Below are 57,671 nucleotides of genomic sequence, written 5' to 3'. Positions count from 1 at the left end.
GCATCGGCTGGAAAATCGGGGTCGATTTTCAAAAAGCACGATGCGAAGATTCAAACTGCTGCAGCGTCCTTTGCGTGTCTTAATAGACGCGCGGCGCTGTAGACTTGCAAAGCACGAAATCGATCGGCATATATTGACATAAAGATATCTTTATGTGATTTGGACTGTCTGGTCTTACGACGTCAAGGAGCCCTCCCGTGTTTGACAATCTCTTTGGTCCGGAAACGGGCAAACGTGACGGCAGTGAAGTTTTCGCAGCTTTGAAACAAGCCGCGAGCGAGCGCATCCTTGTTCTCGACGGCGCCATGGGTACGCAGATCCAGGGGCTGGGCTATGACGAAGACCAGTTTCGCGGGACGCGCTTCATCGGCTGCGCCTGTCACCAGAAGGGCAATAACGACCTCCTGATCCTGACCCAGCCGGACGCGATCGAAGAGATCCATTACAGATACGCCAAGGCCGGCGCCGATATTCTCGAGACCAACACCTTCTCCTCGACCCGCATCGCGCAGGCCGATTACGAGATGGAAGGTGCAGTCTACGACCTCAACAAGGAAGGCGCCGAAATCGTGCGGCGGGCAGCACAGCGCGCCGAGCGCGAGGACGGCCGCCGCCGTTTCGTCGCCGGCGCCATTGGGCCGACCAACCGTACCGCCTCGATCTCGCCTGACGTCAACAACCCGGGTTTTCGCGCCGTGACCTTCGACGATCTGCGTTCCGCCTACGGCGAGCAGATCGACGGGCTGATCGACGGTGGCGCCGACATCATCCTCATCGAGACGATCTTCGACACGCTGAACGCCAAGGCTGCGATCTTCGCCTGCGAGGAGCGCTTCGAGGCCAAGGGCGTGCGCCTGCCCGTGATGATCTCGGGCACGATCACCGACCTTTCCGGCCGCACGCTGTCCGGCCAGACGCCATCTGCCTTCTGGAACTCGGTGCGCCATGCCAATCCCTTCACGATCGGGCTCAACTGCGCGCTCGGCGCCAATGCGATGCGCCCGCATCTGCAGGAGCTTTCGGGCGTTGCCGACACCTTCATCTGCGCCTATCCGAATGCCGGCCTGCCGAACGAATTCGGCCAGTATGACGAAACCCCGGAGCTGATGGCGGCGCAGATCGACGGCTTCGCCCGCGAGGGCCTCGTCAACATCGTCGGCGGCTGCTGCGGCTCGACGCCCGAGCATATCAAGGCAATCGCCGAGACCGTTGCGAAATACAAGCCACGGCCGATTCCCGAGCATCGCCCGTTCATGTCGCTGTCGGGTCTCGAACCCTTCGAGCTGACGAAGGACATCCCTTTCGTCAATGTCGGCGAGCGCACCAACGTCACCGGCTCGGCCCGCTTCCGCAAGCTGATCACCAATGCCGATTTCACCGCAGCGCTCGATGTCGCCCGCGACCAGGTCGAGAACGGCGCCCAGGTGATCGACATCAACATGGACGAGGGGCTGATCGATTCCGAAAAGGCGATGGTCGAGTTCCTCAACCTGATCGCCGCCGAGCCTGACATTGCCCGCGTGCCTGTGATGATCGACTCGTCGAAATTCTCGATCATCGAATCCGGCCTGAAGCGGGTCCAGGGCAAGCCGATCGTCAACTCGATCTCGCTGAAGGAAGGCGAGGAGAATTTCCTCGCCCAGGCGCGGCTGCTGCACAATTATGGTGCCGCCGTCGTCGTCATGGCCTTCGACGAGACGGGGCAGGCGGACAGCTACGAGCGCAAGGTGGATATCTGCACACGCGCCTACAAGCTGCTGACCGAAAAGATCGGCTATCCGCCCGAGGACATCATCTTCGATCCGAATATTTTCGCGGTCGCGACCGGCATCGAAGAGCACAATAATTACGGCGTCGACTTCATCGAGGCAACGCGGACGATCCGCGAGCGCATGCCGCTGGTGCATATTTCGGGCGGCGTCTCCAACCTGTCCTTCTCGTTCCGCGGCAACGAGCCGGTGCGCGAGGCGATGCACGCCGTGTTCCTCTACAACGCCATCCAGGCGGGCATGGACATGGGCATCGTCAATGCCGGCCAGCTTGCCGTCTACGACAATATCGATCCCGAGCTGCGCGAGGCCTGCGAGGACGTGGTGCTGAACCGCCGGCCTGATGGTACCGAGCGGCTGCTCGAAGTGGCGGAGAAATTCCGTGGCGGCGCGGCACGCGAAGGCCGCGTCCAGGATCTTTCCTGGCGCGAATGGAGCGTCGAGAAGCGTCTCGAACATGCGCTGGTCAACGGCATCACCGAATATATCGAGGCCGATACCGAGGAGGCGCGCCAGCAGGCTGTCAGGCCGCTGCACGTCATCGAAGGGCCGCTGATGGCCGGCATGAACGTCGTGGGTGACCTGTTCGGCTCGGGCAAGATGTTCCTGCCGCAGGTGGTCAAGTCGGCGCGCGTGATGAAGCAGGCGGTGGCCGTGCTGCTGCCCTACATGGAAGAGGAAAAGCGCCTCAATGGCGGCGAGGAACGCCGGTCGGCCGGCAAGATCCTGATGGCGACGGTCAAGGGCGATGTGCACGATATCGGCAAGAACATCGTCGGCGTCGTGCTTGCCTGCAACAATTACGAGATCGTCGACCTCGGCGTCATGGTGCCGGCGACGAAGATCCTCGAAACGGCGATTGCCGAAAAGGTCGATGTCATTGGCCTTTCCGGCCTGATCACGCCGTCGCTCGACGAGATGGTGCATGTCGCGGCCGAAATGGAGCGGCAGGGCTTCGAGATCCCGCTGCTGATCGGCGGGGCAACGACCAGCCGCGTGCATACGGCCGTGAAGATCCATCCCGGCTACAACAAGGGGCAGACGATCTACGTGACCGATGCGAGCCGCGCCGTCGGCGTCGTCTCGGCCCTGCTGTCACCGGAGAACCGCCAGGCCTATGTCGACGACATTCGCGCCGAATATGCCAAGGTGGCGGCCGCCCATGCGCGCAGCGAGGCCGAGAAGGTGCGCTTGCCGTTGCCCCGGGCTCGCGAGAATGCGCATAAGGTCGATTGGTCTGCCTACCGGCCGGTGAAGCCGCAATTCTTCGGCACACGGGTGTTCGAGGATTATGATCTGGCCGAGCTTGCCAAATATATCGACTGGACGCCGTTCTTCCAGACCTGGGAGCTGCGCGGCCGGTACCCCGCCATTCTGGAAGACGAGAAGCAGGGCGAGGCGGCGCGTGCGCTCTGGGCCGATGCGCAGGCCATGCTGAAGAAGATCATCGATGAAAAGTGGTTCCGCCCACGCGCCGTCATCGGCTTCTGGCCGGCCGGCGCCGTCGGTGACGACATCCGACTGTTCACGGACGAGAGCCGGAAGCACGAGCTTGAGACCTTCTATACGCTGCGCCAGCAGCTTTCGAAGCGGGACGGGCGGGCGAACGTGGCGCTCTCCGACTTCGTGGCGCCTGTCACAAGCGGTGTTCAGGATTATGTCGGCGGCTTCGTGGTGACGGCGGGTATCGAGGAAATTGCCATCTCCGAGCGTTTCGAACGGGCGAACGACGATTATTCCTCGATCCTCGTCAAGGCGCTGGCCGACCGCTTCGCCGAAGCTTTTGCCGAGCGCATGCATGAGCAGGTGCGGCGCGAATACTGGGGCTACGCCAAGGACGAGACGCTCAGCAAGGAGGATCTCATTACCGAAGCCTATGCCGGCATCCGCCCGGCGCCCGGTTATCCCGCCCAGCCTGACCACACCGAAAAGGCGACACTCTTCAAGCTGCTCGATGCTGAAAAAGCGGCCGGCGTAAAGCTGACGGAGAGTTATGCGATGTGGCCGGGTTCCTCGGTCTCGGGCCTCTATATCGGCCATCCCGACTCCTATTATTTCGGCGTCGCCAAGGTGGAGCGCGATCAGGTGGAAGACTATGCGGCCCGCAAGCAGATGGCGGTGTCTGAAGTCGAGCGCTGGCTCGGGCCGGTGCTGAACTACGTGCCGCGCAAGACGGACGAGCAGATCGAAGACGCGGCCTGATTGCCGAGTCTTCACGGTCGCTTAGGGCGGCGTCCTCAGAGATTGATTCAATAAATGAAAACCGGAAGGGATTCACCTTCCGGCTTTATGATTTTGATGCGGCTCAATAATTACCCGCATTCAGGCTGGTTGAATTTGATAGCGGAATTGACGATGAGGCGGTATACTTAGTCAAGTTAGCTAATGAGGGCGACGATGCAGGTTACCATCCATGCCGCAAAGACCAATCTGTCGAAATTGATCGACGCCGCCCTTTCCGGTGAGGAAGTGGTGATCGCCAAGGGGCGCAAGCCTGTCGTGAAGATCATTCCGATTGTGCAGTCTTCCTTCAAGATCGGGCTGCTCAAGGGGCAAGTTGTTGGAAATGGACCCGACTTTTTTGAGCCCATAGATCAGGGCGAACTTGCGGCTTGGGAAGGGGGCGAGTGAACTCGCTTCTGCTCGACACCCATGCCTGGGCATGGTCGCTGACCGGCGACGAGCGGCTCTCGGCCAAGGCGATCGCTCTGATCGAAAAGGCGGAGACGATTTTCGTCAGCCCAATATCCCTATTTGAAATCGGGCAGAAGGTTCGTCTCGGCAAGTGGCCGGAGATGGAGCCTTTCATCGGCCGGTTGCCGGAACTGCTGCATGAACAGGGTGGCATTGCCGCGGCATTGACACCGGAAATCTGTCTGACCGCAGCCATGATGGATTGGACACATCGCGATCCGTTCGACCGGTTTCTTGCCGCGACCGCCATGCAGAATGGAATACCACTTATCTCCGCCGATGCGATCTTTGATAATCTTGTCGGAAATCAGCTTTGGATCGCCCGCTTCTGGTAGGGCTTACGTCACCGCGATCGTCAGTTCCGCGACAAAGTCATAGGCATCGCCGCGATAGAGCGAGCGGGTGAATTCGACGGCGCGGCCGGAGCCGAGATAGGAGATGCGCTCGATCGACAGGCCAGCCGCACCCGCGGAGACGCCGAGAAGCTGGGCGTCGGCTTCCTTCATATTGGTTGCCGAGATGCGCTGCACGGCGCGCACGGGTCGGACCTGGAGGCGTTCGAGCTCGGCATAGAGCGAATTGGTGACGGCCGAGGGATCGGGCAGGAACTCGCCGGAGACGCTGGCATTCTCGATCGCCAGCGGCTGGTCGTCGGCGATGCGCAGGCGCGAGAGGCGCGAAACCTTGACGTCGGCACCGAGGCCAAGGATCATCATCTCGTCGGGCGAGGGCGTGTGGATGCCCTTATGCAGCCATTCGGAGCGGGAGGACATGCCGCGGCGCGCCATGTCCTCGGTGAAGGAGGTGAGCTGCGACAGGCGCTGCTCGACCTTGGAGACCGGCTTGGCGACGAAGGTGCCGGAACCGTGACGGCGCACCAACAGGCCATCGGCGACGAGTTCGTCGATCGCCTTCCGCACGGTGACGCGGCTGACGGCGGCCAATTCGGCGATGTCGCGTTCCGGCGGCAGCGCATCGCCGTGACCAAGCGTGCCGGTGCGCACGGCTCCTTCGAGCGTGCGGCGCAGCTTGACGTAGAGCGGCCCTGTGCCGGCTGCCTGCAGGCGCTCCAGGGAAAGGAGGGTGGCGAGGTCGTCGGTCATGCCGCACCCCTCTGCCTGTCGTTCAAGAGCTTGACTGCAAGTTCAACCGCGCCCTGCAGGGCATCGCCTTTTGGCTTGGCAAGCAGGGACCTGTAGCGTTCGGATAGCCAGGGCTCGTAGGCTTCGGAAAGGCCGCCGAGCAGGCAGATCGACGGGCATTCGGGCCAGAGCAGTGCTTCGAGACTTTCGCCGATAGCCGTTGCAGCATCCGTGACGATGCCAACTGCAACGGCATCGTCCTTGGCCGCATGTTCGAAGACGATCGGTGCGTAACGGGCAAAATCCTTTGGTCTTGCCGAATGGGCGAATTCGACGATGCGCTCTGGATCGTTGCCATATTGGGTCATGACCGCTTCGGTGATCGGCGATGCCGGGCGCACCCCGTCATGGGCGAGCAGCGATTGTTCCAGGAGGTCGCGGCCGAGGCGGGCACCGCTTGCCTGGTCGCCGACGACGAAACCCCAGCCACCGATGCCGTTCAGTCGGCCATCCCTGCGGGCATTATAGACCGAGCCAGTGCCGAAGGCGCCGACGATGCCGTCGGCATCGCCGAGCGCCCCCTGCAGGGCGATCAGCGCATCGGTGACGACGCGGCCTTCGGTGAAAGGCAGGGCCTTTTCGATTCGTCTACCATAATCGCCGACATTGGCGCCGGCGACGCCGACGACGGCTGCGACGGAGGAAATGGTTTCAGCGGCAAGCCCGGCATCGCCTAGCGCCTGCCGGGCGGATTCGACGATATTGAGAAGGGAGTTTTCCAGATCCGACAGGATGTTGGCAGGGCCGGCTTTGCCACGGCCGATGACATTGCCGTTCCTGTCCGCGACTGCGGCCCGGCAGCTCGTTCCGCCGCCGTCTATGCCGATTGCAAGCTCCGTCATCGGGCCTCCGAATATGCCGTTCCCTATGTTTTTTAATACAATACCAAAAAAATACCATTTACCAAGTGGGAATGACGTGGAAAATCAATCTTTTTATCATATTGATTTTGCTAGATTAAATTTTTTAATGAGTTTTATCAGGCCGAAAAGTTAATTTCGGCTGGACAATTGGTATTTTTTTGGCATTAATTCGGCAAAAGGGAACAGCACTTCGAAGCCCACGAAAACCGGCAGTTAAGTCAAGCCGGAACCGCTTCGAGGATGATCGAGAGAACGACCCCCGGCCCATCAAGCTGGGGGCGAATTCGGCCATCCATCGGCTTTCCCCGCCATTTCGCCACCCCGGTGCAGTCGCCGGGAAGGCGCGCAGTTCGGCCGCAGGCGTCCGCCTTCGTGTCCGTCGAGCTTTCGGGACCGGCATTGCTGGCGGTCCTCCAAGGGGCGTTGGGTGTTACCTCAAACACGCCAATTGCTTGTTTCAGATCGAAAACAGCGCCTCGCGGCGCTTAAAACAGGAGAGGGAAATGAAAAACACTGCTCTGAAAAGCCTGCTGCTTGCCTCCAGTCTGCTGAGTTCAGCGGGCCTCGTCCACGCCGCCGACGTCACGCTGACGGTCGAAAGCTGGCGTAACGACGACCTGCAGATCTGGCAGGAAAAGATCATCCCGGCTTTCGAAGCGAAGAACCCGGGCATCAAGATCGTCTTCTCGCCGACCGCGCCGACCGAATACAACGCCTCGCTGAATGCCAAGCTCGATGCAGGCTCCGCAGGCGATATCATCACCTGCCGTCCGTTCGATGCCTCGCTCGAACTCTTCAACAAGAAGCAGCTCACTGACATTACCAGCCTGCCTGGCATGGAGAACTTCTCGCCGGTCGCCAAGGCCGCCTGGAGCACCGACGACGGCAAGTCGACCTTCTGCGTGCCGATGGCTTCTGTCATCCACGGCTTCATCTACAACAAGGATGCCTTCGACAAGCTCGGCATCTCTGTGCCGAAGACCCAGGACGAGTTCTACGCAGCGCTCGACAAGATCAAGGCCGACGGCACCTACATTCCGCTCGCCTTGGGCACGAAGGACCTCTGGGAAGCCGCTACCATGGGCTACCAGAATATCGGCCCGAACTACTGGAAGGGTGAGGATGGCCGCGCCGCCCTGATCGCCGGCAAGCAGAAGCTGACGGATGCCGACTGGGTCAAGCCCTATGAAGAGCTTGCCAAGTGGAAGCCCTATCTCGGCGACGGCTTCGAAGCCCAGACCTATTCGGACAGCCAGAACCTGTTCACGCTCGGCCGCGCCGCGATCTATCCGGCCGGCTCGTGGGAAATCTCGCTGTTCAACAGCCAGGCCCAGTTCAAGATGGGCGCCTTCCCGCCGCCGGTTCCGAAGGCCGGCGACACGGGCTACATCTCCGACCATCCGGATATCGGTGTCGCTCTGAACACCAAGAGCACGCATGCCGAGGAAGCCAAGAAGTTCCTCAGCTGGGTCGCTTCGCCTGAGTTCGCCGATATCTACGCCAACGCGCTGCCGGGCTTCTTCAGCCTGAACTCCAACCCGGTCAAGATGTCCGATCCGCTCGCCCAGGAATTCGTTTCCTGGCGCGGCCCGTACAAGTCGACGGTGCGCTCGACTTACCAGATCCTGTCGCGCGGCACGCCGAACCTCGAAAACGAGACCTGGGTCGAATCGGCCAATGTGATCAACGGCACGGATACGCCTGCGGTTGCTGCCGAAAAGCTCCAGAAGGGCCTCGACAGCTGGTACAAGCCGGCCAAGTGATGTGATCAGGGGCGGCGTTTGCAGCCCCTCATCCGGCCTGCCGGCCACCTTCTCCCCGCTCGCGGGGAGAAGGAGACTCGCAGCGACCTCCCAGCCCGATATAGCATCTCAACAGGGCGTGTTCCCTCTCTTCCCAGGTGGCAGAGAGTTAGGGTGAGGCGCAACGTTTTCCACCTGTGCTGCCCTTGCGGCCAGTCGACAAGAACAGGCAAAAGCCATGAGCGAAACCGACAACACGGCCGATATCGTCCCGATCAGGCGCGCGGTGCGCTGGCACATCTTCGTCTTCATGCTGCCGGCCCTGATCGTCTATTCCGCCGTCATGGTGCTGCCGCTCATCGAAACTCTTCGGCTGTCGCTCTACAATACGGTCGACGGGCAGCCGGCCTTCGTCGGATTGGCGAATTTCAAGGTGCTGTTCGGCGATGCGCGCTGGGCGCGCGATTTCTGGAATGCCCTTGTCAATAACCTGATCTTCTTTGCCATCCACATGTGCGTGCAGAACCCGATCGGCGTGGCGCTTGCCGCCCTGCTTTCGGTGCCGAAGCTGCGCGGCGTCGCCTTTTACCGGACGGCGATGTTCCTGCCGACGCTCTTGTCCTTCGTCATCGTCGGCTTCATCTGGAAGCTCATCCTTTCGCCGATCTGGGGCGTGGCGCCCTGGATGCTCGATCTCATCGGTTTGAAATTCCTGTTCGCACCCTGGCTCGGCAAGTCCGGTTCGGCGCTGATTGCGGTGTCGCTGATCTCGAACTGGCAATATATCGGCATTCCGATGATGCTGATCTATGCCGCACTGCTCAGCATTCCCGAAGAGGTGATTGAGGCGGCCGAATGCGACGGCATCACCGGCTGGGCCCAATTCTGGAAAATCAAGCTGCCGCTCATCCTGCCGGCGATCGGCATCATCTCGATCCTGACCTTCGTCGGCAATTTCAATGCCTTCGACCTGATCTATACCGTGCAGGGGGCGCTTGCCGGACCTGACATGTCGACCGACATTCTCGGCACGCTGCTCTACCGCACCTTCTTCGGTTTCCAGCTTCAGCTCGGCGACCGCTCGATGGGCGCGACGATTGCCACGGTGATGTTCCTCATCATCCTCGCCGGCGTCTCGCTTTATCTATTCGTCATCCAGCGGCGCATGCGTCGCTACCAGTTCTGAGGAGCGGGCATGTCCAAGGCACGCACATCTCCCATCCGCACCGGCCTCGTGCATCTGGCGCTGAGCGCCTATACTCTGGTCGCGCTGTTTCCGGTCTTTCTCACCGTCATCAACTCGTTCAAGGATCGCGCCTCGATCTTCCGCGAGCCGCTGATGATCCCGACGCCGTCAACCTTCAGCCTCGTCGGCTATCAGACAGTGCTCGGGCAGGGCGATTTTGCCACCTATTTCCAGAACAGCTTCATCGTCACGATCGTCTCGATCCTGCTGGTGCTGCTCTTTGGCGCCATGGCGGCCTTTGCGCTTTCCGAATACCGTTTCCGCGGCAATATGCTGCTTGGGCTCTACATGGCGATCGGCATCATGATCCCGATCCGCCTCGGCACGGTGGCGATCCTCCAGGGCATGGTGGCGGCGGGCCTCGTCAATACGCTGACGGCGCTGATCCTCGTCTATACCGCGCAGGGCATACCGCTGGCGATCTTCATCCTGTCGGAGTTCATGCGCACGGTGTCGGACGATCTGAAGAATGCCGGCCGCATCGACGGGCTTTCCGAATATGCGATCTTCTTCCGGCTGGTGCTGCCGCTGGTGCGCCCGGCCATGGCGACGGTCGCGGTCTTCACCATGATCCCGATCTGGAACGATCTCTGGTTCCCGCTGATCCTGGCGCCCTCCGAGGCCACCAAGACGGTGACGCTCGGCTCGCAGATCTTCATCGGCCAGTTCGTCACCAATTGGAATGCGGTGCTGGCGGCGCTGTCGCTGGCGATCCTGCCGATCCTCGTCCTCTACGTCATCTTCTCGCGGCAACTGATCCGCGGCATCACGTCAGGAGCCGTCAAGTGACCGAAAAGCCGATCCGCGTCCTCGTTGCCGGCCTCGGCAACATGGGCCGCAGCCATGCGCTCGCCTATCACAACAATCCGGGCTTTGAGATCGTCGGTCTCGTCAACCGCTCGACGCCGCAATTGGAGCCCGAGCTGCAGGGCTATACGATCCATCCCGACTTCACGACGGCGTTGGCCGAGCTGAAACCGGACCTCTGCTCGATTAACACCTATTCTGACAGCCATGCCGATTATGCCGTCGCCGCCTTCGAGGCCGGCTGCGACGTCTTCGTTGAAAAGCCACTGGCGACCACCGTCGCCGATGCCGAGCGCGTCGTTGCTGCGGCTGGGAAGGCCGGGCGCAAGCTGGTGATCGGTTATATCCTTCGCCATCACCCTTCCTGGATGAAGCTGATCGAAGAGGCGCGCAAGCTCGGCCCGCCTTACGTCTTCCGCATGAACCTCAACCAGCAGTCCAGCGGCCCGACCTGGGCGACGCATAAGTCTCTGATGCGCACGACCTCGCCGATTGTCGATTGCGGTGTGCATTATGTCGACGTCATGTGCCAGATCACTGACGCGAGGGCCGTCGAGGTGCGCGGCATGGGGCTGCGCATGTCCCACGAGATCGCTGCCGACATGTATAATTACGGTCACCTCCAGGTGCTGTTCGAGGATGGTTCCGTCGGCTGGTACGAGGCTGGCTGGGGTCCGATGATTTCGGAAACCGCCTTCTTCGTGAAGGATGTGATGTCGCCGAAGGGCGCCGTGTCGATCGTCATGGATCCGAACGCCAAGTCCGACGATATAGACACGCACACCAAGACCTCGGTGATCCGGCTGCACACGGCAGAGACCGGGCCTGACGGCAAGTTCATTCGGCCCGACCAGGACATGACGATGGAAGGCGAACCCGGCCATCAGGAACTCTGCGACCTGGAACAGGCCTTCATGCTGAGGGCGATCCGCGAGGATATGGACCTCGACCGCCATATGGCGGATGCGGTGGCGTCGCTGCGCATCTGCCTTGCCGCCGACGAGAGCGTGCGTACCGGCCAGCCGGTCAGATTGTAAGGGAAAGACAGTGGGATCGCTTCAACTCAAATCCATCCGCAAGACCTATGGCACGCATGAAGTGCTGAAAGGCATCGACCTCGAGGTCAAGGACGGCGAATTCGTCATCTTCGTCGGGCCGTCGGGCTGCGGGAAATCGACGCTGCTGCGCAGCATTGCAGGCCTCGAAGACGTCACGTCAGGCGCCGTTATCATCAATGGCCGCGACGAGACGCTGACGCCGCCGGCCAAGCGCGGCATCGCCATGGTGTTTCAGTCCTACGCGCTCTATCCGCATCTGACGGTCAAGGACAATATGGGGCTCGGGCTCAAGCAGGCCGGCACCGCCAAGGATGAGATCGAAAGGCGTGTCGGCAAGGCGTCCGGCATGCTCTCGCTGGAACCCTATCTCGCGCGCCGGCCGGCCGAGCTCTCCGGCGGCCAACGCCAGCGCGTCGCCATCGGCCGTGCGATCGTGCGCGAACCGGAACTCTTCCTGTTCGACGAACCGCTGTCGAACCTCGATGCGGCGCTGCGCGTCCAGACCCGCCTCGAAATCGCCCGGCTGCACCGCAGCCTGAAGGCGACGATGATCTATGTCACCCACGACCAGGTCGAGGCGATGACGCTTGCCGACAAGATCGTTGTCCTGAATGCCGGGGCGATCGAGCAGATCGGTTCGCCGATGGAACTCTACAAACGACCGGCCAATGTCTTCGTCGCGGGCTTCATCGGCTCGCCACAGATGAATTTCATCGCGGCCGAGAAGGTCGGCGATCACAGCGCCAAGACGATCGGCGTGCGTCCCGAACATATGACGCTGTCGCGCGAGCAGGGGACTTGGGCTGCGAAGGTCGTGCATGTCGAGCATCTCGGCGCGGACACGATCATCTATCTGGAATCCGACCAGTGCGGCCTGCTGACCGCACGTCTGTTTGGCGAGCATCAGTACGAGCCGGACGAGATCGTCTATGCGACGCCGGACCAGGCCCACGTCCATCGTTTCGACGTCGACGACCAGGCGATCCGCTAAGCGCATGGCAGAACGAAAAACCCCGCCAGCCAGCCTGACGGGTTTTTCATTTCTCGTCGTGCGAGGGTTTGATCAGTCGAGCACGGGCCGCATGAAGCTGCGTTCATAGCTGACGATACTGCGGTTGCGTTTGTCGAGCTCAAAAGTGGCCTGACATTCCGGATCGCTTGCCATGCGTGTGCGATAGTCCTCGTAGGCGGCAAGGCTGGGGAAGGAAAACAGCGCAACAGCGATGTTGCTGGCGCCTTCGGACGGCAGGAAATAACCGTGATGGGTGCCGCCCATCCTGTTGACGATCGGAATCCAGAGCCGGGCATATTCCTCGAATTCGGCCAGCTTGTAGGGATCGATCACATAACGCAGGTGGCAGGTAATCATTGAAATATCCCATCAGGTAAGATGCTGGGCGGAAGGCTGCCCGGCTGATTTGGTTTGCTCAACTTCTGGCATCGAGGTGGGGGAGTTCAAGTGCTTTGTGGTGATGGCTGCATCACGATTGCTGACGGCTCGGACGAGCTGAAATGAAAAAGGCGCCGTTTCGCGGCGCCTTTTGTCTCAGCAGTATTGGCGAAATCAGTCGCGGATGATGAGCAGGTCGGCTGCCATGAAGCGCAGGGTTACCGTTTCGCCGGCCTGCGGCGGGGTGGTGCCCGGGCTGTTGAACATGTCGAAGGAGATGACGTTGCCGCCGACATTCATGCGGGTGCGGATGACCGACCCCAGGAAGTGGGCCGAAACGACCTGGCCGGTCAGCGCCGTGTCGCTCTTGACGCTGTCGGAGAGCGAGCCGGCTTCCGGGCGCAGCGCCAGCGAAATGGTTTCGCCGGCCTTGTGGGCGGCGACCGACTGTTTCAGCGTTATGCCTTGATCACCGATCTGGATGCGGTTGGTATCGGGATCGACGACCTTGGCCTCGATGAGGTTCAGCGTGCCGACGAAGGAGGCGACGAAGCGCGTCGCCGGCGTGTTGTAGATCTCGAAAGGCGAACCGATCTGGTCGGCCTTGCCTGCATTCATGACGACGATGCGGTCGGAGATCGAAAGGGCTTCTTCCTGATCATGGGTGACGAAGACCGTGGTGATGCCGAGCTGCTGCTGGATCTGGCGGATTTCCTCGCGCAGCGACACGCGGATCTTGGCGTCGAGTGCGGAGAGCGGCTCGTCGAGCAGCAACACTTGCGGCTTGACGGCGAGCGCACGGGCAAGGGCTACTCGCTGCTGCTGGCCGCCCGACAGTTGATAGGGGAAGCGGTCGGCCAGGTGATCGAGCTTGATCAGGCCGAGCATTTCCTTGACGCGCGCGTCGATCTCAGGCTTTTGGGCACCGGCGACCTTGAGACCGAAGGCGACATTGTCGTGTACCGTCATGTTGGGGAAGAGCGCGTAGGCCTGGAACACCATGCCGATATTGCGCTGGTTCGGCTTCAGCGCGCTTTGGTCCTTGCCGTTGATGGTCAGCGTGCCGCCGGTTGGCGTTTCGAAGCCGGCGATCATACGCAGAACGGTCGTCTTGCCGCAGCCCGACGGACCGAGGAAGGAGACGAACTCACCCTTCTCGATGTTCATGTTGAAGTTCTTGACGACCTGAACCGGGCCGAAGGATTTTTGAATGTTGTTCAGCGTGAGAAAAGACATGAGCCAGATACCTTAAGCCTTTGCCGGGCGGGCTTTGCCGACGCGGGAAACGATGTTGAGCAGGCCCATGCTGAGCCAGGTGATCGAGAAGGCGATGACGGCAAGCGCCGAAGGCTCATAGGCCTTGTTGGCGCCAACGAGCTGCAGGTAGGGACCGAAGGCCGGACGGTTCAGAAGTGCGGCAAAGGTGAATTCGCCCATGACGATCGCGAGCGTGATGAAAGCGCCTGAGAGCACGCCGCTCATGACGTTGGGAAAAATGCATTTGAACATGATGGTCGTCCATCGGGCGCCGAGGCTTTCGGCCGCTTCCGTCAGCGTGCGGACGTCGATGGCGCGCATGGCGGTATCGACGGCGCGGTACATATAAGGCAGGGACAGGGTGATATAGGAGAAGACCAGCAGGATGTTGGTGCCGGTCGTCGAACCCGTCAGCGGCAGGTAGGACGAAGAATTATACATCCTGAGGTATCCGAAGACGATGACGATCGCCGGAATGACAAGCGGCAGCAACGTGATGAATTCGACGACCGGACGCATCTGCGGCAGCCGCAGCCGCACCCAATAGGCCGTCGGCACGACGAGCAGCATGCCGAAGACGATGGTGAGCAACGCCATCAGCATCGAATAGCCGAAGGTCTCCCGGAACTGAATGTCGGAGAATACCGACTCATAAGCATCGAGGCTGTATTCGCCGCGGCGCATGCGCAATGAAAACTCGATTGTGCCGATCAACGGGATGACGAAATAGGATGCACCTAGAATGACGGCGATCCAGGCTCCGAGACGCTGAGCTTTCATTTCTGCCACCGTTCTGCGCGCATGCGCAGCATGAGGTAAAGGACGTTGGAGACGCCGGTGATGACGATCATGCCGAGCGCGATGGCGTAACCGAGGTTGGCATTGTGCAGAACGTCGCCGCGGATCTGCGCATAGAGCAGGATCGGCACGATGTTCAGCGAGCTGCCGGTCAGCGCGAAAGCGGTGGCAATGGCGCCGAAAGCGTTGGCGAAGAGCAGCAGCGTCGTGCCGAGCAGGCTCGGCCAAAGGATCGGCAGCGCGACCATCGTCCAGTACTGGCGGTTGGTGGCGCCAAGAATCTGCGAGGCTTCGCGCCATTCCTTCTTCATACCGTCGAGGGCCGGCGTCAGAATCAGCACCATCAGCGGGATCTGGAAATACATGTAGGTGATGGTGAGGCCGAAGAAGGACAGGAGATTAAAGCCGGTGCCGTAGAGATTGAAACCGAACCATTCACGCAGGAAAATCGTCACAAGCCCGGTGCGGCCGAGCGTTGCGAGAAAGGCGAAGGCGAGCGGCACGCCGGCAAAATTCGAGGCGACGCCGGAGAAGGTCAGCAGCGTCGAGCGCACGGAGGCGGGCAGGCCGCCGAGCACGACGGCCCAGGCGAGGAAGAAGCCGATCAGCGCACCGCCCAGAGCCGACGCCACCGACACACGGATACTGATCGAGTAGGCGCTCATGATGGATGGGGTAAAGAGATCACCGATATTCTTCAGCGTCAAATCGCCCTCGGGCGTCAGGAATGCGCCCGCCACGAGATAAAGCGTGGGGATGATCAGGAACAGCAGGGAGAATATGATGAATGGTGCAATGCCCAGCCAGTCGATCACGCGATCTCTGTTGATCAAGGGGGCACTGCGCACCATAGGCGTTGAAACGGTGCTCATGGAAAAGCTCATCCTGGGGCGTCGGAGTGAGAAAACCTCCCCGCCTTGCGGCGGGGAGGCCGGATCAGAGATTACTTGACGGCGGCGCCGACGACGGAATCCCAGTTCTTGGTGATGGCTTCCTTGCCAGCAGACTGTTCTTCGAGCGTCGGGAAGACAGCCTTTTCATAGGATGCAGCCGGCGGCAGCTTATCGAGCAGTTCCTTCGGGATCTTGTTGTTCTTGGCAAGATCGTTGAAGCGGATCGGGTGGCAATAGCCCTTCAGCCAGCCGAGCTGACCTTCGTCGGAATAGAGGTATTCCATCCAGAGCTTCGCAGCGTTCGGGTGCGGAGCGAAGGCGGAAATCGCCTGGACGTAGACGCCGGCAACGACGCCTGTCTTCGGAACGACGACCTCGAACGGAGGATTGCCCTTCAGGCTTTCGCCCCAGGAGAGGGCGTTGTAATCCCAGGCAACGATGATCGGCGTGGAGCCCTGGGCGAACGGAGCTGCCTTGCCGACGACCGGCACGAAATTACCGCTCTTGTTCAATTCGGCGAAGAACTTCAGGCCTTCTTCGCCTGCCTTGGCCGCGTCACCGCCGGATGCGGAAAGACCAGCGGCATAGACGCCCTGGACAGCCTGGTTGGCGGCGCGCGGATCGCCCGCGAGGGCGACGCTGTTTGCGTAGTCGCTCTTCTTCAGATCGGCCCAATCGGCCGGCGATTCCTTGACGAGATCCTTGTTCACGAGGAACGAGAGAACGCCGTAATAATCGCCGTACCAGTAGCCTTCGGCATCCTTGGCGGTATCCGGGATGGAGTCCCAGGTGGAGACCTTGTAAGGCTGGATCAGGCCGTCTTTCTTTGCGGACGGGCCGAAAGAGAGCCCGACGTCGATGACGTCAGGAGCCTGCGGGCCGGTGTTGCCCTTGTTGGCCTTGATGGCTTCGACTTCGTCGCCCGAACCCGCATCTGGGTTGAGCTCGTTGACCTCGAGGCCATACTTGGCCTTGAAGCCGGCAATGACCTCGCCGTAGCCGCACCAGTCGTGCGGAAGAGCGATCGTCGTCAGGGTGCCCTCCTTCTTGGCGGCGGCGATAAGTTCAGCGCTCGGCTCGGCAGCGGCAATCGCGGTCGAAGCCACGATCATCGCAGTAGAAAGCGACAGTAGTCGAGAAATGTTAGAGATCACTGTTGTTCTCCTTCGGGTTTTCAGTGTCTGGCGATGCTGTTAATGAGATTACATGAAGCTTGTGTGACAGTTGGATGACGTTAATTCTGCTGTGAATAGCGGTGGTTGTGGCAAATGTTTTATTTGCGACAACGCCGTCTGTTTCCGCGAAAAATCCGTCATTGTTTTTCTTTTGTTTTAGTCTTGTCCTCCTAACCCGGTTTGCGGAAAAGCCTGGTCTGCTCGAACAGGCCTTCCAGTGTCTTCATGCGCTCCTTCGTCTCCTCCCAGGTCGAATTCTGAACGGCCTCGATCAGCGCTTCGACGATGTACAGGGTGACCACGGAGGAATCCCAGGCCGACGGCGCCTCGATCCGGACGCGGAAGGCATGCCTGGCGAGCTTGGCGGCCGGCGAGCCCCACTGGTCGGTGAAGACGATGATTTCGGCGCCGCGTTTGCGGGCGGCGGTTACAAGGCTCACCATCTCCTGCTCGTAGCGTCGGATGTCGAAGATGATCAGGATGTCGCCGGCATTCATGTTGAGGACATATTGCGGCCAGCTGCTGGAATTCGACGATAGCAGCGTCGTTGCCGGCCGGATCACCTGCATATGGGTGAAGAAATACTCGGCAAGCGCGCCGGTGATGCGGCCACCAACGAAATAAAGGCCGCGCTTGCGGTCGGAAAGCAGCGCGGCGACGCTGTCGAAAGTCGCGGTATCGAGATCGGTCAGAGTCAGGCGCAGATTGCCCATGATGGCATCGGCGAAACGGTTGAGAATGTGGGTGCCCGGCGCATTTTGCGCCCAGCGGTCGTGCTTGGCGATCGGGTTCGAGATCGTCGCCTCGACTTCCTGATGCAGATGCGCCTGAAAGTCCGGATAGCCCTTGAAGCCGAGCTTCTGCACCATGCGCACGACGGTCGGCGTCGAGACGCCGGCATTCTCGGCAATCGTGGTGATGCTGCCGAGGCCGGAAACCGGATAATTGTCGAGAAGGCTTTCGGCCAACTGCTTCTCGGCGCGCGTCAACACCCCCAAATGCGAGTGTATGACGTCCGAAACCGTCTTCGACGCAACTGTCACGTAACTATGCTCCCCGGGATGGTCTGGCGCCACTTTCCCACTCAAAGTTAACAACGCTGTCATAATCCATGTCAACCACTGTCATGAAAAGAAATTTTCAGTGGATGCTTGACACCGGCCGAAACCTGAAGAATTCTTTTCTTCATCAAGAATTTGTTAAGGGATAGGAGTGGCGCCTTTGGTGCTGGCCCGGCCGAAAATCCTCAGTGAAGCGGACGGTGACTGCGTCGGGATCGAACGTATCCACGGCCGGAGCCCGGTGCTTCTCATCTGCGAGCACGCTTCGAATGCGCTTCCAGTCGTTTTCGGCGATCTCGGCCTGCCCAGCGAAGCGCTCTCCAGTCACATTGCCTGGGATCCAGGCGCGCTTGCGGTCGCCCGCAGCATATCGGAAGCGCTCGACGCGACGCTCGTTTACCAGAGGTTCTCGCGGCTTATCTACGACTGCAACCGACCGCCCAGTTCACCCGGCGCAATGCCGGAGACCAGCGAGATCTACGCCATTCCCGGCAACAAGGATTTGAGCCCCGAAGAACGACTTGCGCGCACCGACTCGCTCTACGTGCCTTTCCACGACGCCATTCGCGGGCTGATCCGCGATCGCCGGGCGAGGGCACAGGACAGCATCATCGTGACGATGCACAGCTTTACGCCGGTCTATCACGGCCGCGAACGCGCCGTCGAACTCGGCATATTGCACGATGAGGACAGCCGGCTCGCCGACCTTATGCTGGCGGCTGCGGCCGAGGCGCCGCTTTACAGGGTGGAACGCAACGAGCCTTACGGGCCCGAGGACGGCGTGACCCACACGCTGATCCTGCACGGGCTGTCGAACGGCTTGCGCAATGTGATGATCGAGGTCCGCAATGACCTCATCGCAGACGATATCGGCCAAGGGGTCATGGCCGACTATCTGAAAGGGCTGCTCCAGCAAAGTCTGGACGCCTGACATAAAAAGAAGACCCGAGGGAGCAGTTTAACTGCGGACGTCCGCATGGCGCAAATGCCGCGGACAATTGGCACTGAATCGGCCCGCAATTCCGCGGCCGATCGTGAACAGGGGGAAGTCATGTCGGATTATACCGAACTGGACAAGAAGCAGGATGTGCACATCCTGCATTCCATGGGTTATGCCCAAGAACTCGAACGACGCATGAGCTCGTTTTCGAACTTTGCCGTCTCATTTTCCATCATCTGCATTCTCTCCGGCGGCATAAATTCGCTGGCGCAGGCGACCTCGGGTGCCGGCGGCGCCGCCATCGGCATCGGCTGGCCAGTCGGCTGCTTCATCTCGCTCGTCTTCGCCATCGGCATGGCGCAGATCAGCTCGGCCTATCCTACGGCCGGCGGCCTCTATCACTGGAGCTCGATCCTCGGAAACCGCTTCACCGGCTGGGTGACCGCCTGGTTCAACTTGCTCGGTCTCGTCACCGTGTTGGGCGCCATCAATGTCGGCACCTATTATTTCTTCATGGGTTCGTTCGGCACCAGCTATCTCGGGCTGACCGACACGACGACGGTGCGCATCATCTTCCTCGTGGTCATCACCGGCGCGCAGGCGCTCGTGAACCACATGGGCATCGGACTGACCGCGAAGCTGACCGATTTCTCGGGTTATCTCATCTTCGCGACCGCTATCGCGCTGTCGGCCGTCTGCCTCATCGCAGCGCCCTCCTATGAGATCGGCCGTCTCTTCACTTTCGCCAACTATTCCGGCGAAGTCGGCGGCAACGTCTGGCCTTCCACCTCGGGCGCCTGGGTCTTCCTTCTCGGCCTGCTGCTGCCGATCTACACCATTACCGGCTATGATGCCTCGGCGCATACGTCGGAAGAGACGGTCAAAGCTGCCGAATCGGTGCCGCGTGGCATGGTTGCCTCGGTGCTCTGGTCGGCGCTTTTCGGCTATATCATGCTGTGCGCCTTCGTGCTCATGCTGCCGAATATGGATGATGCGGCAAAGCAGGGCTGGAACGTGTTCTTCTGGGCGATGGACAGCCAGGTCAACCCGATCGTCAAGGACATTCTCTATCTTGCCATCCTCGTCAGCCAGTGGCTGTGTGGCCTTGCGACCGTTACCTCGGTCTCGCGCATGATCTTCGCCTTCTCGCGTGACGGCGGTCTGCCGGCGTCGAAGGTCCTGTCGAAAGTCAGCCCAAAGTACCGCACGCCGGTGGCTGCGATCTGGACCGGCTCGATCCTCTCGGTTCTGTTCGTCTGGGGCTCCTCGCTCGCTACGATTGGTGACACGCCGGTCTATACGATCGTCGTCTCGTGCACAGTCATCTTCCTGTTCTTCTCCTTCGCGATCCCGATCACGCTCGGCTTGTTCGCCTGGGGCACGTCGAAGTGGGACAAGATGGGGCCGTGGAACCTCGGCGAAGGCGTCTTCAAGCTCTTTGCCGTGCTGACCGTCATCGCGATGATCCTGATCTTCATCCTCGGCATTCAGCCGCCGAACGAATGGGCGCTCTACATCACCGTCGGTTTCCTGGTGCTGACGGCGATCGTCTGGTTCGGCTTCGAAAGCCGCCGCTTCAAAGGGCCGCCGATCGGTGCGGAAGTGGCAAAGCGTCAGGCCGAGATCGCGGCCGCCGAAGCAGCCGTCGGCGAAAGCGGCGAAAACTAAGCATCGAGGCTTCCCTCTCAAATGGCGGGGCCGCATCCTGCGGCCCCATCACCGGTTCAACGAAAAGGCATCGGGCCGCAAAGTCCGGCCGAGCGCATGCGATTTCGTTGCCCCGATTTTCTCAATCCCAATTCAGGCGGAACAATCATGAGCAGCAGCTACACAATCGACGATCTCAGGAAGGATGTTGCCGAAGGGCGCATCGACACGGTTCTGGCCTGCCAGGTGGATATGCAGGGCCGGCTGATGGGCAAGCGTTTTCAGGCGGAATATTTCGTCGAGAGCGCCTGGAAGGAAACGCACAGCTGCAACTACCTGATCGCCACCGACATGGAGATGGAGACCGTCTCCGGCTACAAGGCGACGAGCTGGGAGAAGGGCTACGGCGACTATACGATGAAGCCGGATCTTGCGACGCTGCGTCGTATTCCCTGGCTCGAAGGCACTGCGCTGGTGCTCTGCGATATGCTCGATCATCATACGCACGAGGAGGTCGCCCACTCGCCGCGCGCGATCCTGAAGAAGCAGGTGAAGCGGCTCGAGGATATGGGCATGAAGGCCTACATGGCCTCCGAGCTCGAATTCTTCCTGTTCGACCAGACCTACGAGGCGGCGCAGGCTTCCGGCTACCGCAACCTCAAGCTCGTCAGCGCCTACAATGAGGACTACCACATCTTCCAGACCACCAAGGAAGAAGAGGTGATGCGGGCGATCCGCACCGGGCTGCAGGGCGCCGGCATCCCGGTCGAGAACTCCAAGGGCGAGGCTTCGGCCGGCCAGGAGGAGATCAACGTGCGCTACGCCGATGCGCTCGCCATGGCCGACCGGCACGCGATCATCAAGAACGGCTGCAAGGAGATTGCTTGGTCGAAGGGCAAGGCCATCACCTTCCTGGCCAAGTGGAATTACAATGCTGCCGGCAGTTCCTCGCATATCCACCAGTCGCTTTGGAGCCTGGAGGAAAAGCCGCTGTTCTTCGACCATACCGGCAAATACGGCATGTCGCCGCTGATGCATAATTACGTTGCCGGGCTTCTCGCCCATGCGAGCGAGATCACCTATTTCCTGGCGCCCTACATCAACTCCTACAAGCGCTTCATGGCCGGCACGTTTGCGCCGACCAAGGCGATCTGGAGCAAGGACAACCGCACCGCCGGCTATCGCCTGTGCGGCGAAGAGACCAAGGGTATCCGTATCGAGTGCCGCGTCGGCGGCTCCGATCTCAATCCCTATCTCGCCTTCGCCGCGCTGCTTGCCGCCGGCATTGACGGCATCGAGAACAAGCTCGAACTCGAAGCGCCCTTTGTCGGCGACGCCTATGGCGGCAAGGGCGTTCGCGAGATCCCGCGCACGCTGCGCGCGGCCACGGCGGCGATGACGGAATCGGCGATGCTGCGCAAGGCCTTCGGCGACGACGTGATCGACCACTATACGCGCGCCGGCGAATGGGAGCAGGAAGAATACGACCGCCGCATCACCGATTGGGAAGTGGCGCGCGGTTTCGAAAGAGCTTAATAGGTATTTGCGATTTGCTTGGCCCTGACCCTAACCTTGCCGGGGTCGAGCCACTGGTCTCGACCCGTCCTACGGACCCCCGTAAAAACGGGGAGAGGGGACGTGCCAAACGCAGCGTCGATGTTGGGGAAAGCCGGTGCGGCATATCCCCTTCGCCCCGTTTACGGGGAGAAGGTGTCGGCAGGCGGATGAGGGGCCACGGCCTCACTCAAATTTTGAAGAATACGAGGACAGGAACAGATCATGGCAATGATCCAATGCATTTCACCGGTTGACGGGTCGGTCTATGCCGAGCGCGCAGCCCTTTCGCTCGACGCCGCTAAGGACGTCGTGGCGCGTGCGCGCAAGGCGCAGAAGGGCTGGGCGAAGCGGCCGCTCGAAGAGCGTGTGCAACTGGTGTTGAAGGGTGCTGCGCGGCTGAACGAGATGTCCGATGTCGTCGTGCCGGAGCTTGCCTGGCAGATGGGCCGGCCGATCAAGTACGGCGGCGAATACAAGGGTTTCAACGAGCGTTCCAACTATGTCGCCTCGATCGCGGCGGATGCGATGGCGCCTGTTGTCGTCGAGGAGAGCGATCGTTTCGAGCGGCGCATCGAGCGCGAGGCGCATGGCGTCGTCTTCGTCGTAGCACCATGGAACTATCCCTATATGACGGCGATCAACACGATTGCGCCGGCGCTGATGGCCGGCAACACCGTCGTGCTGAAGCATGCCTCGCAGACGCTGCTGGTCGGCGAGAGGCTGGTGCAGGCTTTCATCGAGGCCGGCGTTCCCGAGGATGTGTTCCAGAACGTCTTTCTCGATCATGAAACGACGTCAGCGCTGATTGCCGCCGGCAGCTTCAATTTCGTCAACTTCACCGGATCGGTCGAAGGCGGGCGGTCGATGGAACGGGCGGCTGCCGGCACCTTCACCGGCCTCGGCCTCGAACTCGGCGGCAAGGATCCGGGATATGTCATGGAGGACGCCGATCTCGAGGCGGCCGTCGACACGCTGATGGATGGCGCGACCTACAATTCCGGCCAGTGCTGCTGCGGCATCGAGCGCATCTATGTGCATGAATCGCTCTACGACGCCTTCGTCGAGAAATCGGTTGCCTGGGTATCGAACTACAAGCTCGGCAATCCGCTCGATCCGGAAACCTCGCTCGGGCCGATGGCACATAAGCGCTTCGCCAAGGTGGTGCGCGAGCAGATCGCCGATGCGGTTTCCAAGGGCGCCAAAGCGCTTGTCGATCCCAAGCTTTTCCCCCAGGATGACGGCGGCGCTTATCTCGCACCGCAGATTCTCGTCGATGTCGACCACTCGATGGCCTTCATGCGCGAGGAGACTTTCGGTCCGGCAGTCGGCATCATGAAAGTGAAGAGCGACGAGGAGGCACTCGCTTTGATGAACGACAGCCAGTACGGGCTGACGGCCTCGCTCTGGACCAGGGATGCCGAGCGGGCAGGGCGGCTCGGCCGCGAGATCGAAACCGGCACCGTTTTCATGAACCGCGCAGACTATCTCGATCCGGCGCTTTGCTGGACCGGCGTCAAGGAGACCGGCCGCGGCGGCTCGCTGTCGATCATCGGCTTCCACAATCTGACGCGCCCGAAATCCTTCCATCTGAAGAAAGTCACAGCATGAGCAGCAACATCACCGCAAACTGGAGCTATCCGACATCGGTCAAGCTCGGCCGAGGCCGCATCGCGGAACTGGCTGACGCCTGCAAGAGCCTCGGCATCAAGAAGCCGCTGCTCGTCACCGACCGTGGCCTTGCCTCGATGGCGATCACCAAGACTGCGCTCGATATCCTCGAAGATGCCGGTCTCGGCCGGGCGATCTTTGCCGATGTCGATCCGAACCCGAACGAGAAGAACCTCGAAGCTGGCGTCAGGGCTTTCAAGGATGGCGGCCATGACGGCGTCGTCGCCTTCGGCGGCGGCTCTGGCCTCGATCTCGGCAAGTGCGTCGCCTTCATGGCCGGCCAGACGCGGCCGGTCTGGGACTTCGAAGATATCGGCGACTGGTGGACGCGTGCAAGCCTGGACGGCATCGCCCCGATCGTCGCTGTGCCGACAACGGCAGGCACCGGTTCGGAAGTCGGGCGCGCCAGCGTCATCACCAATTCCGAAACGCATGTGAAGAAGATCATCTTCCATCCGAAGTTCCTGCCTGGCGTCGTCATTTCAGATCCGGAACTGACGGTCGGCATGCCGAAGATCATCACGGCCGGCACCGGCATGGATGCCTTCGCCCATTGCCTGGAGGCCTATTCCTCGCCCTTCTATCACCCGATGTCAGCCGGCATCGCGCTCGAAGGCATGCGGCTCGTCAAGGAATTCCTGCCGCGCGCCTATAGGGAAGGCACGGATCTGGAGGCTCGCGCCAACATGATGGCCGCTGCCGCCATGGGCGCGGTCGCCTTCCAGAAGGGGCTCGGCGCCATTCACGCGCTGTCGCACCCGATCGGCGCCGTCTACAACACCCATCACGGCATGACCAACGCGGTGGTGATGCCGGCGGTGCTGCGCTTCAACCGCAAGGCGATCGAGGAGAAGATCGGCCGCGCCGCCGCCTATCTCGGCATTTCGGGTGGTTTCGACGGGTTCTACGACTATGTGCTGAAGCTCCGCTCCGAACTCGGCGTGCCGGAGACGCTGTCGGCGATGGGAATCGCTGCCGACCGCATCGACGAATTGTCGGCCATGGCGATCGAAGATCCGAGCGCCGGCGGCAACCCGGTTGCGCTGACGCTTGAAAATACCAAGGCACTATTCAAAGATTGCTTCTGACGACATAAGAGCGGACCAACAGACTGGCCTGGAAAACCGCGGTTTCCCAGGCCTTTTTCGTTCCGGCGGCATCCCTATTTTTAGGGATGTGAAAAATACCGGCTGCAATTTCGCCGCGCGTCTTTCGAATTTGTTAACCATGATTAGAAAGAATGAATTAACCGCACGATGCTCCGACGGTGCGTAAAAGAGCGATTCCGGCTCGCACCATTCCTTCCGAGGACCGAACATGCCTGTCATCACATTCGCAAATACCAAGGGCGGCGCCGGCAAGACGACCGCTGTTCTGCTGCTCGCGACCGAGCTTGCCCGCAAAGGTTATCGCGTCACCATTCTCGATGCCGATCCGCAACACTGGATTTCGCGCTGGCACGAAATATCAGGTCATGTACCCAATCTTTCGGTGATCGATTTCGTCACAACTGCGTCGCTGCCGGTGCATATCAGCGAGAACAAGCACAATACCGACTATTTCATCGTCGACCTGCCGGGTGCGCGCAATCCGCTGCTTGCCACTGCCGTTGGCCTTTCCGACCACGTGCTGATCCCGATCCAAGGCTGTGCGATGGATGCGCGCGGCGGTGCGCAGGTGCTCGAACTGCTGCAGTATCTGGATGAGAAGGCCGGCATCAAGATCGGCCATTCGGTGGTGCTCACCCGCGTCAATTCGATGGTGACGACGCGGGCGCTGCAAGTCGTAAAGTCACTGCTCAGCGAGCGGCATGTGCCGGTGCTCGATACGGCGATCATCGAACGCTCCGCCTTCCGCGACATCTTCGACTGTGGCGGCACGCTGCACACGATCGATCCGACGCGCGTCAGCAACCTCGACAAGGCCCGTGAGAACGCTACCTGTTTTGCCGAGGAAATGATGCGCAAGCTGCCGGTGAGGCTGACGGTATCCGCCCGCGTGACGAGCCCGATGGTCCGCTCGGCCGCTTGAATATAGCCCCCACCTGAAACGACAAGGCCGCCGGAGCGATCCGGCGGCCTTATCGTTGTTGTCGTCAGAATGATTTCAGTCGACGAATTCGACCGTCACTCCCGGCTTCACCATCTTGGCAAGCTCGGTGGCATCCCAGTTGGTCAGGCGGATGCAGCCGTGGCTCTGGGTGCGGCCGATCTTCGAGGGCTCGGGCGTGCCATGAATGCCGTAGGTCGGCTTGGAGAGCGCCATCCAGACGGTGCCGACGGGGCCGTTCGGGCCGGGCGGAATGTTGAGGATCTTGTCGTTGGCGCCCTGCTGGAAATTGATCTTCGGATTGTAGGTGTAGCCGGGATTGAGGGCGACGCGCTCGACGGTGACCGTGCCTGACGGCGAGGGGGTGTCGGTGGAGCCGATCGATGCCGGATAGGCGGCAAGCAGATTGCCGGCGCCGTCATAAGCGAAGACCTGCTTACGGCCCTTGTCGGCGATGATGCGCGCAACCGCGCCGCTCTTCGGCTCGCCTGGATTGACGACCTTGATGACGGTGCCGGCAACGGTGAAATCGGCGCCGGGGTTCATCTCCTTGAGGAAAGCCTCATCCATGTGGAAACGCTCGGCGAGCATCTCGGTGGTCGAGGTGTATGCCAGCGACGGCAGCAACGCCTTATGCGAATAGTCTTCCGGAATCTCGGCGACGAAGGGGCCGGCCGCATCGGCGGGCGTGATCGTGTAGCTGACCACAGGCAGGCCGCCGGTCATGCGCAGTTCTTCCAGAATGGCGTCGGTGTCGTTCGGATCGAGCTTGGAGCCTGTCATCTGGTCATAGGCGTAGATGCCCTTGGTGACGTTCGAGCCCATATGGCCGTCGATGACGCCCGGAGAGATGCCGGCGCGATCGAGGAAGACCTGTAATGCGACGATCTCGGGCTTCGACTTGTTCTTCAGCGTGATGACGGGCTCATCGGGTGCTGCCTTCGGCTGGTCGGCGGGCGGGATCTGCTGGTCGGGGTCGATCGAGGCATAGTCGTCGCCGGGTTGCGGATTGCCGATGCTGTTGTCATCGGGATAGGGCTGGTCGCCGAGCGGCCGGCGTTCGATCGCCGCATCGCGCGGTATGCCGCCGGTGACGGCACCGCGCTCGGAATAACGCGTATCGCCATCGGGGTTGTTGTCGGAATAATAGGGGTCGTTGCCATACTGGTCGTTATAGACCTCACGCGGGCCCGGCCGCGGCGGATAGTAGCCCCGCGCGCGCATCTCGGTGGCGACGACGTTGCCATAGTCGTCGACCAACACGCGATTGCCGCTACGGTCGCGGGCGTAGATATAGCCAGCTGGAACATAGTCGAGGATTTCGCCGCTCGGCGTCACAAGCACGATATCGCTCTGGCGGCGATCGCGGAACTGCTGCGCGCCTGCCTCCGGCGCTGTAGCCGCAAGAGCAGCCAGGACGGCTGCGAGGCAAAATGCCGACTTCAAAAAGCGATTCACGTCTCATACCTCGAACAGTGACTGGCAGACACACACCTGCGAATTTTGACGCTAGTGTGGAATTTATGAAAGCGTGCTGAACAAAATATGAAAATCACTAAGATTTTCTTTTGCTCATAAACGTTTGCGTCCTTGTGTCAGTTCCGCAAATTCAACGGTTGCTGCAAAAACGGAAGATGCAGGCGACGCCGATTGACGAATGGCGGCATGAAACCTAACGCTGGCGCATCATGTTTTGCGAAAATCGATTCCGTTTTTCGCAAAGCATGATGCGTTGATTCAAAGTGTTAGAGCGTCCTTTGTGCGTCCGAAAAGACGCTTAGCGCTCTAAAGGGGCCGACAATTCCCCAAGGAGACCGTGATGATCGAATTTGCCGCCGCAAGCGGGCCGCGCCTGATGCTGGACGAAACATCTGTGCTGGATATCGGCGGATGCATCGTCGACGGCGTCGACATCGCGCCGAAGCGCGCCATTCCCGATGACGGCGATCCACGAATCGATCACTCGCTCGAGGGCTTCCTCTTCACCTGCGGGCCAGACCATATCCGCCACCGTCAGCCGATCCCCGGCCGGGATGACGGCAAGGTCTATCCGCTGCACGGATCGGCCTCCGGCCACGCGGCAAAGGTGCTGTGGACAAAGTTCGAGAATGGCAATGCCGAATGCCGCGCCGATATCGACATCACCACTGTCGAGGGACTGCCGCAGCGCATCGAGCGGCTGTGGCGGATCGATGGGGCGACTGGCGAGGTGCGGCTTGAGGATCGGGTCGTCAATACCAGCGATCAGACGGTGCCGACCTTCCTGATGTACCACATGAACACCGGCGGCAAATGGCTGGACGAGGGCACGCGGCTCGAAGGCCGGATGCTGGAAAATGGCGGTTTTCCCTGGGCGTTCGGCGAGGAACTGAGCGGCATCTTCTGCGTCGCGGCGCCGGCGACGGAGGAGGGGTTCGCGGAGGTCCGCCTCGGACCGATCGCCGCAATCGGCGGCAGGACGCTGCGGGTGCGCTTCCGTACCGACACGCTACCGCATCTGCAGGTCTGGCGGAACCAGAAGGCGCCAGCCCATATCATCGGCATCGAGCCGGTTTCACATCGCTGGATATCGCGCGACGAGCTCGAGGCCGCCGGTGAGTTCAACATGCTGGCGCCCGGCGAGAGCCGCAGCTATGCGCTGACCTTTGCCTTCCTGTGAGCGAAGTGTTGTTGACGCTGGCAGACCTCCGTCGTAGACCTTCAGCCCACGATTTTTGAGGAGACAAGACGATGGATATTCGCCAGATCGACGATGAATATTCGGTTTCGGGCCAGATCACGCTTGAGGAGCTCGACGAAATCAAGACGCTGGGGTTCAAATCGATCGTCTGCCACCGCCCCGACCACGAAAGTCCCGACCAGACGTCGTTCTCCGTTATCGAGGCGCGCGCCAAGGAACTCGGCCTTAATATCGCCCACGTGCCTGTCGGGCCGATGGGCGTGACCGAGGAAGCCGTGCAGGGCATGGTCGACGCGCTCGACGAATTCCCGCGGCCGATGCTCGGCTATTGCCGTTCCGGCGCACGCTCGACGGCGATTTACCAGAAGACCCACCATATCCGTAATTGAGTCCCGTTCCGGGCGCCGATTTTCCGGCGTTGAACCTCAGCGCCGCCACCTTCCATTCACTCAGGAGACTATGATGAGCATCAAGCGTATCGACGTCGGCTCGCGCATGAGCGGCGCCGTCATTCACGGCAATACAGTCTATCTCGCAGGCCAGGTCGGCGAGGGCGAAAGCGTCACCGATCAGTGCAAGTCCTCGCTTGCCGAAGTCGACCGCCTGCTGGCTGCGTCGGGCAGCAGCAAGTCGAAGATCCTGCAGACGATCATTTACCTCGCGGACATCGCCGATTTCGCCGAGATGAATGCCGTCTGGGAAGGCTGGATCGATCCGGCCAATCCGCCGGCCCGCGCCACCAGCGAAGCCAAGCTCGCTGCGCCGAAATACAAGGTCGAGTTTATCATCACGGCTGCGATCTGATTTGGGGACACGGATGTCGACGAGGCGCCTGCTGATGTTTTGTTTTGCCGGTAGCCTTGCGGCTTCCGTGGCTTCCGCGGAAGAACTTCCGCCAATCCCCAAAGGTCAGGGGCTTGGCGTGGCCTCAGTGAGCATGGTCATCGCATTGACTTGCGACATCCATTATAAGCGTCCACAGGTCGTCAGTGACGCGAAAGCTCTTTTTCTGGAGTTTGCCCGAAAGGAACTCAAAGACCCGGAATCTGCCACAGAACGGGCCTTTAGTACTGCTCGCCGGGGTGTCACGCGGCAGCCAACCAAACAATATACCAAAGCAAGCTGCGATCAGCTGGGCAGAATGCTGAGGCGCGAACTCGCCCGCTGAGGTTCACGCTGCCTCAAATGCTGCATTTCAATCAGGATTTCTCGCGGATTTGCGTCAGTGTCCGTGCGGGCGTGATTGCTTCGGGATCGAGCTTGATTTCGATAATCGCCGGCTTGCCGCTTTCGCGCGCTCGCTCGAACGCCAGGGCGAAATCCTCGGTCTTTTCCACTGTCTCGCCGTGGCCGCCATAGGCGCGGGCAAGGGCTGCGAAGTCGGGATTGGTCAGATCGGTGCTGCTGACGCGGCCGGGATACTCGCGCTCCTGATGCATGCGGATCGTGCCGTAGATGCCATTGTTGACGACGACTGCGATGATCGGCAGGCCGTAGCGGATGGCGGTGGCGAATTCCTGGCCGTGCATCAGGAAGCAGCCGTCGCCGGCAAAGCAGATGACCTCGCGCTCGGGAAAGAGCCGCTTGGCGGCGACGGCGGCCGGCAGGCCGTAACCCATCGAGCCGGAGGTGGGGGCGGCTTGGGTGTTGAAGCGGCGAAAACGATGGAAGCGGTGCACCCAGGTGGCGTAGTTGCCCGCGCCATTGGTGAAGATCGCGTCCTGCCCGGTATTGGCCTCCAGCCATTCCATGATCGGCCCCATATGGACGGCGCCCGGTCCGCTCAAGGGCGGCTTCGACCAGGCGAGATAGGCCTGGTGCAGGCGCGCGGTGCGCTCGGTCCAGTGTGGTTCGGCCGGCGCTTCCAGATCGGCGAGTGCGGCGACGAAATCGGCAGGTGCGGCGCAGATGGCAAGATCCGGACGATAGATGCGGCCAAGCTCGGAAGCGTCGGGATAGATATGCACCAGCGATTGCTGGGGGTAGGGGATATCGATCAGCGTATAGGACGAGGACGGCATTTCCGACATGCGGCTGCCGAGCAGGATCAGCAGGTCGCTCTCCTTGATCTCCTTTGCCAGCGCCGGATTGATGCCGATGCCGACATCGCCGGCGTAGCAGGGATGGAGATGATCGAACAGCATCTGCCGACGGAAGGAGCAGCCGACGGGCAGTTGGAAACGCTCGGCGAAACTTTGAAAATCGGCGACGGCATCGGCGTCCCAGCGCGTGCCGCCAAGGATCACCATCGGCCGCTCGGCCTTCAGCAAGCGGAGATAGAAATCGTCGATCTGGCGGCGGCCGGGATGGGCCTCGACGCTGGCATAGTGCCTGGCGCGGGGTGCCTCGACCTCATCGCGCAGCATGTCCTCCGGCAGCGTCAGCACGACAGGGCCGGGCCGGCCGGAGGTTGCGACCGCAAAGGCGCGGGTGACGAACTCGGGAATGCGGGCGGCATCGTCGATCTCGCCCACCCATTTGGCGAATTCGGTGAAGGCGCGGCGGAACTCGACCTCCTGGAAGGCCTCGCGCTCACGCGCTTCGCGCTGCACCTGGCCGATGAACAGGATCATCGGGATAGAGTCCTGCTTGGCGATATGCAGGCCGGCGGAGGCGTTGGTGGCGCCGGGGCCACGGGTCACCATGCAAATACCAGGTTCGCCGGTCAGCCTACCCCAGCAATCCGCCATCATCGCCGCTCCGCCCTCCTGGCGGCAGACGAGGACGTCGATATCGCTGTCGCGCAACGCGTCGAGCACGGCGAGGAAGCTCTCGCCGGGCACGCAGGAGAGACGCTTGACGCCGTTCGCCTTCAGCGCCTCGACGATCAGTTCCCCGCCCGTCTTCTTCATGACAATGCCTTCTTCATGACGATGCCTTCCTCTCGCGCTCGGCGAGTTCCGTCAGAATTTCTGCCTGGTGTTCGCCGAGACGCGGGCTCGGCCTGATATAACGCAGCGGCGTCTCCGACAGCACCACAGGCGTCCTGACACCGGGGATCACGGTGCCGGCGGCATCCGCAAGGTCGATGCGCAGGCCGCGAGCCTGTACCTGCGGATGGGCGAACATTTCCTCGATCGTGTTGATTGCGCCTGATGGAACCGCGTTCTCTTCACAGGCCTTCAGCAGATCCGCCTTCTGCCATTTCAGCGTCTCGGTGGAGACGAGGCGGCGCACTTCGCCGCGATTGCCGACGCGGGCCTTGTTGGTGGCGAAACGCTCGTCGCTGGCGATGGTCTCCAGGCCAAGGATGGTGCAGAGGCGGCGGAACTGGCCGTCGTTTCCAACTGCGAGAATGAGATACCCGTCCGCCGTCGGCACGACCTCATAGGGCGAGATATTGGGATGGGCATTGCCGAGGCGGGTCGGCGCCTCGCCGGAGACCAGGTAATTCATGTTCTGATTGGCGAGCACGGCCGATTGCACATCGAGCAGGGCCATGTCGACCAACTGGCCTTCACCGGTCTTCAGGGCATGGATCAGAGCGGCTTCGATCGCCGCGACGGCATAGATGCCGGTGAAGATATCGGCGATGGCGACACCTGCCTTCATCGGTTGGCCACCCGGCTCCCCGGTAATCGACATGAAGCCGGACATGCCCTGGACGATGTAATCGTAGCCGGCGAGGCTGGCATAAGGGCCGTTCTGCCCGAAGCCGGTGATCGAGCAATAGACGAGCCTCGGGTTGATCTTGCGCATGCTGTCATAATCGAGCCCGTACTTGACGAGGCCGCCGACTTTGAAATTCTCGATGACCACATCGGCGGTGGAGACGAGGCGGCGGACGAGGTCCTGGCCTTCGGCGCTCTTCAAGTCGGCGGTGACAGAGCGCTTGCCGCGATTGGCGGCGTGGTAATAGGCGGCCGAGAGGTTCTCGCCATCGGCGCCCTCGACAAAGGGCGGGCCCCATTGGCGTGTATCGTCGCCGGCGTCGGGATTTTCGACCTTGATGACGTCGGCGCCGAGATCGGCGAGCATCTGTCCCGCCCAGGGGCCGGCGAGCACGCGGGCAAGCTCGATCACCCGGATGCCGGCAAGCGGCGGCTTTTTGGTCACGGTCTCTGTCATGTTCCTCCCGGCAATATCTACGGCGCCAGCGTCACCTCAGATGTATCGGATACGGGCTTTGAAGCAAAGCGGCGCTCTCGCCAGAGGATGTAGAAGCCCGATGCCACGATGATGGCAATGCCGAGCCATTTGACGGCATCCGGAAAGTCGCCGAAGACCAGCCAGGCGAAGATCGTCGCCGAGACGATCTCGAAATATTGCAGCGGCGCCAGCGTCGATGCCGGTGCCGCGCGATAGGCATAGACGCCGAGGATGCCCGATATCGCGGCCATGGCGCCGACGCCGGCGACATAGAACCAGGCGCGGCCATCCGGCATGACGGGATCGAAGAGATCGGAGCCGGTTCCCTGGCCCAGGAAAAGCAGGATGGTGCAGAAGAGCAGGCCCCAGATGCCCATTTGGAACTGCATCGCCCAGGGGTCTTCCCTGTGCGAGAGGACGCGAGTCATCAGCACGAAGATGGCGATGCAGAGCGCGCTGACGACAGGCAGAAGCGCGATGTAGCCGACCTCCTCGAAACTCGGCTGGATGATCAGCATCGCCCCGAAGAAGCCGACGCCGCAGGCGCTATAGCGCCGCCAGCCGATCGTCTCCTTCAAGAAGATACCGCCGAGGATCGTCAGCATGATCGGCTCGACGAAGAAGATCGCGATCGCGTCGGCGACCGCCATGTATTTCAGCGTGGTGACGAAGGAGATCATCGAGACGGTGATGATCGCGCCGCGGATGGCATGGAACAGGTTCTGGCGCCAGGAGAATTCGGCGAAGCTGCGCCGCCATATCACAATCGGCAGCATGCAGAGCGCCTGTACGGCGAAGCGGCCGGCGGTGATCTCCGCGGAGGGGACGGTGACGATGGCAAGCTTGGCGAAAATATCGATGAGCGGCGAGAACATCACCGAGATGAACATCAGCACAAGTCCCATCGTCACGTCGGAAGCGGACGAAACGCGGCGGGCGGAGGTGGTGTTCATGATGAAATCCCTGTCACTCAGGATATTGGTCGCTCAGGATCTTGCGACGGCCCTGTCGCACCAGTCCGCGAAGGCTGCGATCGCCGCATGCGCGCCGATCTCATTCAATGTTTCGTGCCGCATGTCCTGATATATCTCAGTGCTGATACGGGAGAAGCCTTTGCCTTTCAAATGGTTTGACAGCCAGAGCACGGCTTTTCCACGTTCCGTCGCCGGGTCTTCTCCGCCGCCGACCAAATGGATCGGCATATCCCGCGCCAGCCGGTCGAGATGGATTTTCTGCGGCGCGCGGAAGGTCAGCTCGAAGAGATCGAGCCAGAGAGAGACCGAGGCGTCGAAGCCGCAGAGTGGATCGCTGACGTACTTGTCGACTTCATCGGGAAGACGCGACAGCCAATCGAACTCGGTGCGGCGGCCGGCAATGGATTTGCCCCAGGTGCCGAAGGTAAGCTTCGGCAGCAGGCCGCTCGGCACGTCGGAGCCCTTCAGCATGCGCTCGGCAAGCAGGATTGCCTGGGCGGCGCGGCCGGCAAGGCCGACGGCGAAATTCGAATTCCAGACGGCGACGGCGTCGAAGTCGGCCGGAGCTGTGACGGCAGCGTTGAGGGCGATGAGGCCACCCATCGAATGGCCAAAGAGGATCACCGGCAGGCCGGGACGACGGGAGGCCGCATGGCTACGCATAGCGATGACGTCGCCGATCACCCTTTCGACCCCACCGCGCCGGGCAAAACGGCCGATCGGCGCGTCGGGTGCCGTCGTCTCGCCGTGGCCTCGATGATCATGGGCATAGACATGATAACCGCGTGCCGCCATCGTCTCGGCAAAGACGCGGTATCGTTTCGAATGTTCGGCCAAGCCATGGGATATCAGCAGGATACCGCGTGGAAGGGTGATGGCCTCAGCATGGTGATAGGCCAGCGACGCCCCTGATACGGCGAGCCTTTGCGTTTCAGAAAACATGTGGTCCTCCCGGCGACAACAGACCAGATCGCCGGGTAATTGCAACATGGGCATTTGACTATCTGATAACAATTTGCGGCCTTGTTGCGATTCAGGGTTGCGGCCTTTTAATTTTGATGCTTATTTGTTCCTGTATTGTTCTTTTTTGGGGGTTGAAATGAGCAGCATGCAGTTGCGTACCTTGACGTTTGCCGTGTCGATGGTTGTTGCCGGCGCCGGCGTGGCGCAGGAGGCCGGCGGGCGCACCCGCTTCATTCTGGCGGCGAGCTGGCAGCCGGCCTTTTGTCAGACGAACCAGAAGAAAGCCGAGTGTGCGAGCCAGACCGGCGAGCGCCCCGACGCGACGAACTTTTCGTTGCACGGACTTTGGCCGATGCGGCAGGATTATTGCGGCGTGAGCGCCGAGCAGAAGGCCGCCGACAAGGACGGCGACTGGAACAAGCTGCCGGAGGTCACGCTTGCGGCGGAGACGCAGGCGGCGCTCGCAAAGGCGATGCCCGGCACGCAGTCCGGCCTGGAACGGCATGAGTGGGTGAAGCATGGCACCTGCACGAAGATGAGCGCCGACGACTATTTCGGCGTCGGCGTGCACCTCGTGGGCGCACTCAACGCGTCGGCCGTGCGCGATCTCTTCGCTGCCAATATCGGCAAACCGGTCAAGGCCGAAGCGATCAAAGCGGCTTTCGACAAGAGCTTCGGGCCGGGTGCCGGCGATCGTGTCAAGATGAGCTGCCGGCGGGCCGGCAATATCAGGATGATCAGCGAGCTGACGATCGGGCTTTCGGAAGCTGCCGGAGCGGCATCGGCGAAAAGTGCCGGGCTTGCCGATCTGATCCAGGGCGCTGGAAAAACGTCGTTCGGCTGCGACGAGGGCGTCGTCGACGCTGCGGGCTTTTGACCGGAATTCCTGAGTAAACCGGGTTTCGGCGTTGCCCGGAGGCGCTGTTTCGCCTACATAGCGGCACAATCAAAGTTTCCCGCCCGGAGCAGCGCAGCATGGCACGTCAGTTCATCTATCATATGTCCGGCCTCAACAAGGCCTATGGCAACAAGAAGATCCTGGAGAATATCCACCTTTCGTTCTACCCCGATGCCAAGATCGGTATCCTCGGTCCGAACGGCGCGGGTAAATCCACCGTACTGCGCATCATCGCGGGCCAGGACAAGGAGTATACCGGCGAAGCCTGGCTCGCCGAAGGTGCGACGGTCGGCTACCTCGAGCAGGAGCCGCACCTCGATGCAAACAAGACGGTGTTCGAGAACGTCATGGAAGGCGTTGCCTCGAAGACGGCTGTCCTCGATCGCTACAACGAATTGATGATGAATTATTCCGATGAGACGGCGGAAGAGGGCGCCAAGCTTCAGGACGTCATCGACAGCCAGAACCTCTGGGATCTGGAAAGCCAGGTCGAAATGGCGATGGAAGCGCTACGCTGCCCGCCGCGTGACGCCGATGTCACCAGCCTTTCGGGTGGTGAGCGACGCCGTGTCGCGCTCTGCCGCCTGCTGCTTTCGCAGCCGGATCTGCTGCTGCTCGACGAACCGACCAACCACCTGGACGCCGAAACCATCGCCTGGCTCGAAAAACATCTGCGCGACTATCCGGGCGCCGTGATGATGATTACCCACGATCGCTACTTCCTGGACAACGTCACCGGCTGGATCCTCGAACTCGACCGCGGCCGTGGCATTCCCTACGAAGGCAACTATTCGGCCTACCTGCAGGCGAAAGCCAAGCGGATGCTGCAGGAAAGCCGCGAAGATGCATCGCGCCAGAAGGCGATCAGCCGCGAACAGGAATGGATCGCGTCCAGCCCGAAAGCCCGTCAGGCCAAGTCCAAGGCGCGTATCAAGTCCTACGAGCAGTTGGTGGATGCCGCCGAGAAGCAGCGTCCCGGCGACGCACAGATCATCATCCCGGTCAGCGAGCGCCTCGGCCAGGTGGTCATCGAGATGGACGGCATCACCAAGGGCTTCGAGGGCCGCACGCTGATCAACGACCTGTCGATCAAGCTGCCGCCAGGCGGCATCGTCGGCATCATCGGCCCGAACGGCGCCGGTAAGACGACGCTATTCAGGATGATCACTGGCCAGGAAACGCCGGATGGCGGTTCGATCCGCATCGGCGAGACCGTGCATCTCGGTTATGTCGACCAGAGCCGTGACACCCTTGCGGCCGACAAGACGGTCTGGGAGGAAATCTCCGGCGGCGCCGAAATCATCAAGCTTGGTAAGTTCGACATGAACTCCCGTGCCTATTGCGGCGCCTTTAACTTCAAGGGCGGCGACCAGCAGCAGAAGGTCGGCAATCTCTCTGGTGGTCAGCGCAACCGTGTTCACCTTGCCAAGATGCTGAAGGCCGGCGGCAACGTTCTGCTGCTCGACGAACCGACCAACGACCTCGATACGGAAACGCTGGGTGCCTTGGAAAACGCGCTGGAGAACTTTGCCGGCTGCGCCATCATCATCAGCCACGATCGCATGTTTCTCGACCGTCTGGCGACGCATATCCTGGCTTTCGAAGGCGACGGCCATGTCGAATGGTTCGAAGGCAACTTCGAGGATTATGAACAGGACAAGGTTCGCCGTCTCGGCCCCGACGCCCTCAACCCGGGCAGCCAGGCTCACAAGCGCCTGACCCGCTGATTTCACTCATTTTTGCTTGCGGAAGCCCCGGTTCGGCCGGGGCTTTTTCATGTCGCGCCTTGTCGCAATCTGAGCAGCCAATTTCGCGGAGAGTGCGAATTGCCGCTTGCCACCGCTTTTCAAATCACATAAAGATATCTTTATATCTTGATTGGATCGAAGATGAGCGAACCCTTGAAGCTTGGACTGGATGCGCTGGTGGACGTCTTGAAGGCGGCCGGCGAGCCCACGCGCTTGCGTCTTCTGGCGCTTCTTGACGGCGGCGATCTGACGGTGACCGATCTTACCGAAATTCTCGGCCAATCCCAGCCCCGCATCTCCCGCCACCTGAAGCTGCTTGGCGAGGCCGAACTGATCGAACGCTACCAGGAGGGCGCCTGGGCGTATTTCCGCCTCAAGCAGGACGGTAAGGCAGCCATGCTGGTGCGGGCGTTGCTGAAGCATGTTTCCGAGAACGATCCGACCATCCTTCGCGACGGCGAGCGGCTTTCGCTGGTCAAGCGCCAGCGCGCCGAGCGGGCACAGGCCTATTTCAGCCGCAACGCGGCCGAATGGGACGAACTTCGCCGCCTGCATGCGGCCGATGAGGAGGTCGACGCTGCCGTCATCCGGCTGCTCGGCAGCCAGCCGATCGACTCGCTGCTCGATCTTGGCACCGGCACCGGCCGCATCCTCGAACTCCTGTCCGGGCTCTACCGCAGGGCGACCGGCGTCGATGCCAGCCGCGACATGCTGAGCGTGGCCCGCGCCAATCTCGACAAGTCCCGCATCACCAAGGCCACCGTGCGCCACGCCGATATCCTGAACCTGCCTTTCGAGGGACAGGACTTCGATCTGGTGACGATCCATCAGGTGCTGCATTTCTTCGATCAGCCGGAGATTGCGATCGCGGAAGCGGCGCGCATGCTCCGGCCGGGCGGCCGGCTCGTGGTCATCGACCTTGCGCCGCACACGCTCGAATATCTCCGCGGCGAGCATGCGCATGTCCGTCTCGGTTTTTCGCACCAGGCGATGTCCGACTGGTTACGCAAGGCCGGGCTCGACGTCGAGCAGGTCGTCGATCTTCATCCGGGTCAGCAAAGCGGGCAGGGGTTGACGGTCACCGTCTGGCTCGCGCGCGATCCGAGGCGCCTCATGGCTTCGCAGACGAGCGAAGGCGCCGAACCTACATTTGCCGGGAGGGTATAACATGGCTTTGAAAAACGATGCGCGCGGCCGCAACATCAGGGTCTCTTTCGAATTTTTCCCGCCGAAATCGGAGGAGATGGAAGGGCAGCTCTGGCACACGGTTAGCCAGCTGCAGGATTGGGACCCGGATTTCGTGTCGGTAACCTATGGCGCCGGCGGCACCACCAGAGCGCCTACGCTCTCCACCGTCACGCGGTTCCTGTCGCAGACGCCGCTTGCCACCGCCTCGCATCTCACCTGCGTCGGCGCGACCAAGGAAGAGACGCATCAGGTGGTCGACACGTTCCGCAAAGCCGGTGTGACGCATTTCGTGGCGCTGCGCGGCGATGCGCCCGGTGGTGCCGGCGTGCCCTACCAGCCGCATCCCGGCGGATATGCCAATGCGGCGGAGCTGGTGGCCGGCCTGAAGGAAATCGGCGATTTCGAGATTTCGGTTTCCGCCTATCCGGAAAAACACCCGGAGAGCCGCGATACGGCGGCCGATATCGACATGCTGAAGCGCAAGGCCGACAATGGCGCCGACCGGGCACTGACGCAGTTCTTCTTCGACAACGACAATTTCGAGCGCTACCTGGAGCGGGTGCGCGGCGCCGGCATCTCGATCCCTGTCGTGCCCGGCATCATGCCGATCCAGAACCTGACGCAGCTGAAGCGCTTCGCCGGGGCCTGCGGCACTGTTATCCCCGCCTTTCTCGACGAGCGCTTTGCAGGCTTCGACGACAAGCCCGAGGAGCGGGCGAAGGTCGCCGCCGAAGTCGCTGCCGAACAGATCGAAGATCTCGTCCGGCGCGGCATCCACGACTTCCATCTCTATACGATGAACCGTGCGCCGCTGGTTTCCGCCGTGCTCGACAATCTCGGCCTCTCCCGCCCCCGCCGCGAAACAAAAAGTGCTGGCGCTGCCGCCTGATCTTTGCGCGTCTGAAGGACACGCGGCGCTGTAAAAGTGAAAAGCGCATGTCGGGCGGGACATGCGCTTTTTCGTTGGCGGATTGATCAGCTATTCAGGAGTTTAGGCACTATCAGTCATTACACTTTCGTCGGCCAGCTCAGATGAAGAGCATGGACAAGACGAAAGCAAACGCTGCACTGACCAACAGAACATTCAAGGATTGCGTGAGTCCCATGTCTGTCTCCTCGCGTTAACCGGCCAATAATATGTCTGAAATATGTCGGTTGGGAAGCAGATCTTATGCTGCGCTGCAGAAGGGTTCGGTGGATAAGTCGAATAGTGCTCTCGCAAGCTTTTGAAATAAATCGATAATTCTCAACAAATTTTTGTTCACACAATTTAACATGCCGTTAAATCAGGCGATTGCGTATTTACCTATGCGCCCAAAACATGGCGGGATCGCAACCGGTTGAAAACATGTGGAATTCGCAACCGGCTTTAGGCGGCCTTGGCCAGCAGGCGATAGGCGCGGCCGTCGAGAATGACGAGGCCGAAACCGATCAGCGCCATGCCGGCAAACTCGCTCAGGGCCAGCCTTTCGCCGAGGAAGAGCACGCCGAGAAGGATGGCGCTCGGCGGCACCAGCAGGGTGACGAGCGAGGCATTGGTGGCGCCGGCCGTTGCCATGATCCGGAAATAGAGGATGTAGCCGAAGGCGGTCGACAGCAGCGCCAGTGCCAGGATGGCGAGGAGGGCATCGAGCGGCGGTGCGGCAAGCGCCCAGGGGCGATCGGCCAGCAGCGACAGCGGCAGCGCAATCAGCGAAGAGGCGGTCAACTGGCCGGCTGCGGTAACAGGGGCGGGAACATTCTTGAAGCGTTTTCCGTAAGTGGCGGCGAAACCATAGGAGATCGCAGCAAGCACGGGAAGAAGCAGCGCCCAGAGCGGGGCTTCGCCACCGGCCGACATGCCGGGGCCGATCAGCACGATCGTTCCGGCCAGGCCGACCAGGCAGCCGGCGATCTTTGCCGGCGACAGCTTCTCGTCTGAGGTGAAGTAGTTGGCGATCAGCACGGTCCAGATCGGTGTCGTCGCATTCAGGATCGCCGCAAGACCGGCGCCGATGCGGGTCTGGCCGAAGAAGATCAGCGCATGCGGCAGGGCATTGTTGATGAGCCCGAGGATCAGGAATTCGCGCCAGCGGGCTTTGAGGATCGCATAGAAGTCGAAACGGCCGGCGATATAGATATGCAGCGCCAGCGCTGCGAGCAGCAGCCTGAAGAAGACGAGGGTCAGCGGCGGCACGTGCTGGACGGCGATGCGGGCAAAGAAGAATGAGCCGCCCCAGATCAAGCCGAGCAGGACCAGCAGACCCCAGGTCCAGGCATTCATCCTGCTGTCCACGCCGATTCCTCCACCGCAAGCCGCTCGCTTGATGCTTTAGCGCAGGCGGCGAACGGCGCCACCCGTTTCTTGCGAAGCGAGCGGCGGCAGGGTGTCAGCTGGGATCAGAGGGCGTTGAGGAGGGCAGGCGTCGCCCAGCCGTCGGCCGGCATGCCGAGGCGCTGCTGTTCCTTCTGGATCGCGACACGTGTGCCGGAGCCGAGGATGCCGTCGATCTCGCCGACATCATGGCCGAGCGACTGCAGTTTGGTCTGCAGCGCCTTCATCTGGTCGCTGGCAAGCCCCTGTTCCGGCACGCCCTTGAGATAGGGTTCGGCGCCCGAAAGGCGTGTCCCGAAATAGGCGGCCGAGGTCGTGTAGATGAACGACTTGTTCCATTCGAGATAGATCTTGAAATTGGGATAGGCGATAAAAGCCGGTCCCATGCGGCCTTGTGGCAGAACGAGATCGCCTTCCAAGTTGCCGAAGGCGGTATTGCCGTCGCGCGGCTTGACGCCGAGCGCGAACCATTCTCCCGCTTTCATCGTGCCGCCAAGACCGGACTTCTCAAAGGGCAGGTTATCGGACACGGTCACTTCCTGCAGCCAGGGCTGGCCGCGCTCGAAGCCGAGGTGCTGGATGAATTTCGCCGCCGTCAGGATGGCGTCCGGGCCGCTCTGCTTCAGGCGGATATGACCGTCGCCGTCGCCATCCATGCCATAGGCAATGATGTCGCGCGGCAGCATTTGCACTTGGCCGATCTCGCCGGCCCAGGCGCCGGTATTGGTGGCGGGGTCGAGGTCGCCGTGCTGGACCATCTCAATAAGAGCGATCAGCTGCGGACGGAAGAGTTCCGGGCGACGGCAATCATGCGACAGCGTCACAAGAGCGTTGCGGGTGTTGAAATCGCCCTGGACGGCGCCGAAATCGGTTTCCATCGCCCAGAAGGCGGTGATGACGCCCGGGGGCACGCCGAAATCCTGCTCGGCGCGGGCAAAGACGTCGGCATATTGCTTCATCTTCTGGCGGCCGATGTCGAGGCGGGCCTGGCTGACGGTGCGCTGGGAGAATTCGAGGAAGGTCTGCTTGAAGACGCCCTGGGCGCGATCCCGGCTCAGGACCTTGGGGTCGATCTCGGCGCCGGCGAAGGCCTCGTCGGCGGCTGCCGCACTGGCGCCGGCTGCGACTGCGTCTTTCTTGACACCTTCGAGGAAGGCGGACAGATCGCCGCCGCAGGGTGCGGCCGGGGCTGCGTCAGGCGCCTGCTGGGCGGCCGCGACGCCGGCGAGGGCAAGCGCAAACAGGAGGGCGAGTGCAGAGCAGCTTGCGAGCGAGCGGTGCATGGATGCGGTCCTTATATCAAAAAGATTTCCCGTCGCTTTCACAGATGAATGTGACGGAAGCAAGAAACATCGCAGGACGTTACTAAGAATTTCTATCCTTGGAAACGGCTGCGACCCAATTGTTCCAGTTCTTTGCACTGCCGGCAAAGACATTGATATCGGTCGGACCGCTGATGCCGGGAATGACGCCGGTCGAGGTATATTGCCAGAAGGCCCAGCGGCGGTCGGAATAGGTCACCTCGGGGTGTTTTGCCACCGAACGAACCCAGAAATGATAATCCTGGAAGTAGCCGGCGAGATTTTCGCGGTGGAAATCGACCGAGGTATAGATGATCGGGCGCTTGCCGTAATAGGCTTCCAACCGGTCCATGAAACGCTGCATTTCGGCGCGCACCGTTTCAGCGTCGGGGCGGTAGCGGCAGGTTTTCGATTCGGCGTTCCATTCGACGTCGAGCACCGGCGGCAGGCGCATGGCCTCCTTCGGTACGTTACGGATGAACCAGTCGGCCTGCTGATCGGCCGAAGAGCAGAAATAATAGAAATGATAGGGAGCGTGGGGGATGCCGGCGGCGCGGGCCTCGCGCCAGTATTCGTCGAAGCGCGGATCGACCCTGTCCTTGCCTTCCGTTGCCTTGATGAAGGCGAAAGCGACACCAGAGTTCTTTACCGTGCGCCAATCGATATCGCCCTGCCATTTGGAGATATCGATGCCGTGGACCTGGTTTTGCTGGGGATGCTTCGGACCGAAATCCTGCGGATCGGTATCCTTGAAGCGCGTCTTCGGTTTGATCGACGCCGTTTCGAGATAGTCATAGCCGGAGGAACTGCAGCCGGCCAGCAGGATGGCTACGGGCAAAACGCAAAACAAAAGCCGGCGCATGGGCGTCCCGTCGTAGCTCGAATGATCTTTTTGCCCCACAACCTGACCTTCGAAAAAGACGAGTCAGCAGAGGATAACCCTCTTTTCATCATATCAACGTAAAAAATCGGTTAGTTTCAAGCGAATTATGAGCGCTTGCTGATAATAGCTGCCCGCCAGGCATAACCGCCGCCGACGGCATCGAACACCAATGTCGCGTTGTTTTCATGGGCTTGCGCTTCCAGGACCTCGCGCAGATCGGGGCGCGGGGTGACGTGGAATTTCGCAAGCCAGGACTGCAGCATGCGCCGGAACCAGCCCGGCAAGCCTTCCTGCTGGCCGAAATCGACAATGTGCAGTTGGCCGCCGGGATTGAGTGCGGCGATCGAAGCATCGACGGCGCGCTCCCAGTCCGGGATCATCGACAAGGCATAGGAGATCAGGATGCGGTCGAAGCCGCTGACGCCGAATTCACGCGGTGTGAATGCCGTGGCGTCGGCGACGCGGAATTCCGGGATCGTCGCCTTGGTGGCGAAGGTCTTGCGTGCCGAAATCAGCATCTCCTGGGAAATGTCGAGGCCGAACAGCTTGGCGGTCGGGAAATGCCTGTGGGCGAAGGCCATGTTGCGCCCGGTGCCGCAGCCGACTTCCAGAAGGCTGCCGCCTTCGGCCACGTCGAGATTGCGGATCGTGCTGTCGCGGCCGAGAAGATAATATTTGCGGGTCAGGTCGTAGATGTGCCGCTGGTAGCGGTACATGCCATCCATGAGGCTGGCATGTTGGTCGCTCTGTCCTGCCGTCTCAGTACCGACCTTGCTCACGCCTTCTTCCCGTAGATGTGGAAGCCGCCGTAGATTGCCGAGCGATCGAGCGCAGTCAGTTCACGCGACTTTTCCTCGAAGTAATCCCATTGGCCGCGGATCGCCGGAGCCAGGCGGCCTTCGATGATGCTCTTTTCGGCGGCGGTGCGGAAGATCACGCGGGCGCCTTCGCGCGCCGTGCGGGTGATTTCCGTCCAGACGTCGTTCAGCTGCTCGTCCGTCATCCAGTCCTGCGCGTCGAGCAGAATGTAGCGGTCGCGCGAGGCGGCCGGCTCGCGGGCCAGAAGCTCGGTGAAGCTTGCGTGGTGAACGTTGACGCGGTCGACATTGGCGCGGATCACCTGATAGTGCTCCGACTTCAGATAGGTCGGCAGCGGGCCCTCCGCTTCGGTGCCGTAACGGCGGCCGAAGGCCTGCCAGGCGAAATAATTGTCGCTCATCGGGAAATGACAGGCGAGCTTTTCCAGGCGATGCTTCAGCACCGGTGCGATCGAATGATCGGCGGCAAGGCTTGCGAGTTCGTCATATTGCTGCGGCGGAATGCCGAGGCCGAAGAGCGAGCTCTTGCGGCCGGTAATCCAGCGCACGACCGGCTTTTCGAAGAGCGGCGCGATCTGCTCGTCGAAGAACTGGCGCTGCTCGCGGATCGAGCGGGTCTTGGTCATCTCGCGCAGTTTGACGCCATGCAGGCGGGCAAGAAGGTGGGCCGCGCCGATGAAGCGGCCGAGCAGACCCGTTTCGTAAATGTTGCGATCGAAAACGGTGACGCGGCGGCGGCCGAACTTGCGGCCGTTCCAGTAGCTGCGGGTTGCCTCATCGAGGCGGGCGGCAAGATGCTGGTCGTAGGCACGGCTGTTCGACTTCTCGTTCGGCATTGCCAGGAAGCGGATGAGATCGGCGTGACCTGGAAGATGTTTGAAGGCGGCAAGCTTCAGGCGGTTCAGCGCGATGTGGTGCGGGTTGAGATCGACGACGTCGATCGAGGCCGGCGCCTTGGAGAGATAGGCGAGCATGTTGCAGCCGCCGGAGCCGATGGTAACGATGCGATGATTGGGCTTCAGCTCCATCGCCTGCATGTCGAGATCCGGATCCTCCCAGATCTGCGGATAGACGAGGCCGGAGAAAAGAAGGCCGAAGAGACGCTCGGAAAAGCCATCCTTCGAAAAGGCCTTATGGCGGAGAAGGGCATCCTTGAGTTTCCGGTTCTTGCGGAAGCCGGCATCCGGTGCAAATTCTGACATGAGTCTGTCACCTTTTTAGCGTTCAGGGCGTGTAGCGCGCCTCTGCTACAGTTTGATGACGCGGGCTGTGGGGGAGCCGTTCCTGGGAGGCTTCGGCCTCCTCCGGAGAGCGACCGGAATGGCACTCCTGGGAAAGTGATCGGGACGATGGTCCTTCTTCGCTTCGGCCCCTTTCCGGCGCGTGTGATTCCTGCTTCTCTCCCGGCATGGAGGAATGCCATGCGATTTGTCCTGCGTATCATGAAGGCGCTTGCTCTCCTTCTCGTAGTCATCATCGTCGCCGCGGCCGGCTGGCTGTTCATCCGGCCACCGGAACTGCTCAGCGTCGGCGACGGTTATGCCGCCAAGATCGTCTGCTCCAACGTGTTCATCGCCGGCCGGGAGGCGGAGGATGTGCTCCATGACGACGTCCAGGCGCCTGGAAATCCGCTACTGCGGCTGGTGCGCGTCAGCGTCGACCCCGACAACGACCGCGTGACGGCGCGCTTCATGGGACTGTTTGCGCCGAGTTATGCGCTCTATCGCGGCGCTTTCGGCTGCACGAGCGTCCCGGACGGCAATTTCGAGGCGGCTGCGAAGGCAGCGCCCTTCGATCCGCCGGCCAAAATGCAGGCGAATGACGCCTTGTGGCCGGAGGGCGAGGGGACCGGCAATCCGGCGGACGGGAAGATCGCCGCGCTGCTTGCCGATGCCGGAATTGCCGGCCCGGCAATGCGGGCGATCGTGGTGGTGCGCAATGGTCGCATCGTCGCTGAGGCCTATGGCCCCGGCTTCTCGGCGAAGACGCCGCTGATCGGCTGGTCGATGACGAAGACCGTGAATGCGGCGGTCCTCGGCCGGCTGATGCTTGGCGGCAAGGTCTCCTTCGACGATGATAGCCTGTTGGCGCAGTGGAAGAACGATGCGCGCGCCAGAATCAAGGTTTCCGATCTGCTCGGCATGGAGAGCGGCCTTGCCTTTAACGAAGACTATGGCGACGTCGCCGATGTCACGCGCATGCTCTATCTCGATCCCGACATGGTATCGCTGCCGGCCAATGCACCGATGGAGGCAGCGCCCGGCCAACGCTTCCGCTATTCGAGCGGCACGGCCGTGCTGCTCTCGCGCATCTGGATGGACAGGGTCGGCAATGCTCAGGCGGCTTTTTCCTATCCGCACGACGCGTTGTTTGCCCCGCTCGGCATGACGAGCGCCGTATTCGAACTCGATGCGCGCGGCACGTTCGCCGGAAGCTCCTATCTTTATGCGACGGCGCATGACTGGGCGCGCTTTGGGCAGTTCCTGCTGCAGGACGGCGTGTGGAACGGACAGCGACTGTTGCCGGAGGGTTTTGTCGGCGCCATGCGCACCCCGACGGCGGCTTCGAACGGGCGGTATACGCAGGGCCAGGCCTGGCTCGCACCCGGTCGCGGCTCGAGCGCTGAGGCCGGGCTGCCTGAGGATACGTTCTGGTTGACGGGCCATGACGGGCAGAGCATGGCGATCGTGCCTTCCGCCAATCTGGTGGTCGTCAGGCTTGGCCTGACGCCGAGCAGGCTCGACTATCAGCCGCAGACGCTGCTGAAGGCGATCCTGGCGGCATTGCCACAACCGGGAGAGCAGCAACAACAGGCCGGATCGCAACAACAGACCCAGCCGCAGCCATAGGCTGGGGCTTATTCAGCCGTTATCTCTCCTGCATATTCAAGGGATGGCTGTAGTTTCAGCCGGTCTCAATAGTTACCTTGGGCGATGTCTGTCATGCCCTTGCGCTTGGCGTCATAATAATAGCCGCGCGCATAGAGGCGGACGGCATCGTCTTCCCGACTGTCGGAAACGAGCCATGCGCCGCGCAGATATTTCGCGGCATATTTGATGTTGGTCTCGGCATCGAAGAGGCCGCCCGGGGCACCGTCGTAACCCATGGACTTGGCGGTGTTGTACTTGATCTGCATCAGGCCGAAATAGCCACGCTTGTTGTAGGCCTTCGCATTATAGCGGCTCTCGCGATGGACGACGCGATGGAGAAGAGTCTCGGGAATTTCGTAGATTTTCGAATATTTCTGGATGAGCTTGGTGACAAAGCTCTTCTCGACGGTCGGCGCATCGTCTTTGTCGTCATCGCTAAACATCGGCGGCGCCGTCGGCGGATCGATCGGCCCGGTTTCGTCGAAACCGTAGTCCATGCTGGCGCGCGGGGTGGTGTCGACGGCGGCAAGTGCTGCAAGCGCGCTGTTTTGCGGTGTCGCGGCAAAGGCAAGCTGCGTCGTCGGCTGGGTCGGCGTTCCAGGACGCGGCGTCGGCACGACGGACTGGATCGCCGTCATTTCGGGCGTCAGCGGGATCTGCGCATAGGCCGTCGGCTGCATGGTAAGATCGCCAGGCTGAGAAGCTGTCACGGCCGGCATCGCTGTTGCGGTCAGAGAGGAGGATGCCTGGGGAATGGTGGCGCCTGCCACCGCCTGACCGGCTGCGCCTCCGGCTGTCGGGATCGCGGCGAGTGTTGCATCTTCACCGGGTTTCGGCATCGGCACGACGGTCTGCGCGGCTGTCAGTTCGGCCTGGGACGTATATTCGACGCTCGTACATCCCGTCATCACGCCGCAGAGTATCGTCGAGACGACAAGACTGCGTTTCAGGCCGGATAATCCGATCGCTACCATTCCGCCACTTTCGTGAAATCGCGCCGCCCCGGCAGCGTATAAAAGTTACCAAAAGCCTAAGTCCCTGGTGACCCCATTAACCTATTCGTGGCATTCCGGCAACCACGGAATATTACTAGGCTGCAATACGGCGATACCCGGCCGTTACGGCCCCTGCAGCGATCAGCAGAGTGCCTCCGGTGCGGTTTACAGCGCGCTGGATGCTCGCCTTGCGAATCAGTCCGCGCGCGCTATGGGCGAGAAAGGCGTAGGTGGAAGCGTTGAGGATCGCCAGCACGAGGAAAGTCGCTTCCATGATCGCCATCTGCCCGACGAAGGGCAGGGCCGGATTGAGGAACTGCGGCACGAAGGCGACGAAGAAGATGATGCTCTTCGGATTGAGGGCGGTGACGACATAGGCGTGGAGGAAGATCTTGAGTGACTTCTCCTCCGGCAGGTTGTCGTTGTCGGCAACCGGTTCGCCAATGATGGGAGCCCGCCAGAGCTTGATTCCCAGCCAGATCAGGTAGGCGCCGCCGATCCACTTCAAGACAGTGAAGAGGGTCGCGGAGGCGGCCAGAACGGCGCCGAGACCGAAGAGGGAAGCCGTCATCGCCGTGAAGTCACCAAGCGCCACGCCGCCCACCGTCGCGAACGCCGTCCTGCGTCCATGACCGAGCGCATAGGAAACGACGAGCAGTATCGTCGGCCCCGGTATGGCCAGCATGATGGCGGATGCGGCCGCAAAAGCGAGCCAAGCTTCAAGTGACATGGTGTCTCCTCCTATTCCTCAGGAACAAGCAAAGACATCATATTAACCATCCGTCAATCACGCTTCTTTGTATTTCTGGCCTATATTGTCCATGACTTCGGCAAACCATGCCGTCGAAAGGTCAAAAGCCTTGCCGCCCTTGATGCGCGGGAATTCTATAGTGCGCAATTTACCGTTCTGGCCTTCATCATGGCCGGTGACGCCGGAGACTTTATTGAGCGCGCTTTCGACGGCGAGATCGACCATGCTCTGGATCAGCCTGAGGTCATCGGCGTTAGCGGGCGCCGAGCGGGCAAAATAGCCCGATTTCTGCACGAGGGAACGCTCGGCGTCGAGGAGATTGGCGAACTGCTTTTGGAACCAGGCGCCGACATTGATCGTGTCGATCTTCACATGGCCGAAAGCATCGCGCTTGACGGTCTCGCCGGCGGCTTCGCGCTCGGCGACGATGGCGTCGAGGCAGGCACCTTCCGAGACGAAGACCGTGGCGTGGCCGTTGCGGTCCATGCTTTCCTTCAGGCGGGCGGCCTCGGCGTCGAGGTCGAAGGCCATCTCAGGCAGGTAGACGGCGTCGATGCTCTTCAGGTGCGCGTCCATCATCAGGCCGTCGACATACTGGTTGCGGCTGGTGCGCTGGAGATAGGCGCGGGCGGTGGCGGCCGTCAGCCAGCCGCAATGGCGGCCCATGACTTCATGGATGACGAGGGTGCGGGGGGCGGCCGTCTGTTCGTTGCCGACATTGTCGAAGAAATGCGCCCCGACTTCGGCGGCCGTCCAGGCGCCGAGCGACTGGCGGATCGGCACGACGTCGTTGTCGACAGTCTTCGGCAGGCCGACGACTGTGAGATCGTAGCCGTTGGCGGCGAGGTAGGCGGCAAGATCGGCGGCCGTGGTGTTGGTGTCGTCGCCGCCGATCGTGTGGAGAATGGTGATGCCGTCATTGGCGAGTCGTTCGGCGGCGATCCGCAGCGGGTTCTCGCCTTCCTTGACCAGGCCGCGCTTGACGCAGTCGGCGGCATTGGTGAGCTTGACGCGGCTATTGCCGATCGGCGAGCCGCCGTAGCGGTGCAGAAGCGGCGCCTTTTCGCGTATCGCTGGGGTGATCTCGATGCTGTCGCCGAGGAGCACACCCTGGTAGCCGGACTTGTAGGCGACGATTTCGAGCTCGGGCGCCACGTCGCTATAGCGTTCGATGAGGCCGCCGACGGCGGATGAAAGACAGGGCGCCAGGCCTCCGGCGGTCAGCATTGCGACTTTCTGTTTGGCCATGATCCCTCCTACGGTGTTTCGGTGCGGCAGCGTTAGCTAGCGCATGGATGCGGCAGGGAAAGGGCCCTGTAAAGTAAAGAATTTGCGAAAAATGCGCCACTCTGCCGTGTCGGACCGCAAAGGCGACGGGAAGTGCTGATATAATCGTTTCAAGCCCGATCTACGCGACGGGAATTCCCGTGGAAATTTCCGTCGCGCGCTCTGGAACCAGGTACCAGGGCAATGCCGGCGACCGCCGGCCATGCCCTCATGCGAGATGAAAGTGGGCGTGATGAATCGTTTGCTGCGGTGCGACAATTACCAAATCGTGAAAACTGTGTTCGGCCCTACGACCAATAGTCGCCTTGCAAAGGCTACGATTCTTTGGTCAAGCTGTTTCTCTATAAGTTGACAAGTGTGTGAGATTTTCGATGTCCTTCTGGGAAAAACTGTTGAATGCCATTGGCAATACTGCAGGCAATGCGCTGTCTGCGGTGGTCGAGGCTATCCGCACGGTTTTTGAAGGCGATCCCGAGACCCGGCGTAAGGTGGCTTTCTCCGTGGCTATCATCGCTCTGTCGGCCAAGATGGCCAAGGCCGACGGCATCGTCAGCGAGAAGGAGGTCGAAGCCTTCCGCGAAATCTTCGAGTTTCCGCAGGATCAGGCGAAGAATGTCGCCAGGCTTTACAACCTCGCGCGGCAGGACGTCGCCGGCTACGAAGCCTATGCCGAACGGCTCTCCACGCTCTGCGTTACCTGTGCGGCCAATTGCCCAGTGTTGGAAGACGTGCTCGACGGCCTCTTCCACATCGCCAAGGCCGACGGGCTGATTCACGAAAAGGAACTGAATTTCCTGCGCCATATCGGCGAGATCTTCCAGATGAGCGAGACCCGCTTCGAGCAGATTGCCGCCCGCCACGTCTCGTCCGGCGGCGATCCCTACAAGGTGCTCGGCGTCTCGCCTTCGGATGATTTCCCGACCATCCGCCGCCGTTACCACGGCCTCGTCAGCGAACATCATCCCGATCGGTTGATCTCGCGTGGCGTGCCGAAGGAATTCCATGTGATCGCCAATGAGCGCATGGCGGCGCTGAACGCGGCCTATGAGGCGATCGAGAAGGAACGCCGCGCAGCATGACCTCTTTCGAGGCCGACTGCAGAAGCGCGCGCGTGCAGCCTTCGCCGAACCATGGCGAGCGGGCGGACGGGCGCCGTCCCGACATGATCCTGCTGCACTATACCGGCATGCCGACGGCAGATGGTGCGCTCGACTGGCTCTCTCGCGCCGAGAGCCAGGTTTCCAGCCATTATTTCGTGCATGAGAATGGCGAGGTGGTGCAGCTCGTGCCGGAAATGCGGCGTGCCTGGCATGCGGGAAAAAGCAACTGGCACGGCGAGACCGATATCAATTCGCTGTCGATCGGCATCGAGATCGCCAATGCCGGCCACCCCGGCGGGCTCCCTGATTATCCGAAAGAGCAGATCGCCGCGGTCATTGAATTGTGTCGCGACTGTGTCAAACGTTGGTCGATCGTGCCGGAACGGGTGCTCGGGCATTCCGATGTCGCCCCGATCCGCAAGGTCGATCCGGGCGAGAAATTTCCCTGGGCCGAGCTCCACCGGGCTGGCATCGGGCACTGGGTCGAGCCGGCAACGATCACCGGCGGGCGCTTCTTCCAGCGCGGCGATACAGGCCAGCCTGTCGAGGCGCTGCAGTCGATGCTGTCGCTCTATGGTTACGGCACTGAAATCACGGGCGAATTCTCCGAAAAAACGGCAGGCGACGTGGAAGCTTTCCAGCGGCATTTTCGGCCCGAACGGATAGATGGCATCGCCGATTTCTCGACGATCGACACGTTGCACCGGCTGCTGTCGGCTTTGCCGCGTTATTCCTGATTCCTCGACAATTGCTGAAACGCCGAATTTCGCACTGCAGCGCGAAATTCGGCCTGCCACATCATTTCCCTATTATCTCCTCATTGCGATGGTCTAAGAACGTCCGCCAAGGGGTGCTCGGGGTTGTTTTCGAGTTAAACCACGGGCGCTATGTGAAATGATAAGAATTACCGTGAATTCCGATCGATCCTTGATCTGGTATTCATTATGACAGCGAGGCGCGCCGTCCGGAAATTCTTTGGGTCGGAGTGTTCAAGACTACATGAGAAAACTGATTGTTGTTGCTGCAACATGCGTTGGCATGGTGCTGGCGGGAAATAGCTTTGCCTTTGCGAATGATTGGGGTGTGCGAGCCGATGCGTCGGTGAAGAAAGTCGAGCGTCCTTCGAAGAAGACAGAGCGTCCGTTGAAGAAAGCGGAGCGTTCGGTCAAGTCGGCGAAGCGTCCGCTCAAGACGGCGGAACGCCCGCTGAAGACGGTCGAGCGCCAGAGCGGTTATGCCGTCGCCATTGTTTCCGGCAATTCCTATTCCGCACTGATCAGCAAATATGCGAACCAATATGATGTACCGGTTGCGCTTGCGACCGCGGTCATCCGCATCGAAAGCAATTTCAATCCGAATGCGCGCGGCAGCCACGGTGAAATCGGCCTGATGCAGATAAAGCCTGCAACTGCCCGCATGATGGGCTATTCCGGCAGCGCCAAGGGCCTGTTCGATCCGGAAACGAACATCAAGTACGGCATGAAATATCTGGCTGCCGCCCATGATCTCGGTGGTGGCGAGACCTGCAACACCATCCTCAAATACAATGCCGGCCATGGCGCCACGCGCATGAACCCGGTGTCCAAGTCCTATTGCGGCAAGGTTCTGGCAATGCTCTGAGCCTGAAGCGATTATCCCTGACAAGCTGGATGATTCAAAATGATTGCCATGGTATCGCTGGAATTTAGCGAGGTGGGATATGGCAGTCGATTTCAGGTTCATCATCATCGGACGCGGCATGATGGGTGCAGCCGCCGCACGGCATCTCTCCTCGATGGCCGACGGCGTTGCACTGATCGGCCCGCGTGAGCCGGAGGAGCGCAAGGCCCATCACGGCGTCTTCGCCAGCCATTACGACGAAGCGCGCATCACCCGCACCTTCGACGGCAATCTTGCGTGGGGAGCCTTCGCCGCCCGCGCGCTTGACCGCTACCGAGAGATCGAGGCAAAGAGCGGCATCTCCTTCTATTCGGAGGTCGGCTGCCTCTTTGCCGGTCCAGCGCCAGAGAGCGAGCAGGACTATATCGAAAGGGCGCTGACGGTTGGCCGGACGCTCGGCAGCGATATCGAGATCATCGCGCCGTCGGAACTCGGCCAACGTTTTCCCTATCTTGCCGTCGATCCCGATTTCACAGGATATTTCGAGCGCAAGCGCGCCGGCCACATCAACCCGCGGGCGCTGGTGCGCGCGCAGGCAAAGCTTGCCGAACAGGGCGGCGTCTCGCTGATCGAGGCGACCGCAACATCGGTGCGTGATGCGGGTTCTCATGTCGAGGTAACGGCCGGCGACAGAAGCTACAGCGCCGAGCGCGTGCTGGTCGCCGCTGGCGGTTTCAGTAATTTCCATGCCCTGCTGCCGCGTCCCGTCGATATCAGGGTCATGGCGCGAACGGTCGCCTTCTACGAGATCGGCGAACGCGAGATGGCGATCTTCGGCGATATGCCGTCGACGATCGTGCTCGGTGACCGGGAAGAGGATCACATCTATATCCTGCCGCCGGTGCGTTATCCCGACGGCAAGACCTATCTGAAACTCGGTGGCGACACCGAGGCGCTTTTCTTCGGCAGGCTGGAGGATGCCGGCGCGTGGTTCCGTTCCGACGGCAGTGCTGCCGAGCGTGAGCATCTCTCGGGTGTCGCCCTGCAACTGATGCCGGAGCTTGCCGGTTGCCCGGTCACCTCAGCGCCTTGCGTGGCGAATTTCACGCCGACCGGTTATCCCTATGCCGGATTTACGCAGTCGCCACGCATCGCGGTGCTGACCGGCGGCAATTTTGTCGCGGCAAAATCCTCCGACGAACTCGGGCGGTTGGGAGCGGTGCTTCTTGCGGAAGGACGGCTCGGTGATGAGGATTTTGGTGGCGAGTTGATGCCCGTCTTCGCTGCTGCATGATTCCATAAATCGGATTTATTTCAGGAATTATTCAGCAATTCAAAGTGTTACAGCGTCTTTTGCGCGTCTGAAAAGATGCACTGTATTGTTTAGAGGAGGCTGCATGGCAGTCGATTTCAAATATATTGTCGTCGGCCGTGGGCTGATGGGGGCAGCGGCGGCGCGGCATCTGGCGCGGCAAGCGGATGGTGTCGCGGTGATCGGGCCGGACGAGCCTACCGACCGCAAGGCGCATCAGGGCGTCTTCGCCAGCCATTACGACGAGGGGCGCATTACCCGTACCATCGATCCCGACCGCAACTGGGCGCTGCTCGCCAACCGTTCGATCAGCCGTTATGGCGAGATCGCCCGCGACAGCGGCATCGATTTCTATCGCGAGGTCGGCTGCGTCGTCGTGGCGCCGACGGGCGGCGATTATATCGAGAAGACCCGGCGGGCTGCCGTTTCGCTCGGCGTCGAGGCCAGCCTGCTCGACGAGCAGGGGCTGAAGGCTGCCTTTCCCTTCTTCGCCTTTCCCGATGGGGGCACGGGCGTCTTCGAGGCGAGGGGGGCCGGCCACATCAGTCCGCGCAAGCTTGTGAAAGCCCAATCGCTGCTGGCGGAAAAGGCAGGCGCCACTGTCATCCGCGATCATGTCGTTTCGATCCGCAGCGAAGGTGGATCGGCTGTCGTTGAGACGGCCGGTGGCCTGACCTATCGCGTTGAAAAGGTGCTGCTGGCGGCAGGCGGATTTTCCATTGCGGAGAATCTGTTGCCACAGCCCGTTGCCATGACGGTTTATGCCCGGACCGTGACGCTTTTCGAGGTAAGCGATGCCGATGCGGCGCGCCTAGCCACGATGCCGTCACTCATTCTCAGGGCGCCCGGCATCGAAATCTACCTGCTGCCGCCGATCCGCTATCCCGACGGCAAATTCCACCTGAAGATCGGCGGCGATCCTGACGATCTGGCGCTCAACGGCGACACGGACATGCGCGCATGGTTCAAGACCGAGGGGCGCGATACGGTGCGCGCGCATCTCAAACGCATCGTTGAAGGTCTCTTGCCCGATATCGTGCCGCTTTCGATTTCAACGGCCGCCTGCGTCGTGTCGTTTACGGAAAGCGGCTATCCGATGATCGGCTATAGCTCATCGCCCGAGATCGCGGTGTTGACGGGCTGCGCCGGCACGTCGGCCAAGAGCTCGGACGAAATCGGCCGGCTTGGGGCCGAGCTGCTTTTGTCAGGCGGAATCGGCGAACAGGGCTACTCGACGGATTTCACACCGCAATTTCGCTAGAGCATTTCCGTTTTTCTCCGAATCACGGAAGTGCTCCCTGTTTTTATTCTTACGCAATTCCGGCAGCAAAACCGCTGCGCAGTTTTGCTGGAATTGCTCTAGGTGATATCATTTATTTCGATAGCAATTGCGATCTCTCTCGTTTATGGGAGCCCTGCCAGTTGGCTGGGCAGCCGCGCTTTACCAATGCCGAAAGGCGGTAGGGTGAGGAAAGTCCGGGCTCCACGGAAACACGGTGCCGGATAACGTCCGGCGAGGGCGACCTCAGGGAAAGTGCCACAGAAAGCAAACCGCCTGTCATGACAGGTAAGGGTGAAAGGGTGGGGTAAGAGCCCACCGCATGTCCGGCAACGGAAATGGCACGGTAAACCCCACCGGGAGCAAGACCGAATAGGGATGACGTGGCGGGCCGAAAGGCCTTCCGGCCGGTTTCCAGGCCAGTTATCCGGGTGGGTTGCGTGAGGCAGCGTGCGAACGCTGTCCCAGAGGAATGGCTGCCACGTTCCGGTTCACGCCGGAGCCATACAGAACCCGGCTTACAGGCCAACTGGCGATTAACTCTTGTGGCGCGACAAAACCCCGAATCCAGAGATCGTTTCGAGATAAGTCACTGGAATCGAACGCTTTCAAGCGGGCGCTGATGCACCCCTCCGGCGGAAATACTTTTTGCGGAAACGTGGTTGCGCGCCTCTTGCGAGAGAGTGATCCTAACCCTTTGTTAAACTTAACGGGTTATAAATTTTTGATCATGCGTCCACTGCAAAATGGCCGCATCCCATTGACGCCCATATGGTCCCATGCTATCCCAAATGCGCACTGCACCAGGGCAATCACCTGCCCATTCATCGCAAAGCAAAGGCGTCTTCCTCTCCGGAAGCGTCGGAGGGGTTTTTGCTCATCCGGCTTGCGAAGCTGTGCCTGATATCGGGAGTTTCGGGCGTCTTTTGGTCCGGATCCCTGCGGGAACGGATGTTTCGTGTCATGAGCCGCTTCCTTTCGAACGCGACCAACAGGATCGATGCCAAGGGCAGGGTTTCCGTGCCTTCGGCGTTCCGTTCCGTGCTGGCGCAGCGCAATGTTCAGGAGCTCTATTGCTTCCAGGACTTTGTGTTTCCGGCGATCAGCGTCGGCGGTCCGGATCTTCTCGAAAGATTCGAACGGCAGATTGCTGCGGAGGATCCGTTTTCGCCGGATGCGAACGAGATGTCGCTTCTCATTCATGGAGGCGGGGTCTTCATGAAGCTCGACGCCGAGGGGCGGCTGATGGTCACGGATTTCATTCGGGGCTTCACTGGCATCTCGGACGAAGTGACCTTCGTCGGTCGGGCGGATCATTTTCAGCTCTGGCAGCCGCAGGCTTTTGTGGCCGCACAGGCGCAAGCACGAGGGGAGCGCAAGCTGGCGGGCAAGCGTTCCTGAAAGAACGAGGGAACGGAATGGTGGCGAATCCTGGCGGAGGTTCAACTGATGCCGGTGGCGGACCGGTTCGTCACATTCCTGTTCTTCTCGACGAAGTCCTTGCGACACTGGCGCCCGCGCCCGGCAAGCTCATCCTCGATGGTACATTCGGTGCGGGCGGTTACAGTTCGGCCATCCTTGCCGCCGGCGCCGAGGTGATCGCGCTCGATCGCGACCCGACGGCGATTGCGGCTGGCCAAGCGATGGTCGCCGCCCATGGCGGTCGTTTCAAGCTTGTTCATTCGCAATTCTCGCATCTTGGCGATCATGCGCCGCAAGGCGGGCTCGACGGCGTCGTGCTTGATATCGGCGTCTCTTCCATGCAGATCGACGAGGCCGAGCGCGGCTTCTCCTTCCAGAAAAACGGTCCGCTCGATATGCGCATGTCGGCCGAAGGCGTTTCGGCCGCCGATGTCGTCAACCGCGCCAAGGTCGCTGATCTCATCCGCATCTTCCATTTTCTCGGTGAGGAAAGCCAAGCGCCGCGCATCGCTCATGCGATCGAGAAGCGCCGCGCCGAAAAGCCGTTCGAAACGACACGCGATCTCGCCGGTCTCATCGAGCTCGTCACGCCGCGCAAGATGAAGGACAAGATCCATCCGGCAACGCGCGTCTTTCAGGCATTGCGCATCTTCGTCAATGACGAGCTCGGCGAACTGGCGCAGGCGCTGTTTGCGGCGGAAACGTCGCTGAAGCCAGGCGGGCGGCTCGTCGTCGTCACCTTCCATTCGCTTGAAGACCGCATCGTCAAGAAATTCTTCTCCGACCGCGCCGGCAAGGCGTCGGGTTCGCGGCACCTGCCGGTCGCGCATGAGCGGGCAGCAACCTTTGCGGTCATCGGCAAGCCGATGGTTTCGGCAAGCGAGGCGGAGGCGGAGATCAATCCGCGCGCCCGCTCCGCCAAGCTGCGCGCCGGCCTGAGGACGAACGCTGCCGCCGAGGCCGCGGATATGTCGCTCTTCGGGTTTCCCAATCTTGCCAGCCTCGGAAAGCTTGGTGGTTGATATGCTGAAAACGTTCGATCTCGTGCTCATCGGTGTCATGACGGCCACTGCCGCCGTAACCTACACGATCAAGCACCGCGCCGAATTGAAGCTCGAGGAGGTTCGCCGCCTCGAAGCCGAGATCAAGCTCGAGAAGGACACGATCGACCTTCTCAAGGCCGACTGGGCGCTGCAATCGCAGCCGAACCGGCTGGAGCGACTGGTCAGAGCCTATAATGACGAATTGAAGCTGCAGCCGACGGAATCGACGGCGCTGGTGCATGCCAAGGAATTGCCGATGCTGAAATCCGAGGTTCCCGTGCCTGATGTGACGGAGGCCAAAGCCAGCGCCAAAGGCGCGACCGAGGCCAGCGCCAAGAGCGCGACCGTGGCCAGCGCCAAGAGCGCGCCAGACACCGCCAAGGGCGCGCAAGCCACCGCCA

At 61.1% G+C, this 57,671-nt stretch carries 52 protein-coding genes and 1 other RNA gene (1 of these 53 only partly in view); 32 read left to right on the top strand and 21 right to left on the bottom strand.

The features are described from left to right. Positions 1-197 precede the first annotated feature (197 nt). From metH to AC244Q_RS15170, 3 genes are all read left to right on the top strand, one after another. Entirely contained in the window at positions 198-3,971 is a 3,774-nt protein-coding gene (gene metH / locus AC244Q_RS15180; RefSeq protein WP_128407068.1) for a methionine synthase, read from the top strand. A gap of 195 nt (positions 3,972-4,166) precedes the next feature. Then, positions 4,167-4,400 carry a type II toxin-antitoxin system Phd/YefM family antitoxin gene (locus AC244Q_RS15175; RefSeq protein ID WP_003541516.1) on the top strand — a complete coding sequence of 78 codons (234 nt, stop codon included), beginning with the start codon at positions 4,167-4,169 and terminating at the stop codon, positions 4,398-4,400. Beyond that, positions 4,397-4,798 (top strand): type II toxin-antitoxin system VapC family toxin, encoded by a 402-nt coding sequence (locus tag AC244Q_RS15170; RefSeq protein ID WP_012758337.1) that lies wholly within the window; start codon positions 4,397-4,399, stop codon positions 4,796-4,798. The genes AC244Q_RS15175 and AC244Q_RS15170 overlap by 4 nt, the downstream gene beginning before the upstream one ends. A 3-nt stretch (positions 4,799-4,801) precedes the next feature. Here the strand turns inward: AC244Q_RS15170 and AC244Q_RS15165 are convergent, their stop codons facing one another. Together AC244Q_RS15165 and AC244Q_RS15160 are read right to left on the bottom strand one after the other, a co-directional pair. Beyond that, positions 4,802-5,566 carry a GntR family transcriptional regulator gene (locus AC244Q_RS15165; RefSeq protein ID WP_012758336.1) on the bottom strand — a complete coding sequence of 255 codons (765 nt, stop codon included), beginning with the start codon at positions 5,564-5,566 and terminating at the stop codon, positions 4,802-4,804. Further along, on the bottom strand, positions 5,563-6,447 hold the full coding sequence (locus AC244Q_RS15160) for a glucosamine kinase nucleotide-binding domain-containing protein (protein ID WP_113545232.1): 885 nt from the start codon (positions 6,445-6,447) through the stop codon (positions 5,563-5,565). The genes AC244Q_RS15165 and AC244Q_RS15160 overlap by 4 nt, the downstream gene beginning before the upstream one ends. Before the next feature lie 524 nt (positions 6,448-6,971). On the opposite strand from AC244Q_RS15160, the gene AC244Q_RS15155 reads away from it, so the two are divergent. From AC244Q_RS15155 to AC244Q_RS15135, 5 genes are all read left to right on the top strand, one after another. Continuing rightward, positions 6,972-8,231 carry an ABC transporter substrate-binding protein gene (locus AC244Q_RS15155; protein ID WP_128407067.1) on the top strand — a complete coding sequence of 420 codons (1,260 nt, stop codon included), beginning with the start codon at positions 6,972-6,974 and terminating at the stop codon, positions 8,229-8,231. Between the two features lie 217 nt (positions 8,232-8,448). Beyond that, positions 8,449-9,396: a carbohydrate ABC transporter permease gene (locus tag AC244Q_RS15150; protein ID WP_017994748.1), complete on the top strand. Its 948-nt coding sequence runs from the start codon at positions 8,449-8,451 to the stop codon at positions 9,394-9,396. Between the two features lie 9 nt (positions 9,397-9,405). Continuing rightward, on the top strand, positions 9,406-10,245 hold the full coding sequence (locus AC244Q_RS15145) for a carbohydrate ABC transporter permease (RefSeq protein ID WP_012758332.1): 840 nt from the start codon (positions 9,406-9,408) through the stop codon (positions 10,243-10,245). Positions 10,246-10,286: 41 nt separating this feature from the next. Continuing rightward, positions 10,287-11,300: a Gfo/Idh/MocA family protein gene (locus tag AC244Q_RS15140; protein ID WP_050516809.1), complete on the top strand. Its 1,014-nt coding sequence runs from the start codon at positions 10,287-10,289 to the stop codon at positions 11,298-11,300. Between the two features lie 10 nt (positions 11,301-11,310). Next, positions 11,311-12,312, top strand: a complete 1,002-nt coding sequence (locus AC244Q_RS15135; protein ID WP_113545229.1) for an ABC transporter ATP-binding protein — start codon at positions 11,311-11,313, stop codon at positions 12,310-12,312. A 72-nt stretch (positions 12,313-12,384) separates the two neighbouring features. Here AC244Q_RS15135 and AC244Q_RS15130 read toward each other — a convergent pair whose 3' ends face one another. The 6 genes from AC244Q_RS15130 to AC244Q_RS15105 form a co-directional block, all read right to left on the bottom strand. After that, positions 12,385-12,690 carry an NIPSNAP family protein gene (locus AC244Q_RS15130; RefSeq protein WP_113545228.1) on the bottom strand — a complete coding sequence of 102 codons (306 nt, stop codon included), beginning with the start codon at positions 12,688-12,690 and terminating at the stop codon, positions 12,385-12,387. A 195-nt stretch (positions 12,691-12,885) separates the two neighbouring features. Further along, the gene (locus tag AC244Q_RS15125) at positions 12,886-13,947 is read right to left on the bottom strand and encodes an ABC transporter ATP-binding protein (RefSeq protein WP_012758328.1); all 1,062 of its coding nucleotides are present in this window, start codon (positions 13,945-13,947) and stop codon (positions 12,886-12,888) included. Between the two features lie 12 nt (positions 13,948-13,959). Next, on the bottom strand, positions 13,960-14,748 hold the full coding sequence (locus tag AC244Q_RS15120; RefSeq protein WP_012758327.1) for an ABC transporter permease: 789 nt from the start codon (positions 14,746-14,748) through the stop codon (positions 13,960-13,962). Beyond that, complete coding sequence (locus AC244Q_RS15115) at positions 14,745-15,638, bottom strand: ABC transporter permease (protein ID WP_003561109.1); 894 nt, start codon at positions 15,636-15,638, stop codon at positions 14,745-14,747. Before AC244Q_RS15115 ends, AC244Q_RS15120 begins: the two co-directional genes overlap by 4 nt. Positions 15,639-15,709: 71 nt before the next feature. Then, on the bottom strand, positions 15,710-16,813 hold the full coding sequence (locus AC244Q_RS15110; protein ID WP_012758326.1) for an ABC transporter substrate-binding protein: 1,104 nt from the start codon (positions 16,811-16,813) through the stop codon (positions 15,710-15,712). Between the two features lie 191 nt (positions 16,814-17,004). Further along, positions 17,005-17,877 carry a MurR/RpiR family transcriptional regulator gene (locus AC244Q_RS15105; protein ID WP_128407066.1) on the bottom strand — a complete coding sequence of 291 codons (873 nt, stop codon included), beginning with the start codon at positions 17,875-17,877 and terminating at the stop codon, positions 17,005-17,007. A gap of 178 nt (positions 17,878-18,055) precedes the next feature. Between AC244Q_RS15105 and AC244Q_RS15100 the strand changes: the two genes are divergently transcribed. The 6 genes from AC244Q_RS15100 (at position 18,056) to AC244Q_RS15075 (ending at position 25,738) form a co-directional block, all read left to right on the top strand. Then, the gene (locus AC244Q_RS15100; protein WP_012758324.1) at positions 18,056-18,826 is read left to right on the top strand and encodes an N-formylglutamate amidohydrolase; all 771 of its coding nucleotides are present in this window, start codon (positions 18,056-18,058) and stop codon (positions 18,824-18,826) included. A gap of 120 nt (positions 18,827-18,946) precedes the next feature. Beyond that, positions 18,947-20,503 (top strand): amino acid permease, encoded by a 1,557-nt coding sequence (locus AC244Q_RS15095; protein ID WP_026157428.1) that lies wholly within the window; start codon positions 18,947-18,949, stop codon positions 20,501-20,503. A 147-nt stretch (positions 20,504-20,650) separates the two neighbouring features. Then, positions 20,651-22,018, top strand: coding sequence for a glutamine synthetase family protein (locus AC244Q_RS15090; protein WP_012758322.1), 1,368 nt, complete (start codon positions 20,651-20,653; stop codon positions 22,016-22,018). 243 nt (positions 22,019-22,261) lie between these two features. Beyond that, positions 22,262-23,647, top strand: a complete 1,386-nt coding sequence (locus AC244Q_RS15085) for an aldehyde dehydrogenase family protein (protein ID WP_012758321.1) — start codon at positions 22,262-22,264, stop codon at positions 23,645-23,647. Beyond that, a complete protein-coding gene (locus AC244Q_RS15080; protein ID WP_128407065.1) occupies positions 23,644-24,795 on the top strand; it encodes an iron-containing alcohol dehydrogenase in 1,152 nt (383 codons plus the stop codon). Before AC244Q_RS15085 ends, AC244Q_RS15080 begins: the two co-directional genes overlap by 4 nt. A 229-nt stretch (positions 24,796-25,024) precedes the next feature. After that, a complete protein-coding gene (locus AC244Q_RS15075) occupies positions 25,025-25,738 on the top strand; it encodes a ParA family protein (RefSeq protein WP_128407064.1) in 714 nt (237 codons plus the stop codon). Positions 25,739-25,813: 75 nt separating this feature from the next. Here the strand turns inward: AC244Q_RS15075 and AC244Q_RS15070 are convergent, their stop codons facing one another. Next, complete coding sequence (locus tag AC244Q_RS15070) at positions 25,814-27,214, bottom strand: L,D-transpeptidase (RefSeq protein ID WP_128407063.1); 1,401 nt, start codon at positions 27,212-27,214, stop codon at positions 25,814-25,816. Between the two features lie 361 nt (positions 27,215-27,575). On the opposite strand from AC244Q_RS15070, the gene AC244Q_RS15065 reads away from it, so the two are divergent. The 4 genes from AC244Q_RS15065 to AC244Q_RS15050 all read left to right on the top strand — a co-directional run bounded on the left by AC244Q_RS15065 (position 27,576) and on the right by AC244Q_RS15050 (position 29,604). Beyond that, on the top strand, positions 27,576-28,415 hold the full coding sequence (locus tag AC244Q_RS15065) for an aldose 1-epimerase family protein (RefSeq protein WP_128407062.1): 840 nt from the start codon (positions 27,576-27,578) through the stop codon (positions 28,413-28,415). Positions 28,416-28,486: 71 nt separating this feature from the next. After that, positions 28,487-28,825, top strand: a complete 339-nt coding sequence (locus AC244Q_RS15060) for a protein tyrosine phosphatase family protein (RefSeq protein WP_128407061.1) — start codon at positions 28,487-28,489, stop codon at positions 28,823-28,825. A gap of 73 nt (positions 28,826-28,898) precedes the next feature. Further along, the gene (locus AC244Q_RS15055; protein WP_128407060.1) at positions 28,899-29,240 is read left to right on the top strand and encodes a RidA family protein; all 342 of its coding nucleotides are present in this window, start codon (positions 28,899-28,901) and stop codon (positions 29,238-29,240) included. A gap of 13 nt (positions 29,241-29,253) precedes the next feature. Then, positions 29,254-29,604, top strand: coding sequence for a hypothetical protein (locus AC244Q_RS15050; protein WP_128407059.1), 351 nt, complete (start codon positions 29,254-29,256; stop codon positions 29,602-29,604). 31 nt (positions 29,605-29,635) lie between these two features. Here AC244Q_RS15050 and AC244Q_RS15045 read toward each other — a convergent pair whose 3' ends face one another. From AC244Q_RS15045 to AC244Q_RS15030, 4 genes are read right to left on the bottom strand one after another with little or no spacing between them, the layout of a single operon-like run. Continuing rightward, positions 29,636-31,288, bottom strand: a complete 1,653-nt coding sequence (locus AC244Q_RS15045) for a thiamine pyrophosphate-binding protein (protein ID WP_128407058.1) — start codon at positions 31,286-31,288, stop codon at positions 29,636-29,638. A 13-nt stretch (positions 31,289-31,301) separates the two neighbouring features. Further along, entirely contained in the window at positions 31,302-32,504 is a 1,203-nt protein-coding gene (gene caiB, locus AC244Q_RS15040; protein ID WP_128407057.1) for a succinate--glutarate CoA-transferase, read from the bottom strand. Positions 32,505-32,521: 17 nt separating this feature from the next. Further along, positions 32,522-33,478 carry a DMT family transporter gene (locus tag AC244Q_RS15035; RefSeq protein WP_113545224.1) on the bottom strand — a complete coding sequence of 319 codons (957 nt, stop codon included), beginning with the start codon at positions 33,476-33,478 and terminating at the stop codon, positions 32,522-32,524. Between the two features lie 33 nt (positions 33,479-33,511). Continuing rightward, a complete protein-coding gene (locus tag AC244Q_RS15030; protein WP_128407056.1) occupies positions 33,512-34,441 on the bottom strand; it encodes an alpha/beta fold hydrolase in 930 nt (309 codons plus the stop codon). Between the two features lie 157 nt (positions 34,442-34,598). On the opposite strand from AC244Q_RS15030, the gene AC244Q_RS15025 reads away from it, so the two are divergent. From AC244Q_RS15025 to metF, 4 genes are all read left to right on the top strand, one after another. Further along, entirely contained in the window at positions 34,599-35,339 is a 741-nt protein-coding gene (locus tag AC244Q_RS15025; protein ID WP_017994734.1) for a ribonuclease T2 family protein, read from the top strand. Positions 35,340-35,437: 98 nt separating this feature from the next. Next, complete coding sequence (ettA, locus tag AC244Q_RS15020; protein ID WP_012758311.1) at positions 35,438-37,087, top strand: energy-dependent translational throttle protein EttA; 1,650 nt, start codon at positions 35,438-35,440, stop codon at positions 37,085-37,087. Positions 37,088-37,249: 162 nt separating this feature from the next. Continuing rightward, positions 37,250-38,275 carry an ArsR/SmtB family transcription factor gene (locus tag AC244Q_RS15015; RefSeq protein ID WP_012758310.1) on the top strand — a complete coding sequence of 342 codons (1,026 nt, stop codon included), beginning with the start codon at positions 37,250-37,252 and terminating at the stop codon, positions 38,273-38,275. Between the two features lies 1 nt (position 38,276). Then, on the top strand, positions 38,277-39,185 hold the full coding sequence (metF, locus tag AC244Q_RS15010) for a methylenetetrahydrofolate reductase [NAD(P)H] (protein ID WP_113545222.1): 909 nt from the start codon (positions 38,277-38,279) through the stop codon (positions 39,183-39,185). Between the two features lie 480 nt (positions 39,186-39,665). Here metF and AC244Q_RS15005 read toward each other — a convergent pair whose 3' ends face one another. From AC244Q_RS15005 to AC244Q_RS14985, 5 genes are all read right to left on the bottom strand, one after another. Beyond that, the gene (locus tag AC244Q_RS15005) at positions 39,666-40,571 is read right to left on the bottom strand and encodes a DMT family transporter (protein WP_012758308.1); all 906 of its coding nucleotides are present in this window, start codon (positions 40,569-40,571) and stop codon (positions 39,666-39,668) included. 104 nt (positions 40,572-40,675) lie between these two features. Continuing rightward, positions 40,676-41,893, bottom strand: a complete 1,218-nt coding sequence (locus AC244Q_RS15000; protein ID WP_128407055.1) for a lytic murein transglycosylase — start codon at positions 41,891-41,893, stop codon at positions 40,676-40,678. 82 nt (positions 41,894-41,975) lie between these two features. Then, positions 41,976-42,773 carry a glycoside hydrolase family 25 protein gene (locus tag AC244Q_RS14995; protein ID WP_128407054.1) on the bottom strand — a complete coding sequence of 266 codons (798 nt, stop codon included), beginning with the start codon at positions 42,771-42,773 and terminating at the stop codon, positions 41,976-41,978. 125 nt (positions 42,774-42,898) lie between these two features. Then, on the bottom strand, positions 42,899-43,573 hold the full coding sequence (locus tag AC244Q_RS14990; RefSeq protein ID WP_012758305.1) for a class I SAM-dependent methyltransferase: 675 nt from the start codon (positions 43,571-43,573) through the stop codon (positions 42,899-42,901). Further along, positions 43,570-44,814, bottom strand: a complete 1,245-nt coding sequence (locus AC244Q_RS14985) for a BtaA family protein (protein WP_113545219.1) — start codon at positions 44,812-44,814, stop codon at positions 43,570-43,572. Before AC244Q_RS14985 ends, AC244Q_RS14990 begins: the two co-directional genes overlap by 4 nt. A gap of 219 nt (positions 44,815-45,033) precedes the next feature. On the opposite strand from AC244Q_RS14985, the gene AC244Q_RS14980 reads away from it, so the two are divergent. Further along, on the top strand, positions 45,034-46,461 hold the full coding sequence (locus AC244Q_RS14980; protein ID WP_128407053.1) for a serine hydrolase domain-containing protein: 1,428 nt from the start codon (positions 45,034-45,036) through the stop codon (positions 46,459-46,461). 65 nt (positions 46,462-46,526) lie between these two features. On the opposite strand, the gene AC244Q_RS14975 is transcribed toward AC244Q_RS14980, so the two are convergent. The 3 genes from AC244Q_RS14975 to AC244Q_RS14965 all read right to left on the bottom strand — a co-directional run bounded on the left by AC244Q_RS14975 (position 46,527) and on the right by AC244Q_RS14965 (position 49,476). Beyond that, positions 46,527-47,456, bottom strand: coding sequence for a lytic transglycosylase domain-containing protein (locus AC244Q_RS14975; RefSeq protein ID WP_128407052.1), 930 nt, complete (start codon positions 47,454-47,456; stop codon positions 46,527-46,529). 115 nt (positions 47,457-47,571) lie between these two features. Further along, positions 47,572-48,207, bottom strand: a complete 636-nt coding sequence (locus tag AC244Q_RS14970) for a LysE family translocator (RefSeq protein ID WP_065280696.1) — start codon at positions 48,205-48,207, stop codon at positions 47,572-47,574. A gap of 57 nt (positions 48,208-48,264) precedes the next feature. After that, positions 48,265-49,476, bottom strand: a complete 1,212-nt coding sequence (locus AC244Q_RS14965; RefSeq protein WP_012758300.1) for a pyrophosphate--fructose-6-phosphate 1-phosphotransferase — start codon at positions 49,474-49,476, stop codon at positions 48,265-48,267. Positions 49,477-49,886: 410 nt separating this feature from the next. Here AC244Q_RS14965 and AC244Q_RS14960 point away from each other — a divergent pair, with 410 nt between their 5' ends. The 9 genes from AC244Q_RS14960 to ftsL form a co-directional block, all read left to right on the top strand. Further along, positions 49,887-50,594 (top strand): J domain-containing protein, encoded by a 708-nt coding sequence (locus AC244Q_RS14960; RefSeq protein WP_003561040.1) that lies wholly within the window; start codon positions 49,887-49,889, stop codon positions 50,592-50,594. After that, positions 50,591-51,352, top strand: a complete 762-nt coding sequence (locus tag AC244Q_RS14955) for an N-acetylmuramoyl-L-alanine amidase (RefSeq protein WP_012758299.1) — start codon at positions 50,591-50,593, stop codon at positions 51,350-51,352. Before AC244Q_RS14960 ends, AC244Q_RS14955 begins: the two co-directional genes overlap by 4 nt. Before the next feature lie 262 nt (positions 51,353-51,614). Continuing rightward, positions 51,615-52,235: a lytic transglycosylase domain-containing protein gene (locus AC244Q_RS14950; RefSeq protein ID WP_012758298.1), complete on the top strand. Its 621-nt coding sequence runs from the start codon at positions 51,615-51,617 to the stop codon at positions 52,233-52,235. A gap of 79 nt (positions 52,236-52,314) precedes the next feature. Next, positions 52,315-53,508: an NAD(P)/FAD-dependent oxidoreductase gene (locus tag AC244Q_RS14945; RefSeq protein ID WP_012758297.1), complete on the top strand. Its 1,194-nt coding sequence runs from the start codon at positions 52,315-52,317 to the stop codon at positions 53,506-53,508. 103 nt (positions 53,509-53,611) lie between these two features. Further along, on the top strand, positions 53,612-54,787 hold the full coding sequence (locus AC244Q_RS14940; RefSeq protein ID WP_113545215.1) for an NAD(P)/FAD-dependent oxidoreductase: 1,176 nt from the start codon (positions 53,612-53,614) through the stop codon (positions 54,785-54,787). A gap of 157 nt (positions 54,788-54,944) precedes the next feature. Then, an RNA gene (rnpB, locus tag AC244Q_RS14935) (RNase P RNA component class A) lies at positions 54,945-55,342 on the top strand. 426 nt (positions 55,343-55,768) lie between these two features. Then, positions 55,769-56,206, top strand: coding sequence for a division/cell wall cluster transcriptional repressor MraZ (gene mraZ / locus AC244Q_RS14930; RefSeq protein ID WP_024320776.1), 438 nt, complete (start codon positions 55,769-55,771; stop codon positions 56,204-56,206). Positions 56,207-56,223: 17 nt separating this feature from the next. After that, the gene (gene rsmH, locus AC244Q_RS14925; RefSeq protein WP_128407051.1) at positions 56,224-57,249 is read left to right on the top strand and encodes a 16S rRNA (cytosine(1402)-N(4))-methyltransferase RsmH; all 1,026 of its coding nucleotides are present in this window, start codon (positions 56,224-56,226) and stop codon (positions 57,247-57,249) included. A gap of 1 nt (position 57,250) precedes the next feature. Continuing rightward, positions 57,251-57,671, top strand: the 5' portion of a protein-coding gene (gene ftsL / locus AC244Q_RS14920) for a cell division protein FtsL (RefSeq protein WP_026171053.1). It continues 83 nt past the right edge of the window; the window shows 421 of its 504 coding nt (coding positions 1-421); its start codon is at positions 57,251-57,253; its stop codon lies beyond the right edge, outside the window.

This window comes from Rhizobium sp. CB2179 (genome assembly GCF_057653455.1).
The sequence above is the reverse complement of the archived record's forward strand: the minus strand, read 5'-3'. Positions and strand labels throughout refer to the sequence as shown.

Coding starts and splice junctions, on each gene's coding strand:
- AC244Q_RS15115 (WP_003561109.1), bottom strand. CDS start 15,638: ATGAGCACCGTTTCAACGCCTATGGTGCGCAGTGCCCCCTTGATCAAC.
- AC244Q_RS15165 (WP_012758336.1), bottom strand. CDS start 5,566: ATGACCGACGACCTCGCCACCCTCCTTTCCCTGGAGCGCCTGCAGGCA.
- AC244Q_RS15145 (WP_012758332.1), top strand. CDS start 9,406: ATGTCCAAGGCACGCACATCTCCCATCCGCACCGGCCTCGTGCATCTG.
- AC244Q_RS15000 (WP_128407055.1), bottom strand. CDS start 41,893: ATGCACCGCTCGCTCGCAAGCTGCTCTGCACTCGCCCTCCTGTTTGCG.
- AC244Q_RS15090 (WP_012758322.1), top strand. CDS start 20,651: ATGAGCAGCAGCTACACAATCGACGATCTCAGGAAGGATGTTGCCGAA.
- AC244Q_RS15125 (WP_012758328.1), bottom strand. CDS start 13,947: ATGTCTTTTCTCACGCTGAACAACATTCAAAAATCCTTCGGCCCGGTT.
- AC244Q_RS15120 (WP_012758327.1), bottom strand. CDS start 14,748: ATGAAAGCTCAGCGTCTCGGAGCCTGGATCGCCGTCATTCTAGGTGCA.
- AC244Q_RS14945 (WP_012758297.1), top strand. CDS start 52,315: ATGGCAGTCGATTTCAGGTTCATCATCATCGGACGCGGCATGATGGGT.
- AC244Q_RS15045 (WP_128407058.1), bottom strand. CDS start 31,288: ATGAAGAAGACGGGCGGGGAACTGATCGTCGAGGCGCTGAAGGCGAAC.
- AC244Q_RS15155 (WP_128407067.1), top strand. CDS start 6,972: ATGAAAAACACTGCTCTGAAAAGCCTGCTGCTTGCCTCCAGTCTGCTG.
- AC244Q_RS15055 (WP_128407060.1), top strand. CDS start 28,899: ATGAGCATCAAGCGTATCGACGTCGGCTCGCGCATGAGCGGCGCCGTC.
- AC244Q_RS14955 (WP_012758299.1), top strand. CDS start 50,591: ATGACCTCTTTCGAGGCCGACTGCAGAAGCGCGCGCGTGCAGCCTTCG.
- AC244Q_RS15160 (WP_113545232.1), bottom strand. CDS start 6,447: ATGACGGAGCTTGCAATCGGCATAGACGGCGGCGGAACGAGCTGCCGG.
- AC244Q_RS15085 (WP_012758321.1), top strand. CDS start 22,262: ATGGCAATGATCCAATGCATTTCACCGGTTGACGGGTCGGTCTATGCC.
- AC244Q_RS14980 (WP_128407053.1), top strand. CDS start 45,034: ATGCGATTTGTCCTGCGTATCATGAAGGCGCTTGCTCTCCTTCTCGTA.
- AC244Q_RS15050 (WP_128407059.1), top strand. CDS start 29,254: ATGTCGACGAGGCGCCTGCTGATGTTTTGTTTTGCCGGTAGCCTTGCG.
- AC244Q_RS15095 (WP_026157428.1), top strand. CDS start 18,947: ATGTCGGATTATACCGAACTGGACAAGAAGCAGGATGTGCACATCCTG.
- caiB (WP_128407057.1), bottom strand. CDS start 32,504: ATGACAGAGACCGTGACCAAAAAGCCGCCGCTTGCCGGCATCCGGGTG.
- AC244Q_RS15025 (WP_017994734.1), top strand. CDS start 34,599: ATGAGCAGCATGCAGTTGCGTACCTTGACGTTTGCCGTGTCGATGGTT.
- mraZ (WP_024320776.1), top strand. CDS start 55,769: ATGAGCCGCTTCCTTTCGAACGCGACCAACAGGATCGATGCCAAGGGC.
- AC244Q_RS15065 (WP_128407062.1), top strand. CDS start 27,576: ATGATCGAATTTGCCGCCGCAAGCGGGCCGCGCCTGATGCTGGACGAA.
- AC244Q_RS15130 (WP_113545228.1), bottom strand. CDS start 12,690: ATGATTACCTGCCACCTGCGTTATGTGATCGATCCCTACAAGCTGGCC.
- AC244Q_RS14985 (WP_113545219.1), bottom strand. CDS start 44,814: ATGTCAGAATTTGCACCGGATGCCGGCTTCCGCAAGAACCGGAAACTC.
- AC244Q_RS15175 (WP_003541516.1), top strand. CDS start 4,167: ATGCAGGTTACCATCCATGCCGCAAAGACCAATCTGTCGAAATTGATC.
- rsmH (WP_128407051.1), top strand. CDS start 56,224: ATGGTGGCGAATCCTGGCGGAGGTTCAACTGATGCCGGTGGCGGACCG.
- AC244Q_RS14940 (WP_113545215.1), top strand. CDS start 53,612: ATGGCAGTCGATTTCAAATATATTGTCGTCGGCCGTGGGCTGATGGGG.
- metF (WP_113545222.1), top strand. CDS start 38,277: ATGGCTTTGAAAAACGATGCGCGCGGCCGCAACATCAGGGTCTCTTTC.
- AC244Q_RS14975 (WP_128407052.1), bottom strand. CDS start 47,456: ATGGTAGCGATCGGATTATCCGGCCTGAAACGCAGTCTTGTCGTCTCG.
- AC244Q_RS14960 (WP_003561040.1), top strand. CDS start 49,887: ATGTCCTTCTGGGAAAAACTGTTGAATGCCATTGGCAATACTGCAGGC.
- AC244Q_RS14970 (WP_065280696.1), bottom strand. CDS start 48,207: ATGTCACTTGAAGCTTGGCTCGCTTTTGCGGCCGCATCCGCCATCATG.
- AC244Q_RS15015 (WP_012758310.1), top strand. CDS start 37,250: ATGAGCGAACCCTTGAAGCTTGGACTGGATGCGCTGGTGGACGTCTTG.
- AC244Q_RS15150 (WP_017994748.1), top strand. CDS start 8,449: ATGAGCGAAACCGACAACACGGCCGATATCGTCCCGATCAGGCGCGCG.
- AC244Q_RS14950 (WP_012758298.1), top strand. CDS start 51,615: ATGAGAAAACTGATTGTTGTTGCTGCAACATGCGTTGGCATGGTGCTG.
- AC244Q_RS14995 (WP_128407054.1), bottom strand. CDS start 42,773: ATGCGCCGGCTTTTGTTTTGCGTTTTGCCCGTAGCCATCCTGCTGGCC.
- ettA (WP_012758311.1), top strand. CDS start 35,438: ATGGCACGTCAGTTCATCTATCATATGTCCGGCCTCAACAAGGCCTAT.
- AC244Q_RS15060 (WP_128407061.1), top strand. CDS start 28,487: ATGGATATTCGCCAGATCGACGATGAATATTCGGTTTCGGGCCAGATC.
- AC244Q_RS15075 (WP_128407064.1), top strand. CDS start 25,025: ATGCCTGTCATCACATTCGCAAATACCAAGGGCGGCGCCGGCAAGACG.
- AC244Q_RS15080 (WP_128407065.1), top strand. CDS start 23,644: ATGAGCAGCAACATCACCGCAAACTGGAGCTATCCGACATCGGTCAAG.
- AC244Q_RS15035 (WP_113545224.1), bottom strand. CDS start 33,478: ATGAACACCACCTCCGCCCGCCGCGTTTCGTCCGCTTCCGACGTGACG.
- AC244Q_RS15140 (WP_050516809.1), top strand. CDS start 10,287: ATGGGCCGCAGCCATGCGCTCGCCTATCACAACAATCCGGGCTTTGAG.
- AC244Q_RS14965 (WP_012758300.1), bottom strand. CDS start 49,476: ATGGCCAAACAGAAAGTCGCAATGCTGACCGCCGGAGGCCTGGCGCCC.
- AC244Q_RS15030 (WP_128407056.1), bottom strand. CDS start 34,441: ATGTTTTCTGAAACGCAAAGGCTCGCCGTATCAGGGGCGTCGCTGGCC.